The sequence below is a fragment of the Nocardioides jejuensis genome (genome assembly GCF_004337475.1).
Taxonomy (GTDB): domain Bacteria; phylum Actinomycetota; class Actinomycetes; order Propionibacteriales; family Nocardioidaceae; genus Nocardioides; species Nocardioides jejuensis.
This window is the reverse complement of record NZ_SJZJ01000013.1, coordinates 1-55,548: the sequence shown is the minus strand read 5'-3', so window position 1 is coordinate 55,548 and position 55,548 is coordinate 1. Positions and strand designations below refer to the sequence as shown.

The window sequence follows — 55,548 nt, the reverse complement described above, 5'->3', positions numbered from 1 at the left end:
ACCGTCGTGGTTGGAGCCGGGGATCGAGACCATCACGACGTCGCCCTTGCGGACCCGCTGACCAGCGACGACGACGTCCTGCTTCGCGAACCGCGGGAACGCGACCTGCACGACCGCGAGGTGGCGCAGCAGCTCCTCGACGACCGGGACCGGGTCGGCCCCCGACGCCAGAGCGGTCCACCAGTCCGGGTGGTCGAGCAGCAGGCCGGTGCCCAGCGCGAGCATGGCGGCGCTGGTCTCCATGCCGCCGGTGAAGACGCCGTCGGCGAGGCCGCCGAGGTCGTAGTCGGAGATCTCCGGGTGCTCGACGACCAGGCGGCCGATCAGTCCGGGCCCCGGCTCGATGCGCTGGCGCTCCGTGGCCCCGATGAGGAAGGTGCGCGAGCCCGAGATCGCCCCGAAGGCACCCATGCCGCCCTGCGACACGTCAAAGCGCGCCCCGCCGAGCTGCCGGAACGTCGCCCGGTCATCCAGCGGCAGGCCGAGCAGCTCGCAGATCACCAGGAACGGCACGTCGAAGGCGAACGTCGCGGCGAGGTCGACCGGGTCGCCCGCCTTGCCCCGACGCTCGAGCAGGTCGAGCTGCTCGTCGACGATCTCGGCAATCCGCGGGCGCAGCGCCTCGAGCCGGCGCTTGGTGAACTCGGGGGCCACCAGCTTGCGCAGCAGCGTGTGCTCCGGCGGGTCCGTGAAGCCCAGACCACCGATGTCGCCGTCCGCGGCGCCGCGCGCCCCGACGTACGGCCGGATGTCGGTGGAGTACGCCGACGGCTCGGCGAGGACGGCCCGCCCGGCCTCCGCGTCGGTCACCAGCCAGACGCCCATGCCGAGCACCGAGGCGAGCTTGCGGACGGACTGACCGTCGGCCAGACGGGGGTCGACCTCGACGCCGTCACGCCGCAACGGCCAGGCCAGCGACTCCGGCAGCTTGTCCAGACGCGACAGGTCCATCTTCCGGCTGCCGAGGCGGGCAGCCAGACGGACCAGTGGAGCGGCGATTCCCATGACCACATGGTCCCAACACCAACTGAGGAATGGGTGAATTTCGCAAGGAAGCGGCGTGCCCCGGCACGTCGTACGACCGGTTAGACTGGGCGCACCTTGGAGGGGAGTATTCCTTCGCGGTGGCGTCGTCAGTACGGACCTCGGTCCCGGTGCCATCGGTCCGCGGCTGAGCCAGCGGGCGGAAGAGACCTCCGGAGTCAGTCCTGTACACACTCCGGAGGAAAAGGAATTTCCCATGGACGCACTCTTTCGCGACTCCGTCGCCTCTCCCGCCGTCTGGATCGCCACGCTGCTGGTGACTCTCGGCATCGTCCTCGTTGACGTCGTCGTCATCGGCCGTCGCCCGCACGAGCCCACGATGCGTGAGGCCTCGCGCTACCTCGCGCTCTACGTCGGCCTGGCCGTCGCGTTCGGCATCGGCCTGTGGGTCTTCGCCGAGCCGCACGCCCTGTCGCCGAGCCCCGGGCCCGAGTTCTTCGCCGGCTGGCTGACCGAGTACTCGCTCTCGGTCGACAACCTGTTCATCTTCATCATCATCATGGCCAGCTTTGGCGTCCCCCGGCAGTTCCAGCAGAAGGCGCTGCTGATCGGCATCGTGCTCGCGCTGCTGTTCCGCGGCGTCTTCATCGTCATCGGCGCGGCCGCGATCAACCAGTACAGCTGGGTCTTCTACCTGTTCGGCGCCTTCCTCATCTACACCGCGATCAAGCTGGCGAAGGAAGGCGGGGAGGACGAGGACGAGTTCGAGGAGAACAAGCTCGTTGCCTTCGCCGAGAAGCGGCTGCCGGCCACCAAGGAATGGCACGGCACCGCCCTCTTCGCGCGCGTCGACGCGAAGCGGGTCATCACGCCGATGTTCCTCGTCGTGCTCACGCTCGGCACCACCGACCTGCTCTTCGCGCTCGACTCGATCCCGGCGATCTACGGCCTGACCAAGGACCCCTACCTCGTCTTCACCGCGAACATCTTCGCTCTGATGGGCCTTCGCCAGCTCTACTTCCTCATCGGCGGCCTGCTGGAGCGGCTGATCTACCTCTCCTACGGCCTGGCGTTCCTGCTCGGCTTCATCGGCGTGAAGCTGGTCCTGCACGCGCTGCACAGCAACGAGCTGCCGTTCATCAACGGCGGGCACCACGTCGCCTGGGCGCCGGACATCCCGATCTGGCTCTCGCTCGCGGTCATCATTGGCACCCTGGCGATGACGACCGTGGTGTCGCTCATCGCGAGCGCACAGATGTCCCCCGCCGAGCGCGACGAGGCCACCGGCCCGCGCCGCGACTGGTCAGACGACTGAGCATCTGACGTTCGAGACGAGGGGCCCCACGGATCGCCGTGGGGCCCCTCTGTCTTTCCGATCACCTTTATTTGAAGTTTTTCAGTATGGTTACTTGTCATGAGCATGCGAGTCGTCCTGGACCGATGTCGCCGTCGCGACCGACGTACCTCCGTGGTCATCCCTGAGCCGCCGTCCGGGGCGGTCGGCCTGCCAGCGCAGGAGGCCGTCCCACCAGCGGCCGCGCCGGCAGCCCATGGCCACCGTCCCGGGCGGCATCGCGCATGAGCACCCGGCCCGTCATCGCGATCCTCGGCGCCGGTGCCGCCGGCACCCTCACCGCGCTGCACCTCGTGCGCGAGTCCGGCCGCCGTTCCACCCCGGTCGAGATCCTGCTCGTCGACCCCGCCGATCGCTGGGGCCGCGGCACCGCCTTCGGTACGCCGGACGAGCAGCACCTGCTCAACGTCCCGGCCGCAGGCATGAGTGCCCTGCCCGAGGACCCTTCACACTTCCTGCACTGGCTGCAGGACCAGCAGCCCGACGTGCACGCGTTCACCTTCGCCGGCCGTCGCACCTATGGCCGCTACCTCGACGAGCAGCTGACGGCCGCCGTGCGCGACGTCCTCGTCGACACCACCGTGCGCCACGTGCGTGCCACCGTGACCGACGTACGCCGCGACGGCGCGCGGGTCCGTCTCGGCCATCCGGGCGCACCCGACGGGCTGCTCGCGGACGCCGTCGTCGTCGCGGTCGGCCTCCCCGCGACGGGCGACGACTGGGCTCCCGACGCCCTCCGCGACTCCCCCTTCTTCGTCGGCGACCCGTGGGCGCCCGGCGCCCTCGATCCCGTACGCCGCGACCGCACCGGCCCCGCCGACGTCCTGGTCGTGGGCACCGGCCTGACCGCCGTCGACGTCCTGTTCTCCCTCGCGGGCGGTCGCCCGGACCGCCGCCTCCGGGCGATCTCGCGCTCCGGCGAGCTGCCCTCTCAGCATGCCGACCGGCTCAAGCCCGCCGCCATCCCCGACATCAGCGCCTGGGGATCGGGCCTCGACCAGATCCGCGCGGCGGTCGAGCAGCACCTCGCCGAGGTCGCGAATACGACCGGGGACTGGCGGCCGGCACTCGACGGGCTGCGGTTCCGTGTCGCCGAGCTCTGGCAGCGTCTCCCCGAGGAGGACCGCGCGACCTTCCTGACCCGGGACGCCGCCACGTGGAACCGGCTGCGCCACCGCCTCCCGCGCGAGAGCCACGATCGGCTCGACGCGCTGGTGGCCGCGGGTGAGGTCGTCCTCGAGGCAGCACGCGTCACCGACGCGGAGCCGCTGCCGCGCGGCGGCCTGCGCATCACGACGACCGACGGCGCGGTCCGCGAGGTCGGTTGGGTGGTCAACTGCACGGGCCCCCGCGCGGACGTGCGCACGCTGGGCAACCCGCTCCTGGACGATCTGCTCCGGCCACGCCTCGACGGGGCGCTGGCGATCACCACCACGGCCGGCATGGGCCTGGCTACCCGCGACGGGCGGCTGGTCGACGACCGTGGCCGTGCCGATGCGCCCCTGTGGACGCTGGGCGCGCTACGCCGTGGCGAGCTGTGGGAATCGACCGCCGTCCCGGAGATCCGCCAACAGGCGCTCGCGCTCGCCGTCGGGGTCCTCGAGGCAGTCGCTCCCCTCCCCCGCCGGCTCGCGGACGGCACCTGGGTGCCGGGCCATCACCCGGTCGCCCGGCCCCGCGACCCGCTCGGCCTGCCGCTCTCCACGACGGCCGAGGCTGCTGCGTCGTTCAACGCCGGTCTCGAGCGGCTCATGCGGCTGCAGTCCGGAGCGGAGGAGCTCTTCGCCGAGGCCGCCGCCCTGGATCCGGACTTCGCCCTCGCCCATGCGGCACTGGCGCTGCTCGGGCACGAAGCGAGCGCCGACACCGACGTCACCTCCTCCCTCGCCGCCGCCCGCCGCGCTGCACGCGTCAATGCCGACGACCGCGAGCGCAGCCTGGTCAGCGTCGTCGGCCTCCGGGTCCGGGAGCCGCGTCGGGCCGGCGCCGACGCGCTGCGCCGCCACATCGCGGCGTACCCCCGCGACGTGCTGGCGGTCTCCGCCGCCGTGCCGACGATCGCCTTCTCGGGCGTGATCGACGTGCAGCAGGACGTCTGGGCGCTGGTGGAGAACCTCGCTCCGGCGTACGGCGACCACTGGTGGTACATCTCCCTGCTGGCCTTCGTCCGCCAGGACCAGGCCCGGTACGACGAGGCCGCGCTGCTCGCGGAGTCCGCGCTCTCGTGCGAGCCGTCGTCCGGCCACGCGGTGCACGCGCTGACCCACGTGCACTACGAGACCGGGCAGCACGAGACCGGCCGCGCCTGGCTCGACCACTGGATCGAGGCGGGCGGCCGATCGGCCAGCCATCGCGCCCACTTCGCCTGGCACGCCGCGCTGCACGAGCTCGCGCTGGGCGACGTCGAGGCGGTGCGGCGCCGCTTCGCCCGACAGCTCGCCGACGTGACCGGCGTACGGGGGCTCGTGGACACCGCCTCGCTGCTCTGGCGCTGGCAGGTGGCGGCCACCGACTGGGACGCCGGACTGGCCGCTCCCCCGACGGCCGCGCCCGTGCTGGCCTCCGTCGACGCTCAGCTCCTGGGCAAGCCGGAGACGCCGTTCATCGCCTTGCACGCCGCGGTTGCCCACGCCGCCAACCACGATCCGGAGTCGCTGGACTCGCTCGGCGCGCGCTGCCGGCGTTCGCGGGACGAGGCGAGCCGGTCCGCGGTCGCGCCGGTCTGCCGCGGCCTGGCGGCGGTGCTGCGCGAGGACTGGTCGACGGCGATCGACGAGCTCAGCGCCGCGCTGCCCGGGCTCGCGGCGATCAACTCGAGCCTGATCCGGGCGTAGAGGTCGCTCGGGCTCTCGTGGTCCTCGGCCGTCGCGAGCCGCTCCCACGCGGCGAAGTTGCGGCGGTCCATCTGCTGCCGGACCAGGTCGACCACGCCGTGCCGGTCGTCGTACTCGAGGTCCTCGAGGCGCGCGTGCGCCGCCTTGGTCGCCTGCTGCAGGAGGGTCGCGCGGGCGAGTGCGTCCTCCGCGGCGTCGGGGCTGGGCACCCGCATGATGCGCGCCAGCAGCGGAAGCGTCAGGCCCTGGATGAAGAGCGTGCCCGCCACGACCGTGAAGGCGATCAGCAGCAGCACCTCGCGATGCGGTGTGTCGTCCGGGATCACGAACGCCGCAGCCAGCGTCACGACACCGCGCATGCCCGCCCAGCCGAGCAGGAACGTGTAGGTCCACGGTGCGCTCTGCCCCGTCGCCGGGTCCGGGCCCGGACGAACCAGCAGGTAGCGGGCCGGGAAGACCCAGAACAGGCGCAGCCCGATCACCGCGGCCAGGCTTGCCGCGCACACCGCGGCGATGCGCCCCCACCCGAACGACGACTGGCCCGCGTCCTGCACGATCCACGCAGCCTGCAGGCCGATCAGGAGGAAGACAGCGTTCTCCAGGACGAACGCGAGCGTGCGCCAGTTGGTGCGCTCGGCCATCCGGCTCTGCGCCGACTGCAGGATCGGCGCCTTGTGCCCGAGCAGCAGGCCGGCGACGACGACGGCGATGACGCCCGAGGCCTCCACACGCTCCGCCGCGACGTACGCCGCGAACGGGGTGACGAGCGAGACGGCGGTGTCGAGGACCGGGTCGGTCAGCAGCTTGCGGACCTTGGCCACCACGACGAACGTGAGCAGCCCGACGAGTACGCCGCCGCCGGCGGCCCGGACGAAGTCGAACGCCACCTCCGTGGTCGAGACGCCGATCGTCGCGGCGGCGATCGCGGTGCGCAGGGCGACGAGCGCGGTCGCGTCGTTGAGCAGCGACTCGCCCTCGAGGATGGTGACGAGGCGACGCGGCAGGCCGATCCGTCGCGCGATCGCGGTCGCCGCGACGGCGTCCGGGGGCGCGACGACAGCACCAATCGCGAGTGCAGGAGCCCAGCCGAGCCCGGGCAGGAGCGCGTGCACCACAGCTCCCACTCCGAAGGTCGTGAAGACCACCAGACCGACGCTGAGCAGCAGGATCGGGCGCCGGTTCGCGTTGAAGTCGACCAGGCTGGTCTGCAGGCTGGCGGCATAGAGCAGCGGCGGCAGCAGGCCGAGCAGCACCACCTCGGGATGCAGGTGAACCTCGGGGATCCCCGGGATGTAGGCGCCAACTACGCCGAGCGCGATCAGTGCCAGCGGCGCCGGGAAGCCGATCCGCTCGGACAGCGACGTGCCGGCGAGCACCGCCACGGCGAGCAGGACGAGAAGGAAGGCGATCTCCACAAGGTGATCCTGCCGTGTCGTCCGCAACCGTGGTGCGTCGAGACCCGGGTTTTGCCGCGTTGAGTCCCGGGTTTTGGCGGGTTGAGTCCCGGGTCGTGGTCAGGCGAGTGAACGGATCGCGGCGTCGAGCTCGCGGCGGTTGTCGCGGCGTACGCGCACCTCGATGACCTCGATGCCGCCGTTGGGGCTGGCCAGGGCCTGCTGCAGCTCGGGCAGCGACTCGACCTTCCAGTGCGGCGTGCGGGTGCTCGCGCAGAGGCTGCCGAGGTCGACACCGTGCGGGGTGCCGAAGAGCCGGTCGTACTGCTCGGCGTACGCCGGGGCGCCCTGCTCGAGCATGGTGAAGATCGAGCCGCCGTCGTCGTTGACGACCACGATCGTGAGGTCGGGGCGCGGCTCCTCCGGGCCGATCACGAGGGCGCCGGCGTCGTGCAGGAACGTCACGTCGCCCATCAGCGCGATCGTGCGCGCCTCGGAGTCGCGGGCGGAGCGGGCCAGCGCCGCGCCGATGGCGGTGGAGACCGTGCCGTCGATGCCGGCCAGGCCGCGGTTCGCGATCATCTTCCGGCGGCCGCCGACCGGCATCGGCCGCGCCATGACGTCGAGGTCGCGGATCGGGCTCGAGGCGCCGACGACCAGCAGACCGCCGGACGGCAGCGCCGCGTGCACCGCCGCGGCCACCTCCCACGGGGTCAGGTCGGGCTGCTGGTGGAGCAGCTGGTCGAGGAGCCTGCCGGTGGCGCGATCGAGCTCGCGCCACGAGTCGAGCCACGCCGTGTCTCCCGCGGTCTCGGGGGCCCAGATCGCGTCGTGCTCCGTCGTCACCGGGAACGGCCGCTCCGACCAGATGCCGGCACTGCGCTGGGAGACGACCTCGACATCGTCGCGCGCGAGGAGGCGGGCGATCGGGCGGCTCAGCGTGGGGTGGCCAACCACGACGACCCGCTCGATCGTCTGGCCGAGCTCGGTGTCGAGCAGCAGGCGGTAGGTGCGCAGGGCGTTGGCTCCGGTCCGCGAACCGGAGGTCGGCTCGGCGAAGAGCGGCCAGCCGCCGGCCTCGGCGATCTGGCGTGCCCGGGCTCCGGCGTCATCGCCCGCGACGACCACGGTCCGGGGCCCGGCGACGAGCTGGTGCGCATCGTCGGGGGACATCGGGACCCGGCAGGAGCCGGGCTCGGCCACCTTCTCCGTGTACGCCGGCGGCGCCCCGTCCGGCGGAGTGAGCGGGAGCTCGAACTGGACGTTGAGATGCGCGACGGCGCTCGGCGCGCGCCCGTCGTAGGAGAACCACCCGAACGGGAAGGCGAGCAACGAGCGCAGGTCGTCGAAGCTCGTCCCCTCGGTCGCGAGGTAGGCAGGCCGCCTCCCTGCGGCGTTGTCCACCGGCGCGAGGGCATCGATGTCGAGAAAGCGCGCGAACTTGCCGAAGACGTCGACCTGATCGGTCGTCTGACTGGCGCCGGTGCCGCGCAGGCTGGCCGGCCGGTCGGCGGTGACGACCACCAGGGGCAGCCCCGTGTGGGCGGCCTCCATGACGGCCGGGAAGAGGTTGGCGACGGCGGTGCCGCTGGTGCAGGCGACCGCGGCGCGGCGCCCGGCCTTGGTCAGGCCGAGGGCAAGGAAGCCCGCCGTCCGCTCGTCGATGCGGGTGTGGAGCCGCAGCAGCCCGGCCCGGTCCGCGTCGTACGCCGCGAAGGCGAGCGGCGCGTTGCGGCTACCCGGCGCGAGGACGAGCTCGGTGACGCCGGCGTCGATCAGCGCCTGGACGCAGGCACGGGCGAGGTCGGTCGAGGCGTTCACAGGGGCTGATCCTGCCGCACCCGGTCGAGACGTGCCTGCCAGTGGGCCGTGCGCTGTGGATCGGCGGCGAGGCGGGCGATCGCGGCCCGGTCTGCGTGCACAGGGCCCACCGGGAGGGCGCCGTCCACAGGCAGCAGCGGGTGCGCGGCGACGTCGTCGGTCAGTAGCTGGACTGTGGCCAGACCACAGGCGTGGGGCAGCTCGGGCAGGGCCGCCGCGAGGGCGACTCCCGCCGCGATTCCGAAGGAGGTCTCGAGTGCACTCGACACGACGACCGGCAGGCCGATCTCCTCCGCGATGCGGAGACAGTTCCTGACACCCCCGAGCGGTTGCACCTTGAGGACGGCGATGTCCGCCGCCTCGAGATCACGCACCCGGTAGGGGTCCGCCGCACGGCGGATCGACTCATCGGCAGCGATCGGCACGGCGACGCGTCGGCGCACCAGGGCGAGGTCCTCCACCGAGGCGACCGGCTGCTCGGCGTACTCCAGACCGCCGGCGGCGCGATCGAGTCGCGGGAGCGCGGCGACCGCGGTGTCGACGTCCCAGGCTCCGTTGGCGTCGATGCGGACCAGTCCACCAGGACCGAGGGCGTCCCGCACCGCTTCGAGGCGGGCCTCGTCGTCGGCGAGCGACTGGCCGGGCTCGGCGACCTTCACCTTGGCGGTGCGGCAGCCGCCGGCAGTGACGATCGCGTGTGCCCGCTCGGCGTCGACGGCCGGGACGGTCACGTTGACCGGCACGGTGTCCCGCACCGGCATCGGCCAGTCCCCGCGCATCGCTTCGAGCGCGCACTGCAGCCAAGGCCGGGCGACCTCCTCGTCGTACTCGAGGAACGGCGACCACTCGCCCCATCCGCCCGTCGCGGGGTCGTGCAGCAACATGCCCTCACGCACGGTGATGCCGCGGAAGCGCGTGCGCATCGGGATCGAGAAGACGTGCTGCTCGATCACGCGGACGCCTCGGCGAGTGCTCGCACAGCCTGCCGGTCGACCTTGCCGTTGGCCAGCAGGGGCAGTTCCTCGACGACGACCAGGCGTCGCGGCGCCCAGGCACGCGGGTGAGCGGCCGTGACCCAGTCGCGCGCCTCCGCGAGCGACATCGGAGGCATCGAGGCGAGCCCGGGCGTGGCCACGACGGCGACGATCGCCTGCCCCCACTCGGGATCGTCGACGCCGACCACCTCGGCGGCCGCGACGGCGTGGTGCTCGCGCAGGCGTCGGGCAACGGCGAGCGCCGGCACCTTCACCCCTCCCGTGATCAGCATGTCGTCGACGCGACCAAGCACGCTGAGCCGGCCATCGGGGTCGAGGGCGCCGAGGTCCGAGGTGACGTACCAGCCGTCGACCAGTGCGTCCGCGGTGAGCGTGGGGTCGTCGAGATAGCCGTCGAAGAGCATCGGCCCGCGGAGCCGGATCCTGCCCTCCTCGGTGAGACCGACCTCGACCCCGTCGAGCGGAAAGCCGTCATAGACGCAGCCGCCGCTGGTCTCGCTCGAGCCGTAGGTCGCCACGACATTGATGCCCGCGTCCTCTGCCCGTGCCCGCAGCGCCGGGTCGATCGGGCCACCACCGAGCAGGACGGTGTGTACCGAACGCGCCAGCGCCTGGCGGTCTGCCCCGCTCTCGAGCGCGCGGGCGAGCTGCGTCGGCACCAGCGAGAGGAAGACAGGAGCCGTGTGGTCGCGGGCCTCGGCACCGGTGATCGCCCACGCGAGGCCGTGCTCGTCGAGGACGGTCGGTTCGTAGCCGGCGAAGAGGGAGCGGACGATGACGTTGGCGCCCGCTACGTAGCTCGAGGGCAGCGCGAGCACCCAGGGACCCGAGGCCCGCAGCGTAAAGGCGCTCGCCTCGGCGGACGCGAGCATCGCCTCACGGCTGAGCAGCACCCCCTTCGGCGTACCGCTGGATCCGGAGGTCTCGATCAGCAAGCGTTGCTCGTCGGTCGCATCGATCCAGCGGCGGAGGGCGTCGATGTCGGCGTACGCGTTGCCGCTGAGGCGGAGCGGTTCGAGCGGCGAGGCCATGGCCAGAACCTACCGCCGACCGGCGGCGTCCGAGGCGTCGGATACTGGTGCCATGCAACTCACCTGGCAGCTCGTGCACCACCGCGGCCTGACGGCACGCCAGACCTACGACATGCTCCACCTGCGCGGCGTGGTCTTCGTTGACGAGCAGCATGTCTCCGCGGCGCTCGAGATCGACGGCCGCGATCTCGAGGGCGAGACCCACCACCTCTTCGGGTGGGACGGCGCCGACCTGCTGGCGTACGCACGTCTGCTCGAGCCCGACGAGCACGGCGCCTCGCACGTGGGTCGCGTCGTCGTGGCGACGGACGCGCGCGGGGGCACCGGCACCGAGCTCGTACGCCGCGCGGTCGCCGCCTGCGAGAAGCTCTGGCCCGCGACGCCGATCATGCTCGGTGCGCAGGACCACCTGCGCGGGTTCTACGGACGACACGGCTTCCAGCCCGTCGGCGACATCTACGAGGAAGCCGGCATCCCGCACATCGACATGGTGCGCAAGCCTGCTTGAATCACCTGCCATGGCCACCCCCGCTGAATGGATCGCCGGCGCCCGCCCGCGCACCCTGCCCGCCGCCGTCGCGCCCGTCCTCGCCGGCACCGGCGTCGCCGCGTGGTTCTACGAGCCGGTCTGGTGGAAGGCAGCGCTCGCCCTCGTGGTGAGCCTCGCCCTCCAGGTGGCGGTCAACTACGCCAACGACTACTCCGACGGCATCCGCGGCACCGACGACGACCGCGTCGGCCCGATGCGCCTGGTCGGGTCACGCAAGGCCTCGCCCGCTGCGGTCAAGCGAGCGATGCTGATCGCCTTCGGCGTGGCCGGCGTAGCCGGCGTCGTCCTCGCCCTGGCGACCGCGTGGTGGCTGATCGCCGTCGGCCTGGTGTGCGTCGTCGCTGCGTGGTTCTACACCGGCGGCTCCAAGCCGTATGGCTACCTGGGTCTCGGCGAGGTGATGGTCTTCGTCTTCTTCGGCCTAGTGGCGACGATTGGTACGACGTACGTGCAGCTGCCTTCACACGACAACCGGGACGCCATCTACCTCGGCACGTTCAGCAGCGACGGGGCAACCCACTGCTATTCCGGCGACTGCTGGGTACTCGACCCGAACGGCTGGTTCATCCCCGCCCTCCTCGCCGGCATCGCGATCGGCGCACTCGCCTGCGCGATCCTCGTCGCCAACAACCTCCGCGACATCCCGACCGACACGGTCGCCGGGAAGATGACGCTGGCGGTCCGCCTCGGCGACCACCGCACCCGTGGGCTGTACGCGGCGCTGGTGTCGGCGGCGTTCGGCGCCCTGTTCGGTGTCGCCGCGCTCACGAGCTGGTGGGCCCTGCTCGGCCTGGTCTACCTCGTGCCCGCGCTCCAGGGCGTCCGCACGGTGACCTCGGGCGCGACCGGCCCGGGTCTCATCCCGGTCCTCCAGAAGACCGGCATCGCTGAGCTGCTCCTCGGCGTCGGCGTCTTCGCCGGGCTGCTCATCGCCTGACGTCGAATCCTGACAGTTTCGTCCCAGCTGACAGTTCGGAAAGGTCACGCGTTGCCAAAGTGTCAGTCTGACAGTTTGGCGGGCCGGGGCGCCGGCGCGGTCAGGACGACAGCAGTGCCTCGAGGTCCGCGACGTACGGCGCCGGGTCGATGCCCTGCGCCTCGAGCCACGCATCCGAGTAGTAGGTGTGCGCGTAGCGTTCGCCGCCATCGCAGATCAGCGTGACCACCGACCCCTGCTCGCCGGCGGCCCGCATCGCGGCCACCAGCTGCAGCGCGCCCCACAGCGATGTGCCGGTGGAGGCACCGACGAGCCGGCCCGTGACCGACGAGCACCAGCGCATCGCCGCGATCGAGGCCGCGTCGGGCACCTGCAGCATCCGGTCGACGACACCCGGCACGAACGACGGCTCGACGCGCGGTCGCCCGATTCCCTCGATCCGCGACCCGCAGGCCGTGACCGCCGAGGACCCAGAGACCCACGACTCGTAGAACGCCGAGCCCTCCGGGTCGACGACGCACAGCTGCGTGGGCAGCTGCTGGTAGCGGAGGTACCGCCCGATCGTGGCCGACGTGCCGCCGGTGCCCGCACCCACGACGACCCAGGCCGGCACGGGATGGGGCTCGCGCGACATCTGCGACAGGATCGACTCGGCGATGTTGTTGTTGCCACGCCAGTCGGTCGCCCGCTCGGCGTACGTGAACTGGTCGAGGTAGTGACCGCCGACCGACTCGGCGAGCGCCCGCGCCTCCTCGTAGACCGACGCCGGGTCGTCCACGAGGTGCACCTCGCCCCCGTAGAACGCGATCAGCGAGATCTTCTCGACCGAGGTGGCAGCCGGCATCACCGCGATGAACGGCAGTCCGAGCAGGCGCGCGAAATACGCCTCCGACACGGCCGTCGAGCCCGAGGAGGCGTCGACCACCGTCGTACCCGAGGAGATCCAGCCGTTGCACAGGCCGTAGAGGAAGAGCGAGCGCGCGAGGCGGTGCTTGAGGGAGCCGGTCGGGTGGACCGACTCGTCCTTCAGGTAGAGGTCGATGCCCCACGACGGGGGCAGCGGAAAGACGTGCAGGTGCGTGTCGGCAGAGCGGTTCGCGTCGGCCTCGACGCGGCGTACGGCCTCAGCCACCCACGCCCGCGACATCAGTCTTCCTTGGTCCGCATCTCGTCGAACTTCGAGACCGCCTTCGACGCGCGCTCCTCGACGCGCACGGCCAGCGCCTCCCGCGGGCCGCGGAGCACGAAGTACGACGCGACGCCCGAGACGATGAACGCGCCGATCGCGGCGAAGAAGAGCTGGGAACCCGTGACGGCACCGCCGTCGACGAGCTTCCAGACGCCGAGGATCAGGATCCAGGCGGCGAGGAAGAGGACCGCACGAAGCAGCGTGTACACGACGAAAGCCTTCACGCGCACAGCGTAGGCGCCCGCCCCGACGGAGCCGTCGACGGGCCAGCCGCCGACCGACACCCTCCGGTCTACATTGGAAGGGTGCTGAAGTTCCTGCTCGTCGTCGTGATCATCGCGCTCGCGGTCTACGGCTGCGTGATGCTGGTCGACCGCCAGATCAACGGGACCAAGCCCGCCGCCCGCCCGCTCCTCCCGCGTCGCCCGAAGCAGCCGCAGCGCCCGCTCGGCCCCGACGACGACCCGGAGTTCCTCCGCCAGCTCAATCGCCGCAAGCCGCCCGAGCCGCCGAAGCCCGACGGTCCCTGACCAAGACCCGCGACTCACCGCGCCAAAACCCGGGTCTCGACGCGCCAAAACCCGGGTCTCGGCAGTCACGATGCCTTCGGCCGTACGCCGAGGCGCGCGGGCGTCTCGTCGTCGCACGCTGCGAAGAACGCGCCCACCTCGTCGACCATGTGCCCGAAGGACTCCGCCGCGAAGAGCACCGGCTGGTAGTGCGTGATGTCGTAGTCGATCGTCGCCATCGCCGCGAAGTCGAGCGGGCGGATCTGCATGGACCGGAACTCCTCGATCTCGCCGTAGCTGGAGAGGATGCCCGCCCCGTAGGCCTTCAGCGCCCCCTGCTCCCACAGCGCCCCGAACTCGACGGTGAACCAGAAGACGTCGGCCACGACCTGCAGCGCCTCGGGCGTCGTCACGCGTCGCGCTGCGGCACCGGCCAGCCGGTTGACCTCGGCGACCTCCGGCGAGGCGAGCAGGTTCCCGTGGCCCATCACCTCGTGGAGGATGTCCGGCTCGGGCGTGTACAGCGGAGCCGCGTGGTGCCGGAGGTACTGCGTCGAGTGGAAGATCCCGTCCGCGAGCGATCCGTAGAACTCCTCGAGCGGCACGATGCCGGGAGCCGGCACGTAGGAGAAACCGGTGAGCGCCTGCAGTCCGGTCGACACCTCGGAGAGCTGCGGCACCCGGTCGCGTGGCAGGTCGAGCGCGGCGACGGCGTCGTTGAACGCGCGGCAGGCGTACTGCTCGTGCAGCGGGCCGAGGTGCTCGCACACGGTGCGCCACACCCCGTGCTCGGTCTCCGTGTAGTCGATCGACGGCACCGGCTGGCCGGGGCGCCAGGTAAGAGACACCGCCGCGATCTCGTTGCGCCGCCGGCGGTACTCCGGGTCGTGCTCGCCCGGGTGGCCTTCCACCAGGTGCACCGTCGCGGTGCCGTCCTCGTGCGCCGTCACCGGCGAATAGAGCTGTGCTTCCTCAAACATCTCCCTGCTCCTCTCCCCACGGCAGGGCCGGTACGACGCGCCCCACCGCCTCGCCGAACCCGATCCGTCGCCCGTCGGCCAGCCGCGCCTCGCCCGCGATGACGACCTCGTCGCCGTCCTCGAGGAAGCCGGTGCCGATCTCGATCAGCGACCCCTGCTGCCCCCGCCCCGGGCCCGACACGGTGCCCGAGGCGAAGAGGTCACCGGTCCGCGTCGCGGCACCGTTGACGGTCAGGTGCGCCAGCATCTGCGCCGGCGACCAGTACGTCGCGGCGTACGGCGGCCGGCTGACGACCTCGCCATTGATGGAGACCGCGAGGTCGATGTCGAGACCCCACGGGCCGTCCATCGCGAGGTAGGGCAGCACCGGCTCCTGCGGCGGCACCGCGATCCGGGCCCCGTCGAGCGCGGCCATCGGCACCACCCACGCAGAGACGGTCGAGGCGAAGGACTTGCCGAGGAACGGCCCGAGCGGGACGTACTCCCACGCCTGGATGTCACGCGCCGACCAGTCGTTGAAGAGGACAACACCGAAGAGGTGCTCGTCGGCGTCGGCGGCCGCGATGCGACTGCCCAGCCCGGTTCCCACACCGACGACGAAGCCCAGCTCGCACTCCAGGTCGAGGCGGGTCGACGGCCCGAAGACCGGCTTGTCGGCACCGGGCGGGAGCCGCTGGCCGCAGGGCCGGACCACGTCCGTGCCCGAGACCACGATCGACGCCGAGCGGCCGTGGTAGCCGATCGGCAGGTGCTTCCAGTTGGGCGTCAGCGGGTCGGGCGCTTCGGGCCTGAAGAGCCGGCCAAGGTTCGAGGCGTGGTGCTCGGAGGCGTAGAAGTCGACGTAGTCGGCCACCTCGAACGGCAGCTCGAGCGTGACGTCCGCAAGGTGGTGAACCGCCTCGTCCGACACCTCACCGGCGAGGGCCTCGGCAAGGTCCGCGCGCACCGACGCCCAGCGCGTCGGACCCTGCGCCATGAATGCGTTGAGCGATCCCGTCGCGAATACCTCGTCGCCCAGCAGGCGCGACAGGTCCACGACGTACGACCCGAGGCGTACGCCGACCCGCGGCGCGCGGCCCGCGGCGCGGTAGACGCCGTACGGGAGGTTGTGCAGGCCGAACGGGTCGTCGGGGACGAGGTCGATCCTCATGCCGCACCCTCCCGCCACGCGTGGGGCAGCAGGTCGAGCCGGGCCAGGTCGGCAAGCGGTTCGCTGATCGAGCAGGTGCCGAACGAGCGGAAGGCGTCGCGGACGGCGGGTCCGAGCGCAAGCACCGCAGTCGCGACGGCTGCCTCGTCACGCGCGGCGAGCGCGGCCTCGACGTCCGACGCCGTGGCGCCGTCCAGCGCGCGGCCGGTGGCCACGAGGAGATTGAGGAAGCCGTGCTCCTCGAAGCCCGTCCCTGGATCCGTACGCCGCACGGCATGGTGCAGCCCGGCCGTCGCCTTGAACGGCACGCCGAAGGCGACTGCGGTCGTGATCGCACTGGCCAGCTCCGCCTCCGAGGGGTAGAGGTCGCCCCGCGGGCCGCCAGTGCGGAACTTCGCCCGCAGCCCGGCCACCGCCAGCTCCGCGAGCACCGCCTCGGCCCGGTCGTCACGTGGCACCTCGACGCACACCTCAACGCCGAGCGACGCGAGCGAGCGCACCTCGCCGGCAGCCGCCGACGCCGGCAGCGCAACCTCCACGGATCGCAGCCGCGAGCCGGCCGCGGCAAAGGCCGTGTGCACCTCATCGAGTCCGGTGACCACCGCGACGTCGACGTCGCCGACCTGCGCCAGGTCGGCGGTGCGCACCACGAGCGGACCGACCGCTCCGGCGTACGCGCTGCGGAGGTACGCGGCATGGTCCGCGACCGCCTGCGCCAGCGGCGCGTTGCCGGGCGGGAAGATCGCCGCGTCGTCGAGCAGGCCGAGGAGGAACGCCGGCGTCAGCGCGCTCACCGTGCGCCTCCCGGCGACCAGGACCCGGCGTACACACCGTCGTCCGCCTCGCGTCCGGCCTCGCCGAGGTCGAGGGGACGGAACGTGTCGACCATGACGGCGAGCTCGTCGAAGTGGTCGACACCGATGGAGCGCTCGTACGCGCCCGGCTGCGGACCGTGCGGATGACCGCCCGGGTGCAGCGTGATCGAGCCCTCCGCGATGCCGCTCCCCTTGCGTGCCTCGTAGTCGCCGGCGACGTAGAACATCACCTCGTCCGAGTCGACGTTGGAGTGGTAGTACGGCACCGGGATCGAGAGCGGGTGGTAGTCGACCTTGCGCGGCACGAAGTTGCAGATGACGAAGTTGAAGCCCTCGAAGACCTGGTGGACCGGCGGCGGCTGGTGCACCTTGCCGGTGATCGGCATGAAGTCGGCGACGTTGAACGCGAACGGGTAGAGGCAGCCGTCCCAGCCGACCACGTCGAAGGGGTGGTGCGGGAGCGTGTGGACGGTGCCGCCGATGCCGCCCGGCAGCCCGTTGACCCGGTGCTTGATGAGGACCTCGACGTCCTGCTCCTCGACGACACGTGGTGCCGACGGGCCACGCAGGTCCCTCTCGCAGTACGGCGCGTGCTCGAGCAGCTGACCGAACTTGCTGAGATAGCGCTTGGGCGGGGTGATGTGGCTGTTGCCCTCGATGGCGTAGATCCGCACCGGCCCGGACGGCACGATCCGGTGTGTGGTGGCGCGCGGGACGACGACGTAGTCGCCCGGCCCGAAGACCAGGTCGCCGAACACGGTCTCGACCACCCCCGAGCCGGACTCGACGAAGAGGCACTCGTCGCCGATGCCGTTGCGGTAGAGCGGACTGGTCGCGTCGGCAACGACGTACGAGATCCGGACGTCGGCGTTGCCGAGCAGCAGCCGACGGCCGGTGACTGCATCCGTTCCGGCCCCGAACGACAGTGCGCGCGTCGAGAGGTGCCGCGGCAGCAGCGGGTGGTTCGGGACCAGCGACTGCTCCGGCAGCTCCCAGACGCGGCTCGCCGCGACGGCCGACGGGATGGAGCGGTGGTAGAGCAACGAGGAGTCCGACGAGAAGCCCTCCTCCCCCATCAGCTCCTCGAAGAGCAGCTCGCCATCCGGCCCACGGTGCTGTGTGTGCCGCTTCGGCGGGATCTCGCCGACTGCCCGGTAGAACATCAGAGGTTCCCCCGTCGCTCCTGCTCGCGCTCGATCGACTCGAAGAGCGCCTTGAAGTTGCCCTTGCCGAAGCCGAGCGAGCCATGGCGTTCGATCAGCTCGAAGAAGACCGTCGGCCGGTCGCCGAGCGGCTTGGTGAAGATCTGCAGCAGGTAGCCGTCCTCGTCGCGATCGACGAGGATCCCGCGCTTCTTCAGCTCCTCCACCGGCACCCGCACCTCGCCGATCCGGGCGCGCAGCTCGGGATCGTCGTAGTAGGCGTCGGGGGTGTCGAGGAACTCCACCCCGCGCGAGCGAAGCACGTCGACGGTGCGGAGGATGTCCCCGGTCGCGAGCGCCAGGTGCTGGGCACCGGGGCCGCCGTAGAACTCGAGGTACTCGTCGATCTGGCTCTTCCGCTTCGCAACCGCCGGCTCGTTCAGCGGGAACTTCACGCGGTGGTTGCCGCTCGCGACGACCTTCGACATCAGCGCGGAGTACTCGGTGGCGATGTCGTCGCCGATGAACTCGGCCAGGTTCACGAAGCCCATCACCCGGTTGTAGAACCCGACCCACTCATCCATCCGCCCGAGCTCGACGTTGCCGACGATGTGGTCGAGCGCCTGGAAGAGCCGCTTCTCCTCCGGCCTCACGCCCGTGGCCGGCACGAACCCCGGCAGGTACGCCCCCGCGTAGCGGACCCCGCCGACCTCGCGCTGGACCAGCGTGTGCCGGGTCTCCCCGTACGCCGCGATGGCCGCGGCGCGCACGGTGCCGTGCTCGTCGGTCAGGTCGTGAGCCTCGTCGAGGATCGTCGCTCCCGCTGCCCGCGCTTGGGCGATGCAGCGGTCCACGTCCGGGACCTCGAGGGCGATGTCGACGACGCCGTCGCCGTGCCGCGCGTGGTGGCTGATCAAGGGGCTGTCGGGTGCGACGGCACCCTGCAGCACGAACCGGATCGAGCCGGAGCGGAGCACGAACGCCTTGTGGTCGCGCAGACCCGTCTCCGGGCCGGCGTACGCCTCGAGCTCCATGCCCCACACCTGCTGGAAGTACGCCGCGGCCTGCGTCGCGTTGCCGACGACGAAGACGATCGCGTCCCACCCGGTGATCGGGAACGGGTCGGCCGACTCGTCGTACTCCACCAGGCCGACGAGCTGGCGGAGCTGCTGCACGTCGAGGCCGGCGCGCTGCTCCGACTCGGTGAGGACGTCGTGCGGGGACATGCGGACTCCTTCGAGGGACTGTGACCCGGGTCTCCTCGATCAAACTCCCGCGCAACGGGCTCGGCAACTGCACCAGATCCTGTTGGTCACCGTGCGTCTTTGGGCCATGATCGAGGCAGGTCTGGCAGTCAATCTGCATAGAAATCGGCACGACGAGGGAGCACCCATGACCACCGGCATCGAGCTCGACGAGATCGACCTCGCCCTGTTGACGTCCCTGCACGAGGCACCGCAGATCGGCGTCCTCGAGACCTCGCGCCGGATCAAGGTCGCGCGTGCGACCGTGCAGGCGCGCCTGAAGAAGCTCGAGGAGGCCGGCGTGATCTCCGGCTGGCAGCCGCAGATCGACGTCGCCGCCGCCGGCTTCGGCGTGCAGTGCTTCGTGCAGCTGCACATCGCGCAGGGCGAGCTCGACTCGGTGGCCGAGGAGCTGTCCGCGATCCCCGGCGTGATCGAGGCCTGGGCGACCACCGGCGAGAACGACATCCTCTGCCGCGTCGCGGCTGCCTCCCACGAGGGACTTCAGCAGACGCTGATCCAGATCGCGCGGTCCCGCTACGTCGCGCGCTCCAGCAGCATCGTCGTGCTCTCCAGCATCGTGAAGCCGCGCGCCCTCCCGCTGCTGCAGACCGTCGAGGCGAAGCCGTCGCGGGCGCCGCGATATCCGCGCTGACGGCGATCGGCTAGGCAGTCTGTCCATCTGACGGCCCGTCCTGACAGCCCGAAGTCGTCCACCCGCTCAGATCGCCAGTCAGATGTTGCAGTCCAGGTGACCCAAGACGCACGGTGACGACATGGTGGACCTTCTCGCTCGCTTCGAGCACACCCCTCCCGAGGTCGTCTTCGAGTGGCACGACGCCGAGACCGAGGCGCGTGGCTGGATCGTGATCAACTCACTGCGTGGTGGCGCGGCCGGCGGCGGCACGCGGATGCGCCCGGGGCTCAACCGACGCGAGGTCGAGTCGCTGGCGAAGACGATGGAGGTCAAGTTCACGGTCGCCGGGCCGCCGATCGGCGGCGCGAAGTCAGGCATCGACTTCGACCCCACCGACCCGCGCAAGGAAGGCGTGCTGCGACGCTGGTTCGCCGCAGCAGCACCCCTCCTCAAGGCCTACTACGGCACCGGCGGCGACCTGAACGTCGACGAGGCGCTCGAGGTCGTGCCGATGACCGAGGCCAACGGCCTCTGGCACCCGCAGGAGGGCATCGTCACGGGCCACTTCCACGCCGAGGGCTTCGAGCGGATCCAGCGCGTCGGCCACCTGCGCGCGGGCGTCGCGAAGACGGTCACCGATCCGGCGTACTCGCTCGCCGGGGGCGCGCACGGCGTGCCGACGGTGGCCGACCTGGTCACCGGCTGGGGCGTCGCGGAGGCGGTGCGCCACCACTATGACCTGTGGGGAGGGGACCTGTACGGCGGCGACCTGGCCGGCAAGCCGACGATCGTCCAGGGCTGGGGCACGGTCGGCGCGACCGCCGCGTCGTACCTCTCCCGCATGGGGGCGCGGATCGTCGGCATCATCGACCGCAGCGGCGGCCTGATCGACCCCGACGGCCTGTCGCCGGAGCGCATCGCGGAGCTCTACGCGACGCGTCGCGGCAACCAGCTCGTCGCCCCCGACCTGCTCTCCTTCGAGGAGGTCGATGCGCGGATCTGGTCGATGGGCGCCGCGATCTTCCTGCCGTGCGCCGCGTCGCGGCTGGTCACCCGCACACAGGTCGATGCCATGGTCACCGGCGGCCTCGAGGTCGTCTCCTGCGGCGCGAACGTGCCCTTCGCGGACGAGGAGATCTTCTACGGCCCGACCTACGAGTACGCCGACCGCCACGTCGCCGTGGTCCCCGACTTCATCGCCAACTGCGGCATGGCCCGGACCTTCGCGATGCTCATGGACGGCTCTACCGAGGTGAGCGATCGGGCGATCTTCGGCGACGTCTCCGCGACGATCCGCCGCGCGCTGGCCGCGTGCCACGAGCGCCGGGCCGACGGGACCGGCATCGCCGCCACCGCCCTCGAGATCGCCCTCGAGCAGCTGGTCGACGCCGACCGGCCCGACGTACCCCTCACGCGGAGCGCCTGACCGGCCCGGCCTGGCCGGCGAGACCTGACCCGGCGCGATACCGATCAGTACGGCCCTTTGCGGGCAGCAAAAGGGCCGTACTGATCGGTATCGTAGCGCTGGCGTCCGGCAGCGCACCTGCGCGTCAGGCGTACGAGTGCTGCGACCCGCCGCCGAAGAAGAAGTTGATGCCGATGAAGTTGAACCACAGCGTGGCCAGACCGATCAGCGCGACGATCGCGGCAGCGCGACCCTTCCAGCCGGCGGTCGCCCGTGCGTGGAGGTACGCCGCGTAGACGACCCAGGTGATGAAGGCCCAGATCTCCTTCGGGTCCCATCCCCAGTAGCGCGACCAGGCCTGGTGCGCCCAGATCGGACCCGCGATGAGGACCGCGAAGGTCCAGATCGGGAAGGCGAAGGCGTGCAGGCGGTAGGCCAGCCGATCGAGCACCTCCGCCGCCGGCAGGGACGGCATCCGGCCCGACGAGCGGAGCAGGTAGAGGATCGAGACCAGGCCCGCAACGGTGAAGACACCGGTCGCGGTGATCGCCGCGATGACGTGGATGACCAGCCACGGCGACGAGAGCGACTCGGTGAGCGGAGCGACGGGCTCGTACAGCCAGATCACGTCGGCCATCAGCACGACCATCACCAGCCCGACCACCCACGGGCCGAGGAAGCCGAGGTCCCAGCGGCGGAAGAAGACCAGCGTCACGAGCACCGCCACGAACGACGCGGTCAGCGTGAACTCGTACATGTTGCCCCACGGCACCCGGTTCGGGTCGGCCGCGAGGCCGCGCGCGACGAGGGCGAGCAGGTGCACGCCACCGGCGACCCCGGTCAGCAGGAAGGCGAAGCGCCCGAAGACCTCCGCACGCGGCGACTCGTCACCCGCGACGAGCCCCCGCTTGGCCGCCCACTGGGCGGAGTAGGCCATCAGCGCAAGGAAGTAGACGACGCCCGCGGCGCTGACCGCCTGGATGCTGAGCGTGTCCCACGCCTGGTCACTCACTGGTCCTCCTGTACGCCGGACGCGCCGGCGGTCTTGTCACGAGCGGTCGCTGCGCCCTGGAGCGCGGCGACGAAGGCGGTCAGGTCGTCCGAGAGGTCGCCGCCCGCGGAGCGGTCGAGACCGGCCACCTCGACGAGCGTCTCGCCGTCGGCGGTGCGGGTCGCGCGCACCCAGAGGCGGCGCGGCCGGATGAAGAGCGACGCACACAGGCCCAGCAGCGCCAGGATCGCGCCGCCGAGCGCCAGCATCGTGCCGGGCTTCTTGGCGATCTCGAGGCGCACCCACGGCTGCACACCGTCGAAGGTGACCGAGCCGTTGCCGCCGGGCAGGTCGATCGACTCCCCCGGCTTCAGGTCGACGCGGAACATCTTGCCGCCGGGCTTGGCCAGCAGCTTCATGTGCTTGGTGTCGAGCGCGTAGACCGACTGCGGGGCGCCGCTGTCGAGCCCGAGGTCGCCGGCGTACGCCTGCATGGTGATGAGCGGGTTGAGGTCGTTGCCCATCGCGGAGTTGAGCGGGTCGCCGTTGTACGTCGGCAGGAAGAGGCCCTCGAGGCCGATCTGCTTCGGCTTCGCGTCGGGCACCTTTACGACGCCGTACGACGTGAAGTTGCGCTGCTCCTGCGGGAGGAACGGCGTCGGGCCGCTGTAGGCGACATTGCCCTCGCCGTCGCGGACGGTGATCACCGGCGAGTAGCCGTGGCCGATGAGGAAGACGTCGGTGCCACCGATGGAGAGCGGGTGGTTGACCCGCAGGTCGTAGGTGTTCTTCTTCCCGTCGGCGTCCCACCAGGTCAGGCCGGCGACGAACTTGTGCGCCATACCCTTGCGCGGGCCGGAGTAGAGCCACTCGATGTCGAAGCGGTCGAGCTGCAGCGAGAAGCTGTCGAGCGCCCCCGCCTTGGTGAGCTTGCCGGGCGTGAAGTCGTCGTACTGCGTCGGGGTGTTGGAGAACTGCGTGCCCTGCGTGATGATCACGCCGCCCTTGTAGCCCCACAGCGAGCCGATGGCGAAGCCGGCCAGCACGACGAGCACGGCGACGTGGAAGAGCAGGTTGCCGGCCTCGCGGAGGTAGCCGCGCTCGGCACTCACCGCGCCCTCGGAGACGACCACCCGGTAGCGCTTGCCCCGCAGCGCCGCGCGCGCCGTGTCGAGGACGACCGCCGGCGCATCGCTCGTGGTGAACGAGGCCGAGTCCGGCAGGCGGGTCAGGTTGCGCGGCGCAGCGGGCGGGGCCGCGCGGACGCCGCGCCAGTAGACCTTCGTGCGCGGGAGGATGCAGCCGACCAGCGAGATCGCCAGCAGGATGTAGATCGCCGAGAACCACGGCGACGAGAAGACCTCGAACATGCCCAGCTTCTCGTAGATCGGCGCCAGCTGGGTGTGGTCCTTCTTCCACTGGCTCACCGCGAACGAGTCGACCGCGGTCTGCGGGATGACAGAGCCCGGCACCGCGGCGAGCGCGAGCAGGAACAGCAGCACCAGCGCGGTGCGCATCGAGGTCAGCTGCCGCCACGACCAGCGCAGCAGCTCACGCGCGGTCAGCTCGCCGGGGAGGCGTTCGTTGCCCTGGGCCGGGCCATTGGTGGTCGCCATGTCACACCGCCGTCTCGAAGTTGCTCTGGAGGTGGACCTGGAGCCACTGGACCGCCCAGTCGTACCAGCCCAGCACCATCGCGACGCCGACGATGACGAGCATCAGGCCGCCGACCCGGGTGAGGAGCTGCTGGTGACGGCGGAGCCAGCCGAACGCACGGGAGGCGCGCTGATAGGCCAGGCCCGCCAGGAGGAACGGCAGCCCGAGGCCGAACGCGAAGACTCCGGAGAGCAGAGCGCCGCGACCCGCGCTCGCCTCGTTGAAGGCGAGGGAAGAGATGGCACCGAGTGTCGGGCCGACGCAGGGCGTCCAGCCCAGACCGAAGAGGAAGCCGATCAGCGGCGCCGCCGCCAGGCCGACCGCGGGCACCTGGTGCACGCGCACGTCGCGGTCGAGGAACGGGATCCGCACCAGGCCGGCGAAGACCAGGCCGAGCACGATGACCACGACACCGAGGACGACGGTCAGCGTGCGCTGGTGGACCAGGAACTGCTCACCCAGATCGCCGAGCGCACCGAGGGTGCTGCCGACCGCCACGAACACGACACCGAAGCCGAGCACGAAGAGCAGGGAGCCGAGGAACATCCGCCCCCGGCGTACGTCGCCCGAGGCGATCTCGGAGCCGGACAGGCCCGTGGCGTACGACAGGTAGCCGGGCAGGAGCGGCAGCACGCACGGCGAGAAGAACGAGATCAGACCGGCGAGGAGGGCGACGGGCAGCGCCACGACGAGCGACCCGCTCAGCACGGTGTCCTGGAACCAGTGGGTCACGAGGCGGCGCCCTCGGCGAGGTCCTTGAGCGTGATCGCGCTCGGCACCGGGCCGAGGATGCGGGCGGCCACGCGACCCTTCGGGTCGAGCACGAGGGTCGACGGCGTAGCCGTCGGAGGCAGGACGCCCCGCAGCGCGAGCAGCGTCTTGCCACCCTGGTCATCGACCGACGGCCACGGGATGTCGTAGGTCCGGATGAACGCCTCAGCGTTCGCCCGCGACGTCTCGCGGACGTCGATGCCGAGGAACTCGACTCCGGAGGCGGAGAGGTCCTTCGCGGCCTTGACGAGGTCGGGGGCCTCCTCGCGGCACGGCGCGCACCACGAGCCCCAGACGTTGAGGACGACGACCTTGCCGCGGTAGTCCGCGATGTCGACCTTCGCACCGCTGAGGGTGGTGCCCGTGAACGCGATCGGGGTACCCCGGTCAGCGACGTCCATGGTGGTGACCGTGCCGCTACCGGTGGCCGTGCCACCCTCCTTGCCGCCCTGCAGACCAGAGCAGGCGACGAGCAACGGCCCGGCCAGCACGGCGACGAACGCCGCGACCGCGGCCCTCCTGCCGTGCTGCGTCCGGGCCGCCGTCACTTGGTGCGCTCCGCGGACTCGCTGCCCGAGGAGAAGGGGTCCTTGCGGTCCTTCTCGGGAATCAGGTGTCCGGCGGGCTCGGAGTAGACGACCGAGGTGAGCTGGTCGCCGGCGAAGTTCAGCGACGTCAGCGAGCAGAGCGTGCACTGGCGACGACGCGGGTCGTGCAGCATCGAGCGCTTCTCGAGGTGCATGCGCACCGTCCAGATCGGCAGCTGGTGGCTGACGATGACCGCCTCGTGACCGCGGGCGGCGTCACGGGCATCCTCGATCGCGGCGACCATGCGGGCCGAGATCTCCTTGTAGGGCTCGCCCCACGACGGCTTCAGCGGGTTGTAGAGCTTGGTCCACACGGCCAGCGAGATGAGGTCGCGCGGACCACGCTTGAACGAGCGGCCCTCGAAGTCGTTGTGCGACTCGATGACGCGGGGGTCGGTGACGATCTCGAGGCCCTTGGCCTTCGCCAGCGGCGCAGCCGTCTCCTGGGCGCGCTCGAGCGGGGAGACCCGCAGGTGCGTGATGTCGCGGTGCGCGATCGAGTCCGCCACGACCTGCGCCATCTCGCGACCACGCGCGGTCAGGTGGAAGCCGTCACGGCGGCCGTAGAGGATGCCCTGCGGGTTGTCGACCTCACCGTGACGCATCAGGTGGACGGTGGTCTTGTCGCTCATGCGAGGGCTCCCTTGCTGGAGGCGGCGGCAGCGGCGTCCGCCGCGGCCGGGAGGGCGTCCAGCACGTGCTGGATGGCCCGGTCGTCGTGGGCAGAGGACAGGAACCACGCCTCGTACGCCGAGGGCGGGAGGTACACGCCCTGGTCGAGCATCGCGTGGAAGAACTCGGTGTAAGCCGGCAGGTCCTGCGCGTTGGCCTCGGGGAAGTTCGTGACCGGGCTGCCGTCGTTGAAGAAGACGGAGAACATCGTGCCGGTGGCCTGGATGGTGTGGGACACCCCGGCGCGGGTGAGCTCCGCGGCGACGGCCGACTTGATCGTCTCGCCCGCCGCGGTGATGTGCGCGTAGACCTCGTCGGTCGCGAGGCGCAGCGTGGCCAGACCCGCGGTGGTCGCGACGGGGTTGCCCGCCAGCGTGCCCGCCTGGTAGACGGGGCCCTCGGGGCTCAGGTGCGACATGACGTCCGCGCGGCCGCCGAACGCCGCCGCCGGGAAGCCGCCGCCCATCACCTTGCCGAACGTCGTCAGGTCGGGCACCCAGCCCTCGACCGCGCCGTCGAGGCCCCACTGGCCCTGCTTGCTGGCGCGGAAGCCGGTCATGACCTCGTCGCTGATGAACAGCGCGCCGTTCTCCTTGCAGATCTGCGCGAGGAACGCGTTGAAGCCGGGCGCCGGCGGGACGACGCCCATGTTGCCCGGAGCCGCCTCGGTGATGAGGCAGGCGATCCGGTCGCCGTACTCCGCGAACGCCGCGGCGACCGCGACCTTGTCGTTGTACGGCAGGACGATGGTGAGGCCGGCGCTCGAGGCCGGGACGCCGGGCGTGCCCGGCACGGCGAGCGTTGCCAGGCCGGAGCCGGCGCTCGCCAGGAGTGCATCGACGTGGCCGTGGTAGCAGCCGGCGAACTTCACGACGATCTCGCGACCCGTGAAGCCGCGCGCGAGGCGGATGGCGGACATGGTCGCCTCGGTGCCGGAGGAGACGAAGCGGACCTTCTCGACCGACGTACGCCGGACCAGCTCTTCGGCGAGCTCGACCTCGGGCACGGTCGGGGTGCCGTACGACGTGCCCCGCGCGACCGCCTCGGCGACGGCGGCCTGGACCTCGGGGTGGGCGTGGCCGACGAGCATCGGGCCCCACGAGCAGATCAGGTCGACGTACTCGTTGCCGTCGACGTCGGTGAGCCAGGCGCCCTTCGCGGAGCGGATGAACCGCGGCGTACCGCCGACGGCGTTGAACGCACGGACCGGCGAGTTCACGCCTCCCGGCGTCACGGCGCGGGCCCGGTCGAAGAGGCCCTCAGAGGCGGTGGTCGCGAGGCGCGCGGAGCTGGTCACCGTGGCATTCTCCCTGACGTCGGAAGGCTCCCGGACCGCCGCCCGTGTGTCGGTTCCGGATTCTCAGGGAAATTTCTGTTACAGGCGCGTCATACTTGCGTGGATCGTGCGTTCCCTCACTGGCGGGGTAACCTACGCCACAGCCTGTGAGGGGTCAGCCGGGGAGGGACCGGCGACACCGCACCAACCTCAGGGAGAAGCACCACGATGTCTGCACCGCGTTTCGGCAAGATCCAGAAGGTGACCGCACTGGTCCCGCTGGCTCTCCTGTCCACCGCATGGACGGCCAACCTGGCCGGGGTCGGCGGCCTCGCGTCCGCGAGCGACCAGCTCCCTGACGGTACGCAGCTCCCCATCGAGGCCCTCGAGGACCCGGCCAGCTACACGGCTCCGGGCCAGGTCGGCCTCGGCATCACCGCCGGCGACGGCGCGCAGATCGTCGCCACCGCCTCCACCAACGGCATCCCGACCGCCGCGCTTGCTGCCTACCAGCGCGCCGAGCAGGTCATCAACGACGCCGACAAGGCCTGCCACATCGACTGGGCCCTGATCGCCGCCATCGGCCGCGTCGAGTCCGACCACGGCCGCTACGGCGGCAACACCCTCGACACCAAGGGCGTCTCGCACCCCGGCATCTACGGCCCCGCGCTGGACGGCACCAAGAACACCCAGGCTGTCCCCGACACCGACGGCGGCCTCTACGACAACGACAAGGTCTGGGACCGCGCCGTCGGCGCCATGCAGTTCATCCCCTCGACCTGGGCCAAGGTCGGCGTCGACGCCGACGGCGACGGCAAGCGCAACCCCCAGGACATCGACGACGCCGCCCTCGCGACCGCCGTCTACCTCTGCTCCGGCACCGACGACCTCGGCACCGAAGGCGGCCGCCGCACGTCGGTCTTCCGCTACAACCACTCGCAGGACTACGTCGACCTCGTCCTCAAGATCCGCGACGCCTACCTCGCCGGCAACTACACCGCCGTGCCGAACTACATCACCTCCGCCTACACCTTCAGCCCGCCGAGCTCGTGGGCCCCGATCGGTGGCGGCTACTCCACCGGTCACGGTCACGGCAAGGGCGGCGGCGTCATGCCCGACCCCGACGGCAACGGCAGCACCGGTGGTGGCGACAACGGCGGTACGACGACTCCCCCGGGCGGCGACGACGGCGGAACGACCACGCCTCCCCCGGGCGGCGGCGACAACGGCGGCGGGACCCCGAAGCCGGACCCGACCAAGGTGACCCAGCCGATCAAGAACATCATCGAGGGCACCACCAAGACGGTCACCGACATCACCAAGACCGCCGCCTACATCGCCGCCAACGCGACCTGCACCACGCAGGCCACCCTCTTCACCCCGCTCAAGTCCGACGACATCCACTCGAAGTGGGTCGAGTGCATGACCAACGCGGGCTACACCGTCTCCTGATCCACCCACGACAACGGCCCCGGTTCCTGATGGAACCGGGGCCGTTCGTCATGTCATGCGATGCGGGCAGATGCCAGGAAGATCAGCGGCGCAGCAGACGGGCGGCCTCGGCCGCCCAGTACGTCAGCACGACGTCGGCGCCCGCGCGACGGATCGACAGCAGCGTCTCCAGGATGGCCGCCTCGCGATCGATCCAGCCGTTGGCCGCGGCGGCCTCGACCATGGAGTACTCCCCCGAGATGTTGTATGCCGCGACCGGAACGTCGACCGCCTCGCGCACCGCGCGCACGACGTCGAGGTAGGCCAGCGCGGGCTTCACCATCACCATGTCGGCGCCCTGCTCGACGTCGAGCATCGCCTCGCGCACGCCCTCGAGGGCGTTGGCCGGGTCCTGCTGGTAGGTCTTGCGGTCGCCCGACAGCGTCGAGTCGACGGCCTCACGGAAGGGGCCGTAGAACGCCGAGGCGTACTTCGCCGAGTAGGCGAGGATCGCGACGTCCGAGGCATCCGAAGCATCCAGCGCATCGCGGATCACGGCGACCTGGCCATCCATCATGCCGCTGGGGCCGACCACGTCGACACCAGCGTGGGCCTGAGCGCGCGCCATCTCGGCGTACACCTCGAGGGTGGCGTCGTTGTCGACGGCGCCGGACTTCGTCAGCAGGCCGCAGTGGCCGTGCGAGGTGAACTCGTCGAGGCAGAGGTCCGCCATGACCGGCAGGGCGTCGCCGACCTCGCGCTTCACGTCGCGGATCGCGACGTTGAGGATGCCCTTCGGGTCCACCGCGCGGGAGCCGGTGGCGTCCTTCGACGACGGGATGCCGAAGAGCATGATGCCGCCGAGGCCGAGCTCGGCAGCCTCGGCCGCCGCCTGCTTCAGCGACGACCGGGTGTGCTGGACGACGCCCGGCATGGAGCTGATCGGCTTCGGCTCGGCGATGCCCTCCCGCACGAACACGGGCAGGATCAGCTGACGCGCCTCGAGCGACGTCTCCGCGACGAGGCGGCGCAGTGCCGGCGTACGACGGAGGCGGCGCGGGCGGACGACGGGGCCGAGCGGACCGGCGGGCTCGATCACGACGAGGTCGCCTTCCGACGGGCACCCGGCTTGCGGTCCGACGGCTTGGTGACCGGCTGGCCCTCGGCGATCAGCTCGGCACGACGGGCGGCACCGAAGTCGGCGAGCGCGTCGACGAGCTCCTCGACGGACGGGTTCGGCGCGAGGACGTCGACCCGCAGGCCGTGCTCCTCTGCGGTCTTGGCCGTCGCGGGGCCGATGACGGCGATGATCGTCGACGGGTGCGGCTTGCCGGCGATGCCGACGAGGTTGCGCACGGTCGAGGACGAGGTGAAGACGACGGCGTCGAACTTGCCGGTCTTGATCGCGTCGCGGACCGGCGCGGCCGGCGGAGCGGCGCGGACGGTGCGGTACGCCGTAACGTCGTCGCACTCCCAGCCGAGGTCGATCAGGCCGGCGACGAGGTTCTCGGTCGCGATGTCGGCACGCGGGAGGAAGACCCGGTTGATCGGGTCGAGGTCGGCGTCGTACTCCGGCCACTCCTCGAGCAGGCCGGCGGCCGACTGCTCACCGGACGGCACGAGGTCGGCGCGCAGGCCCCAGTCGAGCAGCGAGGCGGCGGTCTTGTCGCCGACCGCAGCGATCTTGAGACCCGAGAAGGCGCGGGCGTCGAGGCCGTACTCCTCGAACTTCTCCCGCACGGCCTTGACCGCGTTGACGGAGGTGAAGGCGATCCACTCGTAGCGGCCCTCGACGAGGCCGCGGACGGCCTTGTCCATCTGCTGCGGGTTGCGCGGCGGCTCGACGGAGATCGTGGGGACTTCCTCCGGCACCGAGCCGTAGCCGCGCAGGCGCGCGGAGAGCGAGCCGGCCTGCTCCTTGGTGCGCGGCACCAGGACCCGCCAGCCGAAGAGCGGCTTGGTCTCGAACCAGGAGAGCGTCTCCCGCATGTCCACCACGCTACCCACCACGGTGATCGCGGGGGGCTGGATCTTCGCGGCGCGCGCGTCGGCGGCGATGTGCTCGAGCGTCGAGGTGACGGTGACCTGGGTGGTCAGCGTGCCGGTCGAGGTCATCGACACCGGCGTCGTGGCCGAGCGGCCCGCGGCGATCAGCGCGGACGCGATCTCGGCGATGGAGCCCACCGCGGAGAGCAGCACGAGCGTGCGGTCGTCGGCGTACCGGCTCCAGTCGATGGCCTTCTCGCCACACGCGACGACGGAGACCTCGCGGGCCGTCTTCGTGGTGAGCGGGACGCCGGCGTACGCCGGGACGGCGCTGACCGAGGAGACGCCGGGGACGATCTCGAACGGCAGGCCGGCCTTGGCCAGGGCCGCTGCCTCCTCCGGACCCGAGGCGAAGAGGAACGGGTCGCCGTTCATCAGGCGTACGACGCGCAGGCCGCGCTTGGCCTGCTTGACGACGACCTTGGCGCGGTTGGCGTGGGTCAGCGGCTGGCCGTCGTCGCCGAAGCCACCGTCGATGAACTCCGGCCCGTCCGTGGCGTCCTCGTCGTCGCCCAGCGGGGCGAGACCCAGCACCGTGCGCACGAACGCCGCGTGCTCGGGCAGCTCGGTCACGACGACGTCGGCCTCGGCCAGGAGCGCGGCAGCACGCACGGTCAGCAGCTCGGGGTCGCCCGGTCCGCTGCCGACGAACGCGACGTGTGCGTGCTGGGCGGGAGTGCGAGGAGTCATGCCTGCTGCTTTCCGGGTTCTTCGATCAGTGCGGCCGCGCCCTCGTCGAGCATGGACGTGGCGAGCGTGCGGCCGATCTCAGCCGCATCGGTGACCGGTCCGGAGGCGGACCGGCGGAGTTCTACGGTGCCGTCGACGGCGGCGGCGACGGCGCGGAGCCAGATCTCGGGTCCGTGCTCGCCCTCGGCGACCTCGGCCAGCGCACCGACCGGGGCGGCGCAGCCGGCCTCGAGCGTGCGGAGCAGCTCGCGCTCGGCGGTGACGGCGGCGCGCGTGGGCGCGTCGTCGAGCGCCGCAGCCAGGTCGGCGACCAGGTCGGCGTCGGCCGAGCGGCACTCGATCGCGAGCGCGCCCTGGCCCGGGGCCGGGAGCATCTGGAGCGGGTCGATCGACTCGGTGACGACGTCGAGGCGGTCGATGCGGGCGAGGCCGGCACGGGCGAGGATCACGCCGTCGACGTCACCGGAGGCGACCCGACCGAGGCGGGTGTCGATGTTGCCGCGCAGGCCGACGATGGTCAGGCCCAGTCCCAGCGCGTGCAGCTGGGCGACGCGACGCGGCGAGCCGGTCGCCACGACGCTGCCCGGGGGCAGCTCACCGAGCGTCAGCCCGTCACGGGCGACCAGCACGTCACGCGGGTCCTCCCGCGGCGGAACGGCGGCCAGCGCGATGCCGTCGAACGGCGTCGTCGGCAGGTCCTTGAGCGAGTGAACGGCGACGTCGACGTCGCCGCGTATCAGGGCATCACGCAGCGCGCTCACGAAGACACCCGTGCCACCGAGCGAGGCGAGCGTGGAGGTCTGGTTGACGTCACCCTCGGTGACGACCTCGACCAGCTCCACCTGCACGCCGAGACGCGCGGCGATCTGGTCAGCGACCTGGCCCGACTGCGTCTTCGCGAGCAGCGAACGACGCGTCCCGACCCGGATCACCCGGTTGACGGTCTCCGCGGTCATCCGCGCTCCTCCTGGACGACGGGACGCGTCACGGCGGTGACCGCGTCGGGGTCGAGGGCGAAGAGCTCGGCCAGGGCCGCGGCGTACGACACGGCGCCGTCGGTGTCGGCGAGCTCCTTCACGCGCACGGTCGGCTGGTGGAGCAGCTTGTCGGCGACACGGCGCACGGTCTGCAGCACCTCGGCGCGGACCGCCTCGTCGAGGTCGGGCAGGCGCGTCCACAGACGCTCGGCCTCTGCCTCGACGACGCCGGTCGCCATCGTGCGCAGGGCGACGACAGTCGGCGTGACGCTGGCCTGGCGCCGGGCCGAGGCGAACGCCGTGATCTCCTCCGCCACGATCTGGCGTACGCCGCCCACCTCGCGGTCGGCGTCGGAGTCGCGCAGCGTGTCCGCCAGGTAGCGCAGGTCGATCAGCGAGACGCCCTCGAGGGACGCGACCGCCGGGTCGACGTCGTGCGGCAGGGCGAGGTCGAGCACGGCGAGCGGACGCTGCGAAGCACCGCGGGCCGCCGCGAGCTCCTCAGCGGAGATGACGACGCCGATCGCGCCGGTGCAGGAGATGACGACGTCGGCAGTGCCGAGGACGTCCGCGAGAGCGTCGAGCGGCAGCGAGCGGGCGGCGTACTCGTCGGCGAGGCGCTGGGCGTTGCCCTCGGTGCGGTTGACGACCGTGATCTCCGAGGCACCACGACGCGACGCGGTGGAGACCGCGAGCGACGCCATCGCGCCGGCACCGATCACGACGACCCGCGAGCCCTCGACCGAGCCGACGACATCGACGGCGTGGTCGAGCGCGGCGGAGACCATCGACGGCGCAGCGCGGTCGATGTCGGTCTCGGCGTGGGAGCGCTTGCCGACACGGAGCGCCTGCTGGAAGAGCGAGTTGAGCGCGGGGCCGACCGTGCCGAGCTCCTGGCCGATGCGCAGCGCATCGCGGGTCTGGCCGAGGATCTGGCCCTCGCCGACGACCATCGAGTCGAGGCCGGCGGCGACGTGGAAGAGGTGCGAGACCGCGCCGTCGTCGTAGTGGACGTACAGGTGCGGGAGCAGCTCGCTGGTGATGTCGCTGGTCGCCATCTCGCTGCGCTCGCAGAGCAGCCGCGAGACCTCCTCGACCGACCCGTGGAACCGGTCGACCTCGGCGTAGATCTCGATGCGGTTGCAGGTCGCGATCGCGGTCGCCTCGGCGACGTGCTCGATGGCGGCAACGTCCGCGACGAGCTTGGAGATGCCGTCCGGGGAGAGGGCGAGCTTCTCCAGGACGGCAACCGGCGCGGTCTTGTGCGAGACACCGACGACGAGGACGCTCATGCGGACTGCTCCTCTCCGGCGGCCGCGATCGCGGCGCCGCGCAGCTCTTCAGCGCCGGCCCGGCGCTGCTCGTGGTACGCGAGGATCTGCAGCTCGACCGAGAGGTCGACCTTCCGCACGCTCACACCCGCGGGAACCACGAGGTTCGTCGGGGCGAAGTTCAGGATGCTGGTGATGCCGGCGCCGACCAGGCGATCGGCAACCCCCTGCGCGGCTCCGGCGGGCGTCGCGATGACGCCGATGGCGACCGGCGTCTCGGCGAGCACGGCGTCGAGGTCGTCGAAGGAGCGGACCGGGATGCCACCCACCGACTCCTCGCAGCGCTCGGGAGCGGCATCGAGAAGGGCTGCGACGCGGAAGCCGCGGGTGCCGAACCCCGAGTAGTTGGCGAGCGCGTGGCCGAGATTTCCGATGCCGACGATGGCGACCGGCCAGTCCTGGGTCAGGCCGATCTCGCGCGCGATCTGGTAGCGCAGGTAGTCGACGTCGTAGCCCACACCACGCGTGCCGTAGGAGCCGAGGTACGACAGGTCCTTGCGCAGCTTGGCGCTGTTGACGTTGACGGCGCCTGCGAGCTCCTCGCTCGAGCAGACGCTGATGCCCTGCTCGGCGAGCGAGGTCAGCGCGCGGAGGTACTCGGGCAGACGGGCCACCGTCGCCTCAGGGATCTCACGACCCCCGGCCTGGGTCCCCGCAGCCGCGTCAGCAGGCTTCCGTGCGGTCACTGTCCTCGTCGTCCTTCACGCGCGAGGAAGGGCTCATCACGGGCTCTTGCAGGCCCGTTGACGTCCTCACGGCTTCATCACTGTAGGAGTTTGTGAACGTGAGAACAAAACGCAGGCCGCACCTGTCATGGCCCGCGGCTAGCACAGGTGAGAAGTCTCACCCGCGGCGGGGTCAGCCACCCAGCAGCGCCGTACGCAGCCGCTGGGGGTCCACGCGCCAGAAGTCGTGGCGCCGTCCGTCGACGAGCGTCACCGGGATCTCCTCGCCGTACGCCGCCAGCAGCTGCGGGTCGGAGTCGATGTCGATCTCCTCGAACGACTCCCCCAGGTCGGCGCAGACCGCGGAGACGACCTCGCGCGCAACGTCGCAGAGATGGCAGCCGGGGCGCATGAACACCGTCACGCGGGCTTTACCGTCCGGACCCGAACTCGTCATGCGGGGATCCTGACACAGCCCTAGTCTGGGGACGTGAGTCAGGACAAGCCCGCGAAGAAGCGGCCCGCCCCGCTCGACCTGCAGCAGCGCTCCTCCCTCGCCGGTGAGGCGTCGGCGGCGATCGCGGAGGTCGAGTCGGCGCTCGACGTGCCCTTCGACCCGACGGCGGCGGCGTTCTTCGACGTCGACAACACCGTCATGCAGGGCGCGTCGATCTTCCACCTGGCCAAGGGGCTCCACAAGCGGAAGTTCTTCACCACGAAGGACCTCGTGGGCGCGGCGTACAAGCAGGCGTACTTCCGGATCGTCGGCGTCGAGGACCCCGAGCACATCGAGAAGGCCCGCAACCAGGGCCTCTCGTTCATCGCCGGTCACACGGTGCAGGAGCTGCGCGAGGTCGGCGAGGAGATCTTCGACGAGGCGATGGCGCACCGGATCTGGCCGGGCACCAAGGCACTCGCCCAGATCCACCTCGACCAGGGCCAGCGGGTCTGGCTGGTCACCGCCGCTCCCGTCGAGATCGCGGAGGTCATCGCGCGGCGCCTCGGCCTCACCGGCGCCATGGGCACCGTCGCCGAGCACGTCGATGGCGTCTACACCGGCAAGCTCGTCGGCGACATGCTCCACGGGCCGGCGAAGGCCGTCGCCGTCACCGCGCTCGCCGAACGCGAGGGGCTCGACCTGGCACGCTGCTCGGCGTACTCCGACTCGAGCAACGACCTGCCGCTCCTCGGCCTGGTCGGCGACCCCTGCGCGGTCAACCCCGACGCGAAGCTGCGGTCCTACGCCCAGGAGCAGGGCTGGCGGATCCGCGACTACCGCACCGCACGCAAGGCCGTACGCCGCGTCGCTGTCGCCGCGGTCGCGAGTGCCGTCGTGGGCGCTGCGGCCCGCCGCGCCCGCCGCTGATCCAGACCAGTTCGGCACCGATCTGCCGGATTCGTCCCCGATCCGTTCCCACGGGAGTGTGTCTTCGCTTACTCTGTGAATGACCCAAAGGGAGAGTGGGTCACGGGAGGCTTCGATGCACGAGGGACTGGCGTCTGTGCTGCGCGGGTTGGATGCCCTGCGCTCCGCCGTCCTCGACGCATGCCTTCTCGAGCCCGAGCTGGCCCTCGCCGGCGGCATCGCCGACTCCCGCGGCCCGCGCCAGACGCCGTGGCTGCTGATGTCCGAGGCCGCGACAGACCTCAACGTCGTGCCGACCTCGGAAGGTCCGGAGTCGTTCGACGACGCGGACCTCGCGACGTCGTCCGCGGAGGACGAGGCCACGCGCGAGCGGATGATCGCCCTGGTCGAGCTGGCGCGCGGCGGCGACAAGGAGGCCTTCGGTCTCCTCTTCGACCACTACCACCCGTCGGTCTACCGGTTCATCTACTACCGGACCCGGTCGCAGACGCTGGCCGAGGACCTGGCCAGCGAGACCTTCTTCCGCGCACTGCGGTCGATGAACAACTTCCGCTGGCAGGGGCGCGACTTCGGCGCCTGGCTGATGACCATCGCGCGCAACCTGTGCAGCGACCACTTCAAGGCGGGCAAGACCCGTCTGGAGCAGACCACCGAGGACATGTCGCTCCACGACGACATCACCGATGGCCCGGAGACGCTGGTCCTCGCGCAGCTCACCAACGACGCCCTGCTGACTGCCCTGCAGCAGCTCCCGAAGGAGCAGCAGGAGTGCCTGATCATGCGCTTCCTGCAGAGCATGAGCATCGCTGACACGGCCAAGGTGCTGGGCCGCACGGAGGGCGCTGTGAAGCAGCTCCAGCTCCGCGGCGTACGCAACCTGGCCAAGCTGATGCCGAAGGAGGTGCACCGGTGATCAAGTCTTCAATGACGGCCGCATCACACTCCGTAACCTTCCCCGTCTCACACTCGTTCTACGCATCAGAGCACCACTTCGTCGGCGACTGCCGGCGGCCCGCAGAGACAGGACAGACGTCATGAGCCCCATCAGCCCGGCACGCCGCCGCGCCGAGGAGTTCGCGTCCCTTCTCGAGGGTCGCGGGGGCTCGGCCGCTGCCCACACCAACGCGCTGGAGATCGTGGCCGCGCTGCGCACCGTCGTTGCGCCGCAGCCCTCCTCGGCGTACGTCACGGAGCTGCGGAGCAACCTTCTCGCCGCCGCCGACACCCTGCTCCTGCCGGCCGTCACCACCCCGGCGTTCGCGGGTCAAGTCCTCGAGGCCCCCCGTCGCCACCGCCGCAAGCTGTCGGTCGCGATCGGCGCACTCGCCGTCCTCGGCAGCACCACCGGTGTCGCGGTCGCGGCCCAGTCCGCGCTGCCGGGTGAGTCGCTCTACCCGATCAAGCGGATCATCGAGAGCGCCCAGACCTCGCTGAGTGCCGACGACGCCTCGCGTGCCAACCGGATCATGGACCTCGCCGGCAACCGGCTGGGCGAGACCCAGGCCCTCGCCAGCAGCGACTCCGCGCGCAGCCGCGCCGAGATCCCGAGCTCGCTCGAGGACTTCGTCGCCCAGGCGAGCGAGGCCGCCGACGCGCTCCTCAGCGAGTACGCCGCGTCCGGCGACATCTCGACCATCACCGACCTGCGCGACTTCCTGCGCGAGAGCCTCGACGCCCTCGCCGGCCTGAAGTCCGCCGTCCCGGTGGAGTACGCCGACGACTTCGACGCCGCAGTCAACGCACTGCTCAGCATCGACGAGCAGGCGCTCACCGCCTGCGGCAACTGCGCCGGCATGCTCGACGTCCCGGCGATCCTGCTCTCCGGAGCGTCGATCGCGCCGACCACGGTGGCACCGCACGCGACGGCCACCGCGGCTCCTCGTGCCACGCCGTCCACGTCGAGCAACGCGGTGACCGATCTGCTCAACCAGCTTCCGGCACTGGGCAGCACCCCGACGAAGTCGCCGCTCCCGCAGCAGCCGACGAGCACGGCCAAGCCGTCCCCGTCGTCGACGACCACCGCGGGCACGCTCGGCACCGTCCTCGGCAACAACCCGGTGACGAAGCCACTCACCGACGCCGTCGACGGCCTGATCGACCCGCTCCTGGACCCGCTGCTCGACCCGCTCTTGGGCGGCAACGGCCTCCACTGAGGCACCGCCTCGCCCGGACCCTGCCAAACTGTCAGACTGACACTTTGGCCGGATGTGACAGTTCGGAACTGTCAGCCAGCGCGAAACTGTCACGTCCGTCGTGCCCGAACACCCGCAGCAGCAAGCACGGCGGCCAGTCTTCGGCGCGAGATCGCTGTGTCCCATCCCCAGCGCGCGACACGAGGCCTTCGGCTACGGATCCGGTCTTCCCGCACCTTCTCGTCCCAGAGGACCTGCTCCGGGGTGCGGCCCTGCTGGAACTCTTCACGGAAGTACTTCGCCTTGCCGTCGAACTCGCCGACGCACCCGAGCTCAGGCCAGTCGAAGTCAACGATGTCGTCGCCGAGCCCATCGAACCGGGGGAACCGCGCCTGAAGATCGGGCATCGGCACCTCCAGCAGGATCATCTGCCCTCTGCTCAACGACTCCCCCGCAGAACCTGACCGTACGTCGACCGCCCGCAGGTTCCGCTCCGCCCGCGCGCGCCCTCGGGAGCCGGCCGGGATCACGGCGAGGAGCGCATCGATCACGGCGGCTTGGCACGCGCCCGCGTCGCGGGCGATCGACTGAACCAGATGGTCGAGCGGCAGCAGAACGTTGGGCAGTTCGAGCATCGCCGCCACCTGGATCGCGGTCCATTCCCGCGAGGACACGAGCAGACCGGAAGGCAGCTCGGTCACCTGATCGTCGGGGATCCGCGTCGGATGCACCCGCACACCCGCCGTCGTACGCCGGGCACGCCCGGGCTGCAGGGCGTGCACGTCCGCCAGGTCGGCGGTGAGGAGCGGGGCACCCCAGAGAACCGCGGCCGACGCGTGGGAGAAGATCAACCCCGGCCGACGGGCGGCAGCCGTGCTCACGATCCGCAGTTGATGATGATCCTCCGCCGTCAGCTCGACGTCGTGGGGTCGGAAGTAACCGCGGCGAATGCGTGCCAGTCCAGGGTCCTGGTCCGGACGCTCAGCACCGGCGAGCCGACGTTCCCGTGAGGCGACGATCAGATCTTCAAGGTCAGGCTTGGTCATGCTGCGAGCGTCCGGGGAACTGCGTCCGCATGCACGCGGTGCCCGACGGACCTGTGGATGAAGGGCTGCACCTCACCGACCGTGACACTTTCGCCGTACCTGACACTCCGGAAGTGTCACGCCCAGCCAAACTGTCAGTCGGACAGTTTGGCAGCGCGGGCCGGGGACATCGCAGCGCAGGCCCGAGGCACAAGCACCGGACGCGGACCGGCGCTCAGCCGAAGATCGAGCGGCGCCGCATCAGCAGCTGGTACAGCGTCTGCTGGATCGTTTCGCGCACCCGGTCGGTCACCTCGAAGACGGTGAGCGGGTCCTCCGCGGCGCTGGCGTCGTACGCCTCGGTGTGGATCGGCTCGCCGAACTCGATGATCCACTTCGACGGAAGCGGCACCAGGCCGAGCGGGCCGAGGAGCGGGAAGAACGGCGTGATCGGGACGTACGGCAGGCCGAGGAGACGCGCCAGCGCCGGCACGTTGCCGACGAGCGGATAGATCTCCTCCGCGCCGACGACCGAGACCGGGATGATCGGCACGCTCGTGCGCAGCGCCGCGCCGACGAAGCCGCCACGGCCGAAGCGCTGCAGCTTGTAGCGCTCCGAGAACGGCTTGCCGATGCCCTTGAAGCCTTCGGGCCAGACGCCGACGAGCTCGCCGCCGTTGAGCATGCGCTCGGCGTCCTCCTGACAGGCCAGGGTCACGCCGCCGCGGCGGGCGACGGTGCTGACGAAGGGAAGCCGGAAGACCAGGTCGGCACCGAGCGGGCGCAGGTGACGCCCGGTCCGCTCGTGGACCTGGAACATCGTCATCAGGGCGTCCACAGGGACCGTGCCCGAGTGGTTGGAGACGATCAGTGCGCCGCCGGTCTTCGGGATGTTCTCGACACCGCGCACCTCGACGCGGAACCACTTCTCAGCGAGCGGTCGCGCGGCGGTCATCAGGAGCCGCTCGGTGAGCTCCGGGTCGAAGCCGTAGTCGTCGACCTCGAACTCACCCGTGATCCGGCGGCGCAGGAAGGCGATGAAGTGGGCGAGCTTGCGCTCCCAGTCGTCGCCGAAGACCTCCATCGCGGCGTGCGTGAGCGCCTCGACGATCTCGGTGAGGGGAATGCCAGGACGCTTCGAGCCACCGCCGGTCGTCTCGGGCGCGGCGCCCGGGCCCTCGGGTGCGGCCAGGATCGGCGCATCCGGCACGACGGGGACTTCTTCCGGGTCCGGCACCTTCAGCGGGCGTACGTCGGCATCCTCCGGCGAGCGCGGAGCAGGCGGGCGGCGGCGTCCCCCACCAAGCAGGTCACGTGCCGCCTTGGACGGGTTGCGCCCGGTGCCGCGACCCGCGGCGCCGTGGGTGCCGATCGGGATGATGTCGGCGTCATCCATCCAGCTCACCTCCCGTGGGAGCAGCAGTGGGAGCAGACGTCGGCACCGCCGAGCGGGTCAGTGCCCGCTCGAGAGAGGCCAGCGCCGGCTCGGCGACAGCCAGGCCAGGGACGCCGGGCGGCATGTCGACCGACCGTGCGAAGTCGCAGAACGCCTCTTCGGTCGAGTAGCGCGGCCGGTAGCCGAACTCCTCGTGCAGCCGCGTCGTGTCGACGCCCCGGCCGTAGGTCAGGAAGTGCACGAGCTCCGTCGCGAACTCGGACCGGCCGACGCCCCGGATCGCGGATCCAACTGCGGAGAGCGCGAACGACGGCACGGGAAGGCCTGCGCGTCCGAGTCGACGGATCGCCTGGGAGAGAAGCAGGACCCCGTCGCCGGCGAGGTTGAAGGTGCCGCTGGCATCGGTGAGCACCGCGTGGCGGAGCGCGCCCATCAGATCGGCCTCGTGCAGGAACTGCAGGCGCGGGTCGTAGCCGAGCACGGTCGGGACGACCGGCAGGCGGAAGTACTGCGCGATCGGGCTGTCGACGCCGGGGCCGATGACGTTGGCAGCGCGCAGCATCGCGACGTGGACGTCGGGACGGCGCCGGGCGAAGCCGCGCACGTAGCCCTCGATCTCGAGTGCGTCGCGGGAGTAGCCCGAGCGCGGCATGCGCTTGGGGCCCATCTCCTCGGTGAACATCGCCGGGTCACGGTGGCTCGCGCCGTAGACCGTCGTCGTCGACTTCACCACGACGCGCTGCACGTCGGGGGCGCGCTGGCAGGCACCGAGCAGCTGCATCGTGCCGATCACGTTGGCCTCCTTCATGGAGGCGCGCGAGCCCATGCCGCCTGGCGTGGCGACTACGCTCATGTGCACGACGGTGTCGACCCGCTCGCGGACGAGGAGCTTGGCGACGACGGGGTTGCGCAGGTCTGCGCGGACAAACGAAACGGCGCCGAGGTCACCCTCAGGAGGGATGACGTCGACGCCGATGACGTTCGCTACCGCAGGGTCATCGGCAAGGTTGCGCGCAAAACGTCGCCCGAGGTCACGCGAGACCCCGGTGACGAGCACGACCTTGCCGGCCTGCGTCATCGAAGCAGCAGGCTCACTTACCGAGCTTGCGACGCGCCACGCGCGTCTTCTTCAGCAGCTTGCGGTGCTTCTTCTTGGCCATGCGCTTGCGGCGCTTCTTGATGACAGAACCCACGGTGGAACCTTTCCAGAGCTTGACGTCTGCCCTGGCGGATACAGCACGGGCGACCTGCCCCAGCGTATCGGCCCGGCCGCAGGGTCCGAAATCGGGTCCGCCCGCCAGACCGCACGTCGTACGACGTGGGGCCGCGGCGGGCGGCGTGCCGGTGAATCAGCGAGCAGGTCAGCCGGCGTCGTAGAACGAACGCTGGATGTACTCGGTGACGTCCTTCTCCTGGACACGGAACGAACGGCCCACGCGGTGCGCCGGAAGCTCCCCACCATGGACGAGTCGGTAGACGGTCATCTTGGAGACGCGCATCATCGTGGCCACCTCGGCGATGGTCAGGAACTTGACCTCGGAGATGTCAGACGGGTTGGCAGCCATGGCTCACCGCTTTCTCTGGGCGCACGCCGCCAGCTTCCCCACTGGCGACCCACGTGCCCCGTGTCCTGAACATTAGGGGCTCGTGTGACTCGGGGGAAGAGTGTGACGGAAAATTATCTGTGGTTATCGGCGTGGCGCGTTGATTTGCGTGCGCTTGCCGCCCCAGACAGTGCCTCAGGAGTCGGCGGCGAGCTGCTGCGCGCGGTCCCGGCAGGCCTCCATGGCCGACAGGAACGCCGCCTTGACCTTGTGGTCCTCGAGGTAGCGCAGGGCCGCAGCCGTCGTGCCGCCGGGCGAGGTCACCTGCTCGCGCAGGATCGTCGGGTGCTGCTGCGTCTCGCGCAGCATCGTGGCCGAGCCGTAGAGCGTCTGGACGGCCAGCTCCGTGGCGAGCGGACGCGGCAGACCGAGCATCACGCCGGCGTCGATCATCGCCTCGACCACGTAGAAGATGTACGCCGGACCCGAGCCGCTGACCGCCGTGGCGGCGTTCTGGAGCTTCTCGGCGATGCGGACGACCTTGCCCGTCGCTCCGAGCAGGCCCTCGGCCTCGACGAGGTGCGCCTCGTCGCAGTGCGAGCCCGCCGACAGCGCGTGCATGCCCTCGTCGACGAGCGCCGGCGTGTTGGGCATGACCCGGACGACGGCGACGCCACCGGGCACGTGGGTCTCGATGAACGCCGTCGTGATGCCGGCGGCAAGCGAGACGAGCAGCTGGCCCGGGCGCAGGACCGGAGCGATCTCCTGGAGCGCGCCGGCGAGGTCCTGGGGCTTCATGCCGAGCACGACGGTGTCGGCGCTCGCGGCCGCATCGAGATTCGGCAGGACGGTGACGCCGTACTTCGTGGCCAGCTCGTCGCCGCGCTCCTGCCGGCGTACGCCCACGATGAAGTCGCCCACCGGACGGCCGGAGCGGAGGAGCCCGGCGAGGATCGTCTCGCCCATGACACCGACGCCGATGAACGCCGTCTTGCCTGCCTGATCGCCTGCCATGCGGGGCACCTGCTTCTTCTACGAGCTGGAGAGGAGGGAACGTACAAAGAATGACAGGTTCGCCGGACGCTCCGCCAAGCGCCGCGTGAGGTAGCCCCACCACTCCTCGCCGTAGGGCAGGTAGACGCGCACCGTCTCGCCCTCCGCTGCAAGCCGGCGCTGCTCGTCCGGCCTCACGCCGTAGAGCATCTGGAACTCATGGTCGCCGGGCACCCGACCGTGCCGCTCGGCGAGGTGGCGGGCGATCGCGATGATGCGCGGGTCGTGCGTGGCCACCATCGGATACCCCTCGCCGGCCAGCAGCGTCCGCAGGCAGGCCACGTAGGAGAGGTCGACCTCGTGGCGGCTGGCGAACGCGACGTCGGCGGGCTCGTCGTAGGCGCCCTTGCAGAGGCGGATCCGGGATCCGGGGCCGGACAGCGTGCGGCAGTCCGCCGGCGTACGGCGCAGGTAGGCCTGGAGCACGCCTCCCGTCTCCGGGAACTCGGCGCGCAGCGCACGGAGCACCCGCAGGGTCGCCGCCGTGACCGTGTGGTCCTCCATGTCGAGGGTGACCGTGGTGCCGGCGGTGCGGGCGGTCTCGCAGATCGACCGCGCATGCATCGTCGCGATCTCCTCACCGCCCGGGAGGCGCAGGCCGAGGGCGGTGAGCTTGACGGAGACCTCGGTGTGCCGCGCGAGCCCGCGCCGCGCCAGCTCGCCTAGGAGTGCGGCGTACTCGGCCTCGACGCGGTGGGCGTGCCGCCGTTCGGTGGTGTCCTCGCCGAGGCGGTCGAGCGTCACCCGCAGCCCCTCGGCGACGAGGCCTGCCGCGACCTCCACGGCCGCAGTCCGCGTCTCGCCGGGCACGAAGCGCCGCACCATCGCCCGCGTCGCGGGCAGCTGCAGGGCCAGGTCGCGGGCGCGGTCGCTGCGGGCCAGGGCCAGCAGGGCTCGGTTGGGCATGCCCTAGTCCGTACGCCGACGCAGGGTCGCCGCTCCGAGCGCCAGGCCGACCACGACGTACGCCGCGATCACCCCGAGGTCGCCCCAGACCGGGCCGGTGTCGACGCTGTCGCGGACCTGGGTCATCGCGTCGACGGCGTACGAGAGCGGGAGGACGTCGCTGACGTGGCCAAGCACGGTCGGCAGGTGGTCACGCGAGACGAAGAGCCCGCAGAGGAGGATCTGCGGCACGACCAGCGCCGGCATGAACTGCACCGCCTGGAACTCCGTGCGCGCGAAGGCACTGACGAAGAGCCCGAACGCCGTGCCGAGCAGCGCGTCGACGACGGCCACCACCGTGAGCAGCCAGACCGGCCCCTGGATGTCGAGCCCGAGCAGCCCCACGCTGAGCCCGACGGCGACGAGTGACTGCACGGCTGCCACCAGGCCGAAGGCGATCGCGTAGCCGACCAGGAAGTCGACCTTGCCCATCGGCATCGCCAGGAGCCGTTCGAGCGTGCCGCTCCCCCGCTCGCGCAGGGTGGTCACGCTGGTCACCAGGAACATCACGATGAACGGGAAGATCGCCAGGAGGGCCGGCGCGACCCGGTCGAACATCCCGAGCCCGTACGGCGGCGCGTAGGCCGGCGCGGAGAACATCCACCACAGCAGCGTCATCAGCAGGCAGGGCAGCACGATCATGATCGCGAGCGTCCGGTGGTCGCGGCGCAGCTGGGTCAGGACGCGCGCGGCGATCGCGAGGGTGATGCCGACGTGGTCGGTCGATCCGTGGGTCGTGCGCTGGGCGAGGTTCATGCCGCACCTCCGCGGACCAGGGCGAGGAAGGCACCCTCGATGTCGCGCGCGCCGGCCGACGCCTTGATGGCCGCCGGGGTGCCGTCGGCGATGAGCAGCCCTTCGCGCATGAGCAGCAGGCGCTCGCAGCGCTCCGCCTCGTCCATGACGTGGCTGGAGACCAGCACCGCTGCGCCGCGTGCGGCGATCGCGTGGAACGTCGTCCACAGCTCCTGGCGCAGGACCGGGTCGAGCCCCACGGTGGGCTCGTCGAGGACGAGCAGGTCGGGGTCGCCGAGCAGGGCGACGGCGAGGCTGGCGCGGCTGCGCTGACCACCGCTGAGCGCACCCACCACGGCATCCGCCTGGGGCACCAGACCGGTCGTCTCCAGCACCTGCTCGACCCGGTCAGCACCCACGCCGAGCACCCGGGCGAAGAAGCGAAGGTTCTCGCGCACCGACAGGTCGTCGTACACGCTGACGGCCTGGGTCTGGTAGCCGATCCGCCGGCGGAGGGTGGCCGCGCCCGCCGGCTCACCGAGCACCTCCACCGCGCCCCGCACCCCTGCCTGGACGCCGACCAGCGTTCGCATCAGGGTGGACTTGCCGCAGCCGGACGGGCCGAGCAGGCCCGTGACCTCGCCGGAACGCAGCGTGAAGTCGAGCCCGCGCAAGACCTCGTGCCCGCCGCGCACGACCGTCAGACCGGAGACCCGCACCGCGTCGCCCATGCTGGCGACGCTACTCCTGTCAGCCGACGCCGAGGTGCTCCCGCGCGAAGGCGAGCGACTCGGCCAGGTCGGCGTCGCGCTGCTTCGCCGTGCCCGACCGGCGGGTGTTGATCTCGAGCACGACGTGCCCGCCGAAGCCGGTGGCCGCGAGGTGGCGCAGGAGCTCCTTGGCCGGCTGGGTGCCGCGGCCCGGGACGAGGTGCTCGTCCTTGGGCGACCCGAGACCGTCGGTCAGGTGGAGATGGCGCAGGCGAGGGCCGAGGCGCTGGGCCATCTCGAGCGCATCGACCTGCGCGGTGGCGGCGTGCGAGAGATCGATCGTGGTGTTGGCATAGGACTCCTCGGAGGGGTCCCAGCCGGGCTGGTAGATCTCCATGCCGCGGCGGGTCGAGGCACGCCACGGATACATGTTCTCGACCGCGAAGGCGATGCCCGTGGTGCGTTCGAGCGAAGCGATGCCCTCGACGAAGCCACGGGCGTAGTCGCGTTGCCAGCGAAACGGCGGATGGACGACGACCACGTCGGCGCCGAGGTCGTGCGCCAGCTCGGCAGAGCGTTCGAGCTTGCCCCACGGCTCGGTGCCCCAGACGCGTTGCGTCACGAGGAGGCAGGGTGCGTGGACAGCACAGACCGGCACCTCGTGGCGCTCCGAAAGGGCGCGCAGGGCCGCGGCGTCACGCGAGATCGCGTCGATGCCGACCATCACCTCGACCGCGTCGTAGCCGAGCCGCCTGGCGTAGGCGAAGGCGTGGCTGGTCGACTCGGGGTAGACCGAGGCGGTGCTCAGGCCGACGACTCCCCCGAACCCGGCCATGTCAGTGGTGGACGAAGCCCAGGTGGTCGAAGCGCTCGAGGATGACGCCCTCGCGAAGTGCCCAGGGGCAGATCTCGAGCTGCGACAGATCGAAGATGTCCATGACTGCCTCGGCCACCAGGGCGCCGGGGAGGATCTGGTGCGTGCGACTCTCGGAGACGCCCGGCAGCAGCGCGAGCTCGTCGTGGCCCATGCCGACCAGCTTGGGGATCCACTCGGCCAGTTCAGCGGCCGGAAGCGCGCGCGGCACCAGCGGCCCGTCGCCCGACGGTGCTGCGCCACAGATCCTGGCCAGCGAGCGGAACGTCTTGGAGGTCGCCGCCGCACGGTCCGGGGCGCCGTAGCGCAGCAGATGGCCGGCGTCCTTGGCGATGTCGGCGCGGATCTTGCGGCGCAGCTTCTTCAGCGACGCGTCGTCGATCGGGCCGTCGGCGAAGTGGTTGCGTGCCAGACGCGCGGCGCCGAGCGGAAGCGACCAGGCGATGTCGGGCGCCTCGTCCTTGCCGCCGGCGATCTCGAGCGAGCCACCGCCGATGTCGAAGACGGCCAGGCGGCCGGCCGACCAGCCGAACCAGCGGCGTACGGCGAGGAAGGTCAGGCGTGCCTCGTCCTCGCCGGGCAGGACCTCGAGGTTGACGCCGGTCTGGGCCTGGACGCGGGCGAGCACGTCGTCGGAGTTGGTCGCGTCCCTGACCGCCGAGGTCGCGAACGCCAACATCTCCTCGCAGCCCTTGTCCTCCGCGACCTCGAGGGCCGAGGCGCAGAAGGACTTCAGGGCGAGGATCCCCGCCTCGCTGACCGCACCGGACTCGTCGAGGTGCTCGGCAAGACGCAGCGGCTCCTTGTAGGAGAACGCCGGGAGCGGGGCCGCGCCACCGTGCGCGTCGACCACCAGGAGGTGGCCCGTGTTGGAACCGATGTCGAGGACGCCCAGCCGCATGCGTCCAAACTACCGGTACGGACTCCCGGTCAGGGGCGACTACTGTGTGCCGGTGCCTGAGGTCCCCCTTGATTTCCCCCGCGCGTACGTCGAGTTCGTCAACCCCCACGACGAGACCGAGATCTTCCGCTGCGACCTGACCTGGCTCACGTCCAGCTGGACGTGCATCTTCGGCTCCGGCTGCGCCGGCATCTACAAGCACTCCCCCGACGTCGGCTGCTGCACGCTCGGCGCGCACTTCAGCGACAAGGACGACGAGAACCGCGTCGCCGGCTTCGTCGACCAGCTCACACCGGAGTCGTGGCAGTTCCACCCCGGTCGCACCGTGAAGCGCAAGGACTGGGTCGAGAAGGACGACGACGGCGAGCGCAAGACCCGCGCCCACGTGGTCGACGGCCAGTCCGCATGCGTCTTCTCCAACCGCCCCGGCTTCGCCGGCGGCGCGGGCTGCGCCCTCCACGGCCTCGCGATCGCGCAGGGCATCAGCTACATCGAGACCAAGCCGGACGTCTGCTGGCAGCTGCCGATCCGGCGTACCTTCCGCGAGGTCGAGCGGATCGACGGGACGTCGTACACCGAGGTCGGGATCGGCGAGTACGACCGCCGCGGCTGGGGCCCGGGCGGCCACGACCTCGACTGGTACTGCTCCGGCAACACCGAGGCGCACGTCGCCATGGAGCCGGTCTACGTGACCTCCGCGCCCGAGCTCACCGCCCTCATGGGCGAGCAGGGGTACGCCGAGCTGAAGCGGCGCTGCGAGGCGCACGTGCGGTCGCGTTCCGCGCTCGCGCTCCACCCCGCCGACCCGCGCTGACGCCTTCGGGAAACCTCTCGACGTCGAGAGATATCGACCCCGGTTTTCGTGTGCGCCTCGTCTCGGGTTAACAATGCCGCCATGCGCCTCGACCACGTTTCGTACGCCGCAGGACCCGACGGCCTCAAGGCCACGGCTGAGCGTCTCGGCAAGCTGCTCGGCACGGAGATCGTCGACGGAGGTATCCACCCCCGCTTCGGCACGTGCAACTACATCCTGCCGCTGGCCGACGACACCTACCTCGAGGTCGTGGGCGCGCTCGAGCACCCGGCGTCCGACAAGGCGCCGTTCGGCCAGGCCGTCAAGGCCCGCACCGCGCTCGGCGGCGGCTGGCTCGGCTGGGTCGTCGCGGTCAGCGACCTCCCGTCCGTCGAGTCCCGTCTCGGTCGCGAGGCGAAGGACGGCTACCGCCACCGCCCCGACGGACACGAGCTGATCTGGAAGCAGATCGGCATCAGCGAGCTGGCCAACGACCCGCAGCTGCCGTACTTCATCCAGTGGCTCTCGCCCTCCGAGGACCACCCGAGCGCCGGCGGCACCGCCGACTTCGCCCTGACCGGCCTCGAGATCGCCGGCGACCCGCACCGCGTCTCCGAGTGGCTCGGCGAGCCCGAGGACCACCCGCTCGACGACGTCGAGGTCCGCTGGGTCGCCCCGCACGGCACCCCGGGCATCGTCGCGGTGGAGTTCTCGACGCCGAACGGCACCGTCCGCATCTGATTTGCCCGCGAGGATGGTGACAGTGCCCGGGGCGATCCCGTCCCCGAACATCTGGCACCACACGGCGACCTACGAGGTCGAGAACCACGCCGTCGACCCCACCCGGGTGATCGAGCGGACGATGGAGTCGCTCGCACCGTGGGCCGGCCGGACCGTGCTTGACCTGGGCTGCGGCACCGGCTTCCACCTGCCGCGCTGGGCCTCGTCCGCCGCGCAGGTGTACGGCGTCGAGCCGCACGCCGACCTGCTGGCGATCGCCGCGCGACGGACCCGTCGGTTGGCCAACGTGTCGTTGCTGAGCGGCACGGCGCAGGCGATCCCGCTGCCTGATGCCTCCGTCGACGTCATGCAGGCGCGCTGGGCCTACTTCTTCGGGCCCGGCTGCGAGCCTGGACTCGCGGAGCTGGACCGGGTCATGCGGCGGGGCGGGACGGCGTTCGTCATCGACAACGACGCGACGCGCTCGACGTTCGGAGCGTGGTTCCGGCGGGGCTATCCGACCGTGGACCCGCTGGCGGTCGAGCGCTTCTGGTCCGGCCGCGGCTGGACCCGTACGCCGCTCGACATCTCGTGGTCGTTCGACTCGCGGGAGGACCTGGAAGCGGTCGTGCGGATCGAGTTCGCAGCGGACGTTGCCGAGGCGATCCTCCGCGACTGGACGCCCGCCCACGGGCTCGAGGTCGACTACGCGGTGAACCTCTGGCACCGCACCTGGTGATGCCGTGTGCTGTGTAAGTGAGGCCAACTGGCCTCGCTTACACAGCACCCCGGACTAACCGAGGTCCGGGATCTCGGTCGCAGGTTTGCCGATGGCCGCGCGGATCGCGTCGTTGACGTCCCAGACGTTGACGTTCATGCCCGCGGTGACGACGCCGTCACGGAGCCACCACGCGACGAACGCGCCCCCATCGATATCGCCGCGCAGGACGACCTCGTCGTCGGGGGAGCTGCGTCCGACGTACTCCATCGAGAAGTCGAACTGGTCGGTGAAGAAGTACGGCAGCCAGTCGTAGCTGTCGTCGATGCCGAGCATGGTGCGACCGGCGAGCTTGCCCTGGCGGATCGCGTTGTCCCAGTGCTCCACGCGGAGGTGCTGGCCGAGCACGGTGTTGCGCGCGTTGGCGACGTCGCCCGCGGCGTAGACGTACGGGTCCGAACTCATCAAGCGCTCGTCGACCAGGATCCCGTTGTCCACCGCGAGACCGGCGCTCTCGGCCAGACCGGAGGTGGGCGTGGCACCGACCCCCAGCAGCACGAGGTCGGCCTCGAAGGTGTCGTCCGACGTCACCACGCCGTGCTCGGTGACGGCCTCGATCCTCACCCCGGTGTGGATCGTCACGCCGTTCTTCGCGTGCACGCGCGCGAGGTGGTCGGCGAGGACCGGTCCGAAGACGGCACCGAGGGGCCGGTCCGCAGCCTCGAGGACGGTGACCTCCATCCCGGCCTGACGGGCGGTGGCTGCGACCTCCAGACCGATCCAGCCGGCTCCGATGACGACGAGACGTCCGCCCTGCTGGAACGCCGCACGGAGGCGCTCGCTGTCGTCGATCGTGCGCAGCGTGACGGCGTGGCTGATCCCGGGGACCTGCAGGGTGCGCGGCGAGGCGCCGGTCGCGATCAGCAGGCGGTCGTAGCCCAGGCTCGTGCCGTCGTCGAGCACGGCAACGCGCTCGGACAGCTGGAGATCCGTGACCGCCGTGCCGATGCGGAGCGTCACGTCGTTGTCGCGGTACCAGCCGGCGTCGTGCGGAAACAGCGCATCGCGGTCGTCGTTGCCGGCCAGATAGCCCTTCGAGAGCGGGGGCCGCTCGTAGGGCAGGTGCTGCTCGCGGGCCACCAGCGCGAGTCGCCCCGCGTAGTCCATGTCCCGGAGGGACTCCACGGCGTGCGCTGCGGCGAGGCCGCCTCCGACGATGACGATGCTGCGCGGTTCGTCCATGCGGACCATCCTGCTCCGGACGATCCACGGCGCCAAGGGGTTCCACAGGGCCAAGGGTGTCGCCATGGTTGTGTCGGACCGTTCGAATAAGGTTTCGAACATGGCTGCGAAGACGACGAAGGCCCAGCGCCCCGCCTACACCTGCGCCGAGTGCGGATGGACCACCGCGAAGTGGGTGGGCCGCTGCGGCGAGTGCCAGGCCTGGGGCTCGGTCGCCGAGTCGGCGGCGGCACCCTCCGGCGCGCGCACGACGGCCGGTCCGGTCACCGCCCCCGCAGTGCCGATCGGCCAGGTTCCGGTCGAGCAGACGACCGCTCGCGAGAGCGGCGTGCCCGAGCTCGACCGGGTCCTCGGTGGCGGGCTGGTGCCCGGCGCCGCGATCCTGCTCGCCGGCGAGCCCGGCGTCGGCAAGTCGACCCTGCTGCTCGAGGTCGCCGCTCAGACCGCCCGCTCTGGCCGCCGCACGCTCTACGTCTCCGGCGAGGAGTCCGCGGCCCAGGTGCGGATGCGCGCCGACCGCACCGGGGCCATCGTCGACGAGCTCTACCTGGCGGCCGAGACCGATCTCGCTGCGCTGCTCGGCCACATCGAGGCGGTCAAGCCCGAGCTGCTCGTGGTCGACTCCGTGCAGACGGTCAACGTCGCCGACCTCGACGGAGTCCCGGGCGGCGTCACGCAGGTCAAGGAGGTCACCGCGGCGCTGGTCCGCGTCGCCAAGACCCGCAACATCACCACCGTCGTCGTCGGCCACGTCACCAAGGACGGCACCATCGCCGGTCCCCGGGTGCTCGAGCACGTCGTCGACGTGGTGCTCCACTTCGAGGGTGACCGCAACAGCCGGTTCCGCATGCTCCGCGCAATGAAGAACCGGTTCGGCCCGGTCGACGAGGTCGGCTGTTTCGACCTCGGCTCCGACGGCATCACGGCCGTTTCCGACCCGACCGGCCTCTTCGTGGAGAACCACGCGCAGCAGGTGCCCGGCACCTGCGTCGCCGTGACCATGGAGGGGCGCCGGCCGCTGCTGGCCGAGGTCCAGTCACTGGTGACGGTCGCGCCGGGCGACAAGCCGCGGCGTACGACGTCGGGGCTGGACTCCTCCCGCGTGGCGATGGTGCTTGCCGTTCTCGCCCAGCACGGCGGGCTGCGGCTCCACAACCACGACGTCTTCTGCTCGACCATCGGCGGCGCCAAGCTGACCGACCCGTCGACCGACCTCGCGATCGCGATCAGCATCGCCTCCGCGCACTACTCGCGACCCGCTCCGACCGCGACGATCGCGATCGGCGAGCTCGGCCTGGCCGGAGAGCTGCGCAAGGTCCGCGACCTGCCGCAGCGCCTCGCGGAGGCGGCCCGGCTGGGCTTCAAGTACGCCCTGGTCCCCGTCGACCGGAGCAACGGCAACCCGTCGCCCGGCCGGGTCCGGATGGTCGACGGGATGAAGGTGATGGACGTCCCGGACATCGCCGCCGTGATGCGGCTGCTCGACCTGCAGGGCCGCGCCGTCCACGTAGCCGCTGCCTCGACAAATGACGAGGCCGGGTGACCGCTGCACCGCTACGATTCGGGCAGTTGTCGACAGACCAGACGGGATGACAGCAGTGGCCGCGATCGAGCGTTCCGAAGAGACCGAGCGCCTGCGGGCGACACTCGCGTCCATTGCACCGGGCACTCCCCTGCGCGATGCGCTCGAGCGCATCCTCCGCGGCCGCACCGGAGCGCTCGTCGTCCTGGGTTACGACAAGACCGTCGAGGGCATCGCGACGGGCGGCTTCCAGCTCGACGTCCCGTTCACCGCGACCGGCCTGCGCGAGCTCGCCAAGATGGACGGCGCGATCATCGTCGACGGCGAGCTGACCCGGATCCACAAGGCCGCGGTCCACCTCATGCCCGACCACACGATCCCGTCCGAGGAGACCGGCACCCGTCACCGCACGGCCGACCGTGTCGCCCGACAGACCGGCTTCCCGGTCATCTCCGTGTCGCAGTCGATGCAGATCATCGCGGCGTACGTCGGCGAGACGCGGCACGTCCTCGAGGACTCCGGCCGCATCCTGACGCGCGCCAACCAGGCCCTGGCCACGCTCGAGCGCTACAAGATGCGCCTCGACGAGGTCTCCTCGACCCTGTCGGCGCTCGAGATCGAGGACCTCGTGACGGTCCGCGACGTCGCCGTGGTCGCCCAGCGGCTCGAGATGGTCACCCGCATCGCCCGCGAGATCGAGGACTACGTCCTCGAGCTGGGCACCGACGGCCGCCTGCTGACGCTGCAGCTCGAAGAGCTGATCACCGGCGTCGACGCCGAGCGCGAGCTGGTCATCCGCGACTACCTGCCCGGCGGCCGCAAGGCGAAGACCCCCGAGGAGCTCCTGCTCCGCCTCGAGCACCTCGACGCGAGCGAGCTCGTCGACCCGGCCGCCGTTGCCAAGGCGCTCGGCCTCGGCTCGGCTGAGCACCTCGACGGCGCGGTGACCCCGCGCGGCTTCCGCCTGCTGGCCAAGGTCCCGCGCCTGCCTGCCGCGGTCGTCGACCGCCTCATCGACCACTTCGGCACCCTGCAGAAGCTCCTGGGCGCCGGCATCGACGACCTGCAGGCCGTCGAGGGCGTGGGCGAGCTCCGCGCGCGCAGTGTGCGCGAGGGACTCTCCCGTCTCGCCGAGTCGAGCATCCTCGAGCGTTATGTCTGACTGAGCGTCACCCGTCTGGCGATCAGCCAGCGACCGCCTGCACCGCGTAGGCGTCAGCCGGCATGGCCGGGTCGTCCCGGAACGGGAGGACGACCTCCTCACGACCCTCGACGACCGCGCGGGGCACGCCGCCCTCCAGACCGTCGATGTGCGCGATCAACGCAGCCAGGTCGTCCCAGCGTCCCTGATCCACGAGTGCGCCCATGACCCGCTGGGGCGCAGGCACGGTCGTGTGCGCGAACGGCACGGTGTCGTCGTTCCAGATCTGCTGCTGCATGTCCCGGAGCACCTCGCGGTACTCGTCGGTCGCCGCGGCTGCTGCCCGGAAGTGCTCCCACATGTCGATCGGCAGGATCTCGCGGAGGAAGACCGACAGGACGACGGGCGAGCCGTGCTCCTGCACCGCACGGAGACTGGTCAGCTTGGTCTCGCGCCGGTCGACCACGTTGCGCAGCTCGCCGCGTCGCTGCGAGATCGAGTCCGCGGCGTCACGCACCGCCCACTCGTAGACCTCGTCGGTGAGCACGTCGAAGGAACGCGCCGCGAGGAAGGCGCGCGTCATCGCCGGCTGGTCCTCGTAGAGGAGCCCGGGCGGGAAGGAGAGGTCGGCGGCGTCCCAGAAGCTGCGCCGGAAGACCTTGTTCCAGGCGAAGACGTCCGCGAGGAGCAGGGGCGCGTCGTCGATGTGTACGCCGAGCCGGGCGACCGTGTGGTTGCGCTCCATGAGCGGAGTGACGAACCGTCGGTCGGTCGCCACCCGGACCGCCTTGCCCACCGCGAAGTCCGACCCGGTCTCGCCGAGCGTCGCCAGCGCACCGCTCCACGCGTCGCGCGGAAGCGTGTCGTCGGAGTCCACGAAGGTCAGGTACGGCGCGGTGGCCAGCGTGACACCGGTGTTGCGGGCAGCACTGAGGCCGGCGTTCGCCCGGTGACGGTGGACGACGACCCGGTCGTCGCGGGCGGCGCGACGCTCGGCGATCGCCAGCGAGCCGTCCGTCGAACCGTCGTCGACGAGGATGACCTCGATGTCGCGGACCTTCTGCCCCAGGATGCTGTCGAGGCAGGCCTCCAGCCACGGTTCGACGTTGTAGACCGGCACGACGACCGACAGGACGGGCGGCCGCCGCTTGCGCGACCACCGCATCACACGCGCGCTCCGACACCTGTCATGGGTCCGGAGGCTACCGGAACGGCGAGCAGCGACGGAGGGTTCACGTTGCCGTCGCCGTCTCGTTGCCCCACGGACCCGACCGCGAAGACCCGATGCCTACCGTCGAACACGTGAAGATCACCGTCATCGGCTGTGGCTACCTCGGTGCCACCCACGCCGCGTGCATGGCCGCCCTCGGCTTCGAGGTGCTGGGCATCGAGATCGACCCGACCCGCCGCAGCGCTCTCGAGCGCGGCGTCCTCCCCTTCTTCGAGCCCGGGCTGCCCGAGCTGCTTGTCGAGCAGGTCGAATCAGGGCGCCTGCGGTTCTCCGCCGACATCGCCGAGGCCGCTGCGTTCGGCGACGTGCACTTCGTCTGCGTCGGCACCCCACAGCGCGCCGACGGCCACGGCGCCGACCTCACGTACGTCGAGGCCGCCGTCACGTCCCTCGCCGCTCACCTGACCGGTCCAGCGCTGGTGGTCGGCAAGTCGACCGTCCCGGTCGGCACCGCCGAGCGGCTCCAGGAGATCCTGCAGTCGCAGTCACCCGCGGGCGACCAGGTCGAGCTGGCCTGGAACCCCGAGTTCCTCCGCGAGGGCTTCGCGGTCAAGGACACCCTGGAGCCCGACCGCCTCGTCTTCGGCGTACGGTCCGAGCGCGCGGAGGCGACCCTGCGCGAGGTGTACTCCACGGCCATCGACGGCGGCTGCCCCGTGGTCGTCACCGACTTCCCGACGGCCGAGCTGGTGAAGGTGGCGGCCAACAGCTTCCTGGCCACCAAGATCTCCTTCATCAACGCCATGGCCGAGCTGTGTGACGTCACGGGCGCCAACGTCGTCACGCTCGCCGATGCGATCGGCTACGACGAGCGGATCGGCCGCAAGTTCCTGAACGCCGGCCTCGGCTTCGGTGGCGGCTGTCTCCCGAAGGACATCCGGGCCTTCACCGCCCGCGCCGAGGAGCTCGGGGTCAAGGACGCCCTGCGGTTCCTGCACGAGATCGACCGGATCAACCTGCGCCGCCGCAAGCGCGTCATCAAGATCGCCCGCAAGGAGCTCGGCGGCCGACTGCCGGGCAAGCGGATCGCGATCCTGGGCGCAGCGTTCAAGCCGAACAGCGACGACATCCGCGACAGCCCCGCCCTCGAGGTGGCGCACACGCTGCACGAGCTCGGCGTGCACGTCACCGTGCACGACGTCGAGGCGATCGAGCCGGCCCGCACGAAGTACCCGGACCTCTCCTACGCGGACACGATCGAGGAGGCCTGCGCCGAGGCCGATCTCGTCATGCACCTCACCGAGTGGCTCGAGTACCGCGCCGTCGACCCCGCCAAGCTGGGCGAGGTCGTGGCCGGCAAGCGGATGATCGACGGGCGCAACTGCCTGGACATCGACGCGTACCGCGAGGCCGGCTGGACGATCCGCTCGCTCGGTCGTCCCTGACCCGGACCGCCCGCCGCACGAACGACGAAGCGCCCCTCCGGAGTCCGGAGG

General features: G+C 71.1%; 53 protein-coding genes and 1 pseudogene (1 of these 54 only partly in view). 17 read left to right on the top strand and 37 right to left on the bottom strand.

The genetic code is table 11. From position 1 onward, the window contains the following. Positions 1-1,005, bottom strand: the 5' portion of a protein-coding gene (locus EPD65_RS09165; RefSeq protein WP_131583378.1) for a cytochrome P450. It extends 231 nt beyond the left edge of the window; 1,005 of the gene's 1,236 nt are visible here — the first part of the coding sequence; the start codon lies at positions 1,003-1,005; the stop codon falls past the left edge of the window. 235 nt (positions 1,006-1,240) lie between these two features. On the opposite strand from EPD65_RS09165, the gene EPD65_RS09160 reads away from it, so the two are divergent. Together EPD65_RS09160 and EPD65_RS16555 are read left to right on the top strand one after the other, a co-directional pair. Next, entirely contained in the window at positions 1,241-2,299 is a 1,059-nt protein-coding gene (locus EPD65_RS09160) for a TerC family protein (RefSeq protein WP_131583376.1), read from the top strand. A 263-nt stretch (positions 2,300-2,562) separates the two neighbouring features. Beyond that, a pseudogene (locus tag EPD65_RS16555) lies at positions 2,563-3,024 on the top strand (FAD/NAD(P)-binding protein); the annotation flags it as partial. A gap of 1,886 nt (positions 3,025-4,910) precedes the next feature. On the opposite strand, the gene EPD65_RS09150 reads toward EPD65_RS16555, so the two are convergent. From EPD65_RS09150 to EPD65_RS09135, 4 genes are all read right to left on the bottom strand, one after another. Then, entirely contained in the window at positions 4,911-6,587 is a 1,677-nt protein-coding gene (locus tag EPD65_RS09150) for a cation:proton antiporter (protein WP_131583372.1), read from the bottom strand. A gap of 99 nt (positions 6,588-6,686) precedes the next feature. Next, positions 6,687-8,387: a 2-succinyl-5-enolpyruvyl-6-hydroxy-3-cyclohexene-1-carboxylic-acid synthase gene (gene menD, locus EPD65_RS09145; protein ID WP_131583370.1), complete on the bottom strand. Its 1,701-nt coding sequence runs from the start codon at positions 8,385-8,387 to the stop codon at positions 6,687-6,689. Beyond that, positions 8,384-9,337, bottom strand: coding sequence for an o-succinylbenzoate synthase (locus EPD65_RS09140; protein WP_131583421.1), 954 nt, complete (start codon positions 9,335-9,337; stop codon positions 8,384-8,386). Before EPD65_RS09140 ends, menD begins: the two co-directional genes overlap by 4 nt. Further along, on the bottom strand, positions 9,337-10,413 hold the full coding sequence (locus tag EPD65_RS09135) for an AMP-binding protein (RefSeq protein WP_131583368.1): 1,077 nt from the start codon (positions 10,411-10,413) through the stop codon (positions 9,337-9,339). The genes EPD65_RS09140 and EPD65_RS09135 overlap by 1 nt, the downstream gene beginning before the upstream one ends. 52 nt (positions 10,414-10,465) lie before the next feature. Here EPD65_RS09135 and EPD65_RS09130 point away from each other — a divergent pair, with 52 nt between their 5' ends. Both EPD65_RS09130 and EPD65_RS09125 read left to right on the top strand, forming a co-directional pair. Then, positions 10,466-10,921 carry a GNAT family N-acetyltransferase gene (locus tag EPD65_RS09130; RefSeq protein ID WP_131583366.1) on the top strand — a complete coding sequence of 152 codons (456 nt, stop codon included), beginning with the start codon at positions 10,466-10,468 and terminating at the stop codon, positions 10,919-10,921. A 10-nt stretch (positions 10,922-10,931) separates the two neighbouring features. After that, positions 10,932-11,900, top strand: coding sequence for a 1,4-dihydroxy-2-naphthoate polyprenyltransferase (locus EPD65_RS09125; protein ID WP_131583364.1), 969 nt, complete (start codon positions 10,932-10,934; stop codon positions 11,898-11,900). Between the two features lie 100 nt (positions 11,901-12,000). Here the strand turns inward: EPD65_RS09125 and cds1 are convergent, their stop codons facing one another. Both cds1 and EPD65_RS16260 read right to left on the bottom strand, forming a co-directional pair. Beyond that, a complete protein-coding gene (gene cds1, locus EPD65_RS09120; protein WP_131583362.1) occupies positions 12,001-13,047 on the bottom strand; it encodes an L-cysteine desulfhydrase Cds1 in 1,047 nt (348 codons plus the stop codon). Next, positions 13,047-13,313, bottom strand: a complete 267-nt coding sequence (locus EPD65_RS16260) for a DUF4229 domain-containing protein (protein ID WP_165872948.1) — start codon at positions 13,311-13,313, stop codon at positions 13,047-13,049. The genes cds1 and EPD65_RS16260 overlap by 1 nt, the downstream gene beginning before the upstream one ends. A gap of 81 nt (positions 13,314-13,394) precedes the next feature. Between EPD65_RS16260 and EPD65_RS16255 the strand changes: the two genes are divergently transcribed. Further along, positions 13,395-13,619, top strand: coding sequence for a hypothetical protein (locus EPD65_RS16255; RefSeq protein ID WP_165872947.1), 225 nt, complete (start codon positions 13,395-13,397; stop codon positions 13,617-13,619). Positions 13,620-13,684: 65 nt separating this feature from the next. Here the strand turns inward: EPD65_RS16255 and EPD65_RS09110 are convergent, their stop codons facing one another. Genes EPD65_RS09110 through hppD form a run of 5 tightly spaced genes read right to left on the bottom strand, consistent with a single transcriptional unit; the run spans position 13,685 to position 18,911 of the window. Then, positions 13,685-14,578 (bottom strand): phenylalanine 4-monooxygenase, encoded by an 894-nt coding sequence (locus tag EPD65_RS09110; RefSeq protein ID WP_131583359.1) that lies wholly within the window; start codon positions 14,576-14,578, stop codon positions 13,685-13,687. Then, positions 14,571-15,728: a fumarylacetoacetase gene (gene fahA / locus EPD65_RS09105; RefSeq protein ID WP_131583357.1), complete on the bottom strand. Its 1,158-nt coding sequence runs from the start codon at positions 15,726-15,728 to the stop codon at positions 14,571-14,573. Before fahA ends, EPD65_RS09110 begins: the two co-directional genes overlap by 8 nt. Next, a complete protein-coding gene (locus tag EPD65_RS09100; RefSeq protein WP_131583355.1) occupies positions 15,725-16,522 on the bottom strand; it encodes a hypothetical protein in 798 nt (265 codons plus the stop codon). The genes fahA and EPD65_RS09100 overlap by 4 nt, the downstream gene beginning before the upstream one ends. Then, positions 16,519-17,706, bottom strand: a complete 1,188-nt coding sequence (locus EPD65_RS09095) for a homogentisate 1,2-dioxygenase domain-containing protein (RefSeq protein ID WP_481354324.1) — start codon at positions 17,704-17,706, stop codon at positions 16,519-16,521. Before EPD65_RS09095 ends, EPD65_RS09100 begins: the two co-directional genes overlap by 4 nt. Further along, positions 17,706-18,911, bottom strand: coding sequence for a 4-hydroxyphenylpyruvate dioxygenase (hppD, locus tag EPD65_RS09090; RefSeq protein ID WP_131583353.1), 1,206 nt, complete (start codon positions 18,909-18,911; stop codon positions 17,706-17,708). The genes EPD65_RS09095 and hppD overlap by 1 nt, the downstream gene beginning before the upstream one ends. A gap of 166 nt (positions 18,912-19,077) precedes the next feature. Between hppD and EPD65_RS09085 the strand changes: the two genes are divergently transcribed. Further along, the gene (locus EPD65_RS09085) at positions 19,078-19,584 is read left to right on the top strand and encodes an Lrp/AsnC family transcriptional regulator (RefSeq protein WP_131583351.1); all 507 of its coding nucleotides are present in this window, start codon (positions 19,078-19,080) and stop codon (positions 19,582-19,584) included. A 121-nt stretch (positions 19,585-19,705) separates the two neighbouring features. Continuing rightward, on the top strand, positions 19,706-20,992 hold the full coding sequence (locus tag EPD65_RS09080) for a Glu/Leu/Phe/Val dehydrogenase dimerization domain-containing protein (protein ID WP_131583349.1): 1,287 nt from the start codon (positions 19,706-19,708) through the stop codon (positions 20,990-20,992). A gap of 124 nt (positions 20,993-21,116) precedes the next feature. On the opposite strand, the gene ccsB is transcribed toward EPD65_RS09080, so the two are convergent. The 6 genes from ccsB to hemL are packed head-to-tail and all read right to left on the bottom strand — an operon-like array spanning position 21,117 to position 26,945. After that, positions 21,117-21,983: a c-type cytochrome biogenesis protein CcsB gene (gene ccsB / locus EPD65_RS09075; RefSeq protein WP_131583347.1), complete on the bottom strand. Its 867-nt coding sequence runs from the start codon at positions 21,981-21,983 to the stop codon at positions 21,117-21,119. Then, positions 21,980-23,578: a cytochrome c biogenesis protein ResB gene (resB, locus tag EPD65_RS09070; protein ID WP_131583345.1), complete on the bottom strand. Its 1,599-nt coding sequence runs from the start codon at positions 23,576-23,578 to the stop codon at positions 21,980-21,982. The genes ccsB and resB overlap by 4 nt, the downstream gene beginning before the upstream one ends. 1 nt (position 23,579) lies before the next feature. Further along, positions 23,580-24,350: a cytochrome c biogenesis CcdA family protein gene (locus EPD65_RS09065; RefSeq protein ID WP_131583343.1), complete on the bottom strand. Its 771-nt coding sequence runs from the start codon at positions 24,348-24,350 to the stop codon at positions 23,580-23,582. Then, complete coding sequence (locus EPD65_RS09060; RefSeq protein WP_207891483.1) at positions 24,347-24,937, bottom strand: TlpA disulfide reductase family protein; 591 nt, start codon at positions 24,935-24,937, stop codon at positions 24,347-24,349. Before EPD65_RS09060 ends, EPD65_RS09065 begins: the two co-directional genes overlap by 4 nt. After that, the gene (locus tag EPD65_RS09055; RefSeq protein WP_131583341.1) at positions 24,934-25,608 is read right to left on the bottom strand and encodes a histidine phosphatase family protein; all 675 of its coding nucleotides are present in this window, start codon (positions 25,606-25,608) and stop codon (positions 24,934-24,936) included. The genes EPD65_RS09060 and EPD65_RS09055 overlap by 4 nt, the downstream gene beginning before the upstream one ends. Next, positions 25,605-26,945 (bottom strand): glutamate-1-semialdehyde 2,1-aminomutase, encoded by a 1,341-nt coding sequence (hemL, locus tag EPD65_RS09050; RefSeq protein WP_131583339.1) that lies wholly within the window; start codon positions 26,943-26,945, stop codon positions 25,605-25,607. The genes EPD65_RS09055 and hemL overlap by 4 nt, the downstream gene beginning before the upstream one ends. 207 nt (positions 26,946-27,152) lie before the next feature. Between hemL and EPD65_RS16445 the strand changes: the two genes are divergently transcribed. Further along, entirely contained in the window at positions 27,153-28,376 is a 1,224-nt protein-coding gene (locus EPD65_RS16445) for a lytic transglycosylase domain-containing protein (protein WP_207891482.1), read from the top strand. 82 nt (positions 28,377-28,458) lie between these two features. Here the strand turns inward: EPD65_RS16445 and hemB are convergent, their stop codons facing one another. From hemB to EPD65_RS09015, 6 genes are all read right to left on the bottom strand, one after another. Continuing rightward, positions 28,459-29,454: a porphobilinogen synthase gene (hemB, locus tag EPD65_RS09040; RefSeq protein WP_243640519.1), complete on the bottom strand. Its 996-nt coding sequence runs from the start codon at positions 29,452-29,454 to the stop codon at positions 28,459-28,461. After that, positions 29,451-31,091 carry a bifunctional uroporphyrinogen-III C-methyltransferase/uroporphyrinogen-III synthase gene (locus tag EPD65_RS09035; RefSeq protein ID WP_131583337.1) on the bottom strand — a complete coding sequence of 547 codons (1,641 nt, stop codon included), beginning with the start codon at positions 31,089-31,091 and terminating at the stop codon, positions 29,451-29,453. Before EPD65_RS09035 ends, hemB begins: the two co-directional genes overlap by 4 nt. Then, entirely contained in the window at positions 31,088-32,047 is a 960-nt protein-coding gene (gene hemC, locus EPD65_RS09030) for a hydroxymethylbilane synthase (protein ID WP_131583335.1), read from the bottom strand. The genes EPD65_RS09035 and hemC overlap by 4 nt, the downstream gene beginning before the upstream one ends. Continuing rightward, positions 32,044-33,360, bottom strand: a complete 1,317-nt coding sequence (locus EPD65_RS09025; RefSeq protein WP_131583333.1) for a glutamyl-tRNA reductase — start codon at positions 33,358-33,360, stop codon at positions 32,044-32,046. The genes hemC and EPD65_RS09025 overlap by 4 nt, the downstream gene beginning before the upstream one ends. After that, on the bottom strand, positions 33,357-34,085 hold the full coding sequence (locus EPD65_RS09020; RefSeq protein ID WP_131583331.1) for a redox-sensing transcriptional repressor Rex: 729 nt from the start codon (positions 34,083-34,085) through the stop codon (positions 33,357-33,359). Before EPD65_RS09020 ends, EPD65_RS09025 begins: the two co-directional genes overlap by 4 nt. Positions 34,086-34,257: 172 nt before the next feature. Continuing rightward, positions 34,258-34,521 carry a glutaredoxin family protein gene (locus EPD65_RS09015; protein ID WP_131583329.1) on the bottom strand — a complete coding sequence of 88 codons (264 nt, stop codon included), beginning with the start codon at positions 34,519-34,521 and terminating at the stop codon, positions 34,258-34,260. A gap of 33 nt (positions 34,522-34,554) precedes the next feature. Here EPD65_RS09015 and EPD65_RS09010 point away from each other — a divergent pair, with 33 nt between their 5' ends. The 3 genes from EPD65_RS09010 (at position 34,555) to EPD65_RS09000 (ending at position 37,583) form a co-directional block, all read left to right on the top strand. Further along, positions 34,555-35,430, top strand: a complete 876-nt coding sequence (locus EPD65_RS09010; RefSeq protein WP_131583327.1) for an HAD family hydrolase — start codon at positions 34,555-34,557, stop codon at positions 35,428-35,430. Positions 35,431-35,545: 115 nt separating this feature from the next. Further along, the gene (locus EPD65_RS09005; protein ID WP_131583325.1) at positions 35,546-36,343 is read left to right on the top strand and encodes a sigma-70 family RNA polymerase sigma factor; all 798 of its coding nucleotides are present in this window, start codon (positions 35,546-35,548) and stop codon (positions 36,341-36,343) included. 121 nt (positions 36,344-36,464) lie between these two features. After that, positions 36,465-37,583 (top strand): DUF5667 domain-containing protein, encoded by a 1,119-nt coding sequence (locus EPD65_RS09000; protein WP_131583323.1) that lies wholly within the window; start codon positions 36,465-36,467, stop codon positions 37,581-37,583. An 89-nt stretch (positions 37,584-37,672) separates the two neighbouring features. On the opposite strand, the gene EPD65_RS08995 is transcribed toward EPD65_RS09000, so the two are convergent. From EPD65_RS08995 to EPD65_RS08945, 11 genes are all read right to left on the bottom strand, one after another. Further along, complete coding sequence (locus tag EPD65_RS08995) at positions 37,673-38,608, bottom strand: hypothetical protein (RefSeq protein ID WP_131583321.1); 936 nt, start codon at positions 38,606-38,608, stop codon at positions 37,673-37,675. Between the two features lie 214 nt (positions 38,609-38,822). Further along, positions 38,823-39,983 carry a lysophospholipid acyltransferase family protein gene (locus EPD65_RS08990; protein ID WP_131583319.1) on the bottom strand — a complete coding sequence of 387 codons (1,161 nt, stop codon included), beginning with the start codon at positions 39,981-39,983 and terminating at the stop codon, positions 38,823-38,825. After that, complete coding sequence (locus EPD65_RS08985; protein ID WP_131583317.1) at positions 39,976-41,061, bottom strand: NAD-dependent epimerase/dehydratase family protein; 1,086 nt, start codon at positions 41,059-41,061, stop codon at positions 39,976-39,978. The genes EPD65_RS08990 and EPD65_RS08985 overlap by 8 nt, the downstream gene beginning before the upstream one ends. 13 nt (positions 41,062-41,074) lie before the next feature. Further along, the gene (locus tag EPD65_RS08980) at positions 41,075-41,176 is read right to left on the bottom strand and encodes a 30S ribosomal protein bS22 (protein WP_017933175.1); all 102 of its coding nucleotides are present in this window, start codon (positions 41,174-41,176) and stop codon (positions 41,075-41,077) included. 168 nt (positions 41,177-41,344) lie between these two features. Continuing rightward, positions 41,345-41,548, bottom strand: coding sequence for a helix-turn-helix domain-containing protein (locus EPD65_RS08975; RefSeq protein ID WP_131583315.1), 204 nt, complete (start codon positions 41,546-41,548; stop codon positions 41,345-41,347). A gap of 174 nt (positions 41,549-41,722) precedes the next feature. Beyond that, entirely contained in the window at positions 41,723-42,541 is an 819-nt protein-coding gene (proC, locus tag EPD65_RS08970; protein WP_131583313.1) for a pyrroline-5-carboxylate reductase, read from the bottom strand. 18 nt (positions 42,542-42,559) lie between these two features. Continuing rightward, positions 42,560-43,486 (bottom strand): proline dehydrogenase family protein, encoded by a 927-nt coding sequence (locus tag EPD65_RS08965; RefSeq protein ID WP_131583311.1) that lies wholly within the window; start codon positions 43,484-43,486, stop codon positions 42,560-42,562. Between the two features lie 3 nt (positions 43,487-43,489). After that, positions 43,490-44,281: an ABC transporter permease gene (locus EPD65_RS08960; RefSeq protein ID WP_131583309.1), complete on the bottom strand. Its 792-nt coding sequence runs from the start codon at positions 44,279-44,281 to the stop codon at positions 43,490-43,492. After that, positions 44,278-44,991, bottom strand: coding sequence for an ABC transporter ATP-binding protein (locus EPD65_RS08955; RefSeq protein WP_131583307.1), 714 nt, complete (start codon positions 44,989-44,991; stop codon positions 44,278-44,280). The genes EPD65_RS08960 and EPD65_RS08955 overlap by 4 nt, the downstream gene beginning before the upstream one ends. A gap of 19 nt (positions 44,992-45,010) precedes the next feature. Further along, the gene (locus tag EPD65_RS08950; protein WP_131583305.1) at positions 45,011-45,805 is read right to left on the bottom strand and encodes a sugar phosphate isomerase/epimerase family protein; all 795 of its coding nucleotides are present in this window, start codon (positions 45,803-45,805) and stop codon (positions 45,011-45,013) included. Between the two features lies 1 nt (position 45,806). Next, positions 45,807-46,745 carry a Ppx/GppA family phosphatase gene (locus EPD65_RS08945; RefSeq protein WP_131583303.1) on the bottom strand — a complete coding sequence of 313 codons (939 nt, stop codon included), beginning with the start codon at positions 46,743-46,745 and terminating at the stop codon, positions 45,807-45,809. 52 nt (positions 46,746-46,797) lie between these two features. Here EPD65_RS08945 and EPD65_RS08940 point away from each other — a divergent pair, with 52 nt between their 5' ends. From EPD65_RS08940 to EPD65_RS08930, 3 genes are all read left to right on the top strand, one after another. Next, positions 46,798-47,559, top strand: a complete 762-nt coding sequence (locus EPD65_RS08940) for a DUF3109 family protein (RefSeq protein ID WP_131583301.1) — start codon at positions 46,798-46,800, stop codon at positions 47,557-47,559. Between the two features lie 81 nt (positions 47,560-47,640). Then, positions 47,641-48,279 (top strand): VOC family protein, encoded by a 639-nt coding sequence (locus EPD65_RS08935; protein ID WP_131583299.1) that lies wholly within the window; start codon positions 47,641-47,643, stop codon positions 48,277-48,279. A 13-nt stretch (positions 48,280-48,292) separates the two neighbouring features. Next, positions 48,293-48,997, top strand: a complete 705-nt coding sequence (locus EPD65_RS08930; protein WP_131583297.1) for a class I SAM-dependent methyltransferase — start codon at positions 48,293-48,295, stop codon at positions 48,995-48,997. Between the two features lie 54 nt (positions 48,998-49,051). On the opposite strand, the gene EPD65_RS08925 is transcribed toward EPD65_RS08930, so the two are convergent. Beyond that, positions 49,052-50,218, bottom strand: coding sequence for an NAD(P)/FAD-dependent oxidoreductase (locus EPD65_RS08925; RefSeq protein ID WP_131583295.1), 1,167 nt, complete (start codon positions 50,216-50,218; stop codon positions 49,052-49,054). Between the two features lie 100 nt (positions 50,219-50,318). On the opposite strand from EPD65_RS08925, the gene radA reads away from it, so the two are divergent. Both radA and disA read left to right on the top strand, forming a co-directional pair. After that, positions 50,319-51,761, top strand: coding sequence for a DNA repair protein RadA (gene radA, locus EPD65_RS08920; protein WP_131583293.1), 1,443 nt, complete (start codon positions 50,319-50,321; stop codon positions 51,759-51,761). Between the two features lie 46 nt (positions 51,762-51,807). Next, positions 51,808-52,902, top strand: coding sequence for a DNA integrity scanning diadenylate cyclase DisA (gene disA, locus EPD65_RS08915; protein WP_207891481.1), 1,095 nt, complete (start codon positions 51,808-51,810; stop codon positions 52,900-52,902). A gap of 22 nt (positions 52,903-52,924) precedes the next feature. Here the strand turns inward: disA and EPD65_RS08910 are convergent, their stop codons facing one another. After that, positions 52,925-54,046: a glycosyltransferase family 2 protein gene (locus EPD65_RS08910; protein ID WP_131583289.1), complete on the bottom strand. Its 1,122-nt coding sequence runs from the start codon at positions 54,044-54,046 to the stop codon at positions 52,925-52,927. Between the two features lie 137 nt (positions 54,047-54,183). On the opposite strand from EPD65_RS08910, the gene EPD65_RS08905 reads away from it, so the two are divergent. Beyond that, entirely contained in the window at positions 54,184-55,497 is a 1,314-nt protein-coding gene (locus EPD65_RS08905; protein ID WP_243640518.1) for a UDP-glucose dehydrogenase family protein, read from the top strand. Positions 55,498-55,548: the final 51 nt, after the last annotated feature.

What these genes read in the sequence shown, in the direction of transcription:
- EPD65_RS09160 (WP_131583376.1), top strand. Translation starts at nt 1,241, where the DNA reads ATGGACGCACTCTTTCGCGACTCCGTCGCCTCTCCCGCCGTCTGGATC.
- EPD65_RS09135 (WP_131583368.1), bottom strand. Translation starts at nt 10,413, where the DNA reads ATGGCCTCGCCGCTCGAACCGCTCCGCCTCAGCGGCAACGCGTACGCC.
- EPD65_RS09130 (WP_131583366.1), top strand. Translation starts at nt 10,466, where the DNA reads ATGCAACTCACCTGGCAGCTCGTGCACCACCGCGGCCTGACGGCACGC.
- EPD65_RS09125 (WP_131583364.1), top strand. Translation starts at nt 10,932, where the DNA reads ATGGCCACCCCCGCTGAATGGATCGCCGGCGCCCGCCCGCGCACCCTG.
- cds1 (WP_131583362.1), bottom strand. Translation starts at nt 13,047, where the DNA reads ATGTCGCGGGCGTGGGTGGCTGAGGCCGTACGCCGCGTCGAGGCCGAC.
- EPD65_RS09110 (WP_131583359.1), bottom strand. Translation starts at nt 14,578, where the DNA reads ATGTTTGAGGAAGCACAGCTCTATTCGCCGGTGACGGCGCACGAGGAC.
- fahA (WP_131583357.1), bottom strand. Translation starts at nt 15,728, where the DNA reads ATGAGGATCGACCTCGTCCCCGACGACCCGTTCGGCCTGCACAACCTC.
- EPD65_RS09095 (WP_481354324.1), bottom strand. Translation starts at nt 17,706, where the DNA reads ATGTTCTACCGGGCAGTCGGCGAGATCCCGCCGAAGCGGCACACACAG.
- hppD (WP_131583353.1), bottom strand. Translation starts at nt 18,911, where the DNA reads ATGTCCCCGCACGACGTCCTCACCGAGTCGGAGCAGCGCGCCGGCCTC.
- EPD65_RS09085 (WP_131583351.1), top strand. Translation starts at nt 19,078, where the DNA reads ATGACCACCGGCATCGAGCTCGACGAGATCGACCTCGCCCTGTTGACG.
- EPD65_RS09080 (WP_131583349.1), top strand. Translation starts at nt 19,706, where the DNA reads ATGGTGGACCTTCTCGCTCGCTTCGAGCACACCCCTCCCGAGGTCGTC.
- resB (WP_131583345.1), bottom strand. Translation starts at nt 23,578, where the DNA reads ATGGCGACCACCAATGGCCCGGCCCAGGGCAACGAACGCCTCCCCGGC.
- EPD65_RS09055 (WP_131583341.1), bottom strand. Translation starts at nt 25,608, where the DNA reads ATGAGCGACAAGACCACCGTCCACCTGATGCGTCACGGTGAGGTCGAC.
- EPD65_RS16445 (WP_207891482.1), top strand. Translation starts at nt 27,153, where the DNA reads ATGTCTGCACCGCGTTTCGGCAAGATCCAGAAGGTGACCGCACTGGTC.
- EPD65_RS09035 (WP_131583337.1), bottom strand. Translation starts at nt 31,091, where the DNA reads ATGACTCCTCGCACTCCCGCCCAGCACGCACACGTCGCGTTCGTCGGC.
- hemC (WP_131583335.1), bottom strand. Translation starts at nt 32,047, where the DNA reads ATGACCGCGGAGACCGTCAACCGGGTGATCCGGGTCGGGACGCGTCGT.
- EPD65_RS09025 (WP_131583333.1), bottom strand. Translation starts at nt 33,360, where the DNA reads ATGAGCGTCCTCGTCGTCGGTGTCTCGCACAAGACCGCGCCGGTTGCC.
- EPD65_RS09015 (WP_131583329.1), bottom strand. Translation starts at nt 34,521, where the DNA reads ATGACGAGTTCGGGTCCGGACGGTAAAGCCCGCGTGACGGTGTTCATG.
- EPD65_RS09005 (WP_131583325.1), top strand. Translation starts at nt 35,546, where the DNA reads ATGCACGAGGGACTGGCGTCTGTGCTGCGCGGGTTGGATGCCCTGCGC.
- EPD65_RS09000 (WP_131583323.1), top strand. Translation starts at nt 36,465, where the DNA reads ATGAGCCCCATCAGCCCGGCACGCCGCCGCGCCGAGGAGTTCGCGTCC.
- EPD65_RS08995 (WP_131583321.1), bottom strand. Translation starts at nt 38,608, where the DNA reads ATGACCAAGCCTGACCTTGAAGATCTGATCGTCGCCTCACGGGAACGT.
- EPD65_RS08990 (WP_131583319.1), bottom strand. Translation starts at nt 39,983, where the DNA reads ATGGATGACGCCGACATCATCCCGATCGGCACCCACGGCGCCGCGGGT.
- EPD65_RS08985 (WP_131583317.1), bottom strand. Translation starts at nt 41,061, where the DNA reads ATGACGCAGGCCGGCAAGGTCGTGCTCGTCACCGGGGTCTCGCGTGAC.
- EPD65_RS08975 (WP_131583315.1), bottom strand. Translation starts at nt 41,548, where the DNA reads ATGGCTGCCAACCCGTCTGACATCTCCGAGGTCAAGTTCCTGACCATC.
- proC (WP_131583313.1), bottom strand. Translation starts at nt 42,541, where the DNA reads ATGGCAGGCGATCAGGCAGGCAAGACGGCGTTCATCGGCGTCGGTGTC.
- EPD65_RS08965 (WP_131583311.1), bottom strand. Translation starts at nt 43,486, where the DNA reads ATGCCCAACCGAGCCCTGCTGGCCCTGGCCCGCAGCGACCGCGCCCGC.
- EPD65_RS08960 (WP_131583309.1), bottom strand. Translation starts at nt 44,281, where the DNA reads ATGAACCTCGCCCAGCGCACGACCCACGGATCGACCGACCACGTCGGC.
- EPD65_RS08955 (WP_131583307.1), bottom strand. Translation starts at nt 44,991, where the DNA reads ATGGGCGACGCGGTGCGGGTCTCCGGTCTGACGGTCGTGCGCGGCGGG.
- EPD65_RS08950 (WP_131583305.1), bottom strand. Translation starts at nt 45,805, where the DNA reads ATGGCCGGGTTCGGGGGAGTCGTCGGCCTGAGCACCGCCTCGGTCTAC.
- EPD65_RS08945 (WP_131583303.1), bottom strand. Translation starts at nt 46,745, where the DNA reads ATGCGGCTGGGCGTCCTCGACATCGGTTCCAACACGGGCCACCTCCTG.
- EPD65_RS08935 (WP_131583299.1), top strand. Translation starts at nt 47,641, where the DNA reads ATGCGCCTCGACCACGTTTCGTACGCCGCAGGACCCGACGGCCTCAAG.
- EPD65_RS08930 (WP_131583297.1), top strand. Translation starts at nt 48,293, where the DNA reads ATGGTGACAGTGCCCGGGGCGATCCCGTCCCCGAACATCTGGCACCAC.
- EPD65_RS08925 (WP_131583295.1), bottom strand. Translation starts at nt 50,218, where the DNA reads ATGGACGAACCGCGCAGCATCGTCATCGTCGGAGGCGGCCTCGCCGCA.
- radA (WP_131583293.1), top strand. Translation starts at nt 50,319, where the DNA reads ATGGCTGCGAAGACGACGAAGGCCCAGCGCCCCGCCTACACCTGCGCC.
- disA (WP_207891481.1), top strand. Translation starts at nt 51,808, where the DNA reads ATGACAGCAGTGGCCGCGATCGAGCGTTCCGAAGAGACCGAGCGCCTG.
- EPD65_RS08910 (WP_131583289.1), bottom strand. Translation starts at nt 54,046, where the DNA reads ATGCGGTGGTCGCGCAAGCGGCGGCCGCCCGTCCTGTCGGTCGTCGTG.